Source organism: Aquirufa novilacunae (genome assembly GCF_045310505.1).
Classification (GTDB): Bacteria; Bacteroidota; Bacteroidia; order Cytophagales; family Spirosomataceae; genus Aquirufa; species Aquirufa novilacunae.
In genome coordinates this window covers 753,836-811,506 of record NZ_JBEWZG010000001.1, presented here as the reverse complement: position 1 = coordinate 811,506, position 57,671 = coordinate 753,836, and the positions used below count along the sequence as shown (strand labels likewise).

General features: G+C 42.4%; 51 protein-coding genes and 1 tRNA gene (2 of these 52 running past the window's edge). 28 read left to right on the top strand and 24 right to left on the bottom strand.

Features of this window, described 5'->3' with window-relative positions; translation table 11 throughout:
* A protein-coding gene (locus V7S74_RS03705) for an MFS transporter (RefSeq protein WP_406777417.1) crosses the window boundary here: on the top strand, positions 1-1,048 show its 3' portion. The gene continues 215 nt to the left of window position 1, outside the view; only the last 1,048 of its 1,263 coding nucleotides appear in the window; the start codon falls outside the window, past its left edge; the stop codon is at positions 1,046-1,048.
* Here the strand turns inward: V7S74_RS03705 and V7S74_RS03700 are convergent.
* The 7 genes from V7S74_RS03700 to V7S74_RS03670 all read right to left on the bottom strand — a co-directional run bounded on the left by V7S74_RS03700 (position 1,045) and on the right by V7S74_RS03670 (position 8,385).
* A complete protein-coding gene (locus V7S74_RS03700) occupies positions 1,045-1,551 on the bottom strand; it encodes a hypothetical protein (protein ID WP_406777416.1) in 507 nt (168 codons plus the stop codon). The genes V7S74_RS03705 and V7S74_RS03700 overlap by 4 nt on opposite strands.
* 11 nt (positions 1,552-1,562) lie before the next feature.
* Entirely contained in the window at positions 1,563-1,856 is a 294-nt protein-coding gene (locus V7S74_RS03695; protein ID WP_406777415.1) for an autorepressor SdpR family transcription factor, read from the bottom strand.
* A 53-nt stretch (positions 1,857-1,909) separates the two neighbouring features.
* Positions 1,910-2,803, bottom strand: a complete 894-nt coding sequence (locus V7S74_RS03690; protein ID WP_406777414.1) for a hydroxypyruvate isomerase family protein — start codon at positions 2,801-2,803, stop codon at positions 1,910-1,912.
* Position 2,804: 1 nt separating this feature from the next.
* A complete protein-coding gene (locus tag V7S74_RS03685) occupies positions 2,805-5,801 on the bottom strand; it encodes a PVC-type heme-binding CxxCH protein (protein ID WP_406777413.1) in 2,997 nt (998 codons plus the stop codon).
* Positions 5,802-5,805: 4 nt separating this feature from the next.
* Positions 5,806-6,561 (bottom strand): NIPSNAP family protein, encoded by a 756-nt coding sequence (locus V7S74_RS03680; RefSeq protein WP_406777412.1) that lies wholly within the window; start codon positions 6,559-6,561, stop codon positions 5,806-5,808.
* 24 nt (positions 6,562-6,585) lie between these two features.
* Positions 6,586-7,158, bottom strand: a complete 573-nt coding sequence (locus tag V7S74_RS03675; protein WP_406777411.1) for a hypothetical protein — start codon at positions 7,156-7,158, stop codon at positions 6,586-6,588.
* Between the two features lie 63 nt (positions 7,159-7,221).
* Entirely contained in the window at positions 7,222-8,385 is a 1,164-nt protein-coding gene (locus V7S74_RS03670) for a PepSY-like domain-containing protein (protein WP_406777410.1), read from the bottom strand.
* A gap of 375 nt (positions 8,386-8,760) precedes the next feature.
* Between V7S74_RS03670 and lgt the strand changes: the two genes are divergently transcribed.
* A complete protein-coding gene (gene lgt / locus V7S74_RS03665; protein WP_406777409.1) occupies positions 8,761-9,591 on the top strand; it encodes a prolipoprotein diacylglyceryl transferase in 831 nt (276 codons plus the stop codon).
* Here the strand turns inward: lgt and V7S74_RS03660 are convergent.
* From V7S74_RS03660 to V7S74_RS03645, 4 genes are read right to left on the bottom strand one after another with little or no spacing between them, the layout of a single operon-like run.
* The gene (locus V7S74_RS03660; protein ID WP_406777408.1) at positions 9,584-10,807 is read right to left on the bottom strand and encodes a serine hydrolase; all 1,224 of its coding nucleotides are present in this window, start codon (positions 10,805-10,807) and stop codon (positions 9,584-9,586) included. The two genes, lgt and V7S74_RS03660, sit on opposite strands and share 8 nt — an antisense overlap.
* Positions 10,800-11,804, bottom strand: a complete 1,005-nt coding sequence (locus tag V7S74_RS03655) for a PLP-dependent aminotransferase family protein (protein ID WP_406777407.1) — start codon at positions 11,802-11,804, stop codon at positions 10,800-10,802. Before V7S74_RS03655 ends, V7S74_RS03660 begins: the two co-directional genes overlap by 8 nt.
* On the bottom strand, positions 11,801-12,814 hold the full coding sequence (locus V7S74_RS03650) for a dipeptide epimerase (RefSeq protein WP_406777406.1): 1,014 nt from the start codon (positions 12,812-12,814) through the stop codon (positions 11,801-11,803). Before V7S74_RS03650 ends, V7S74_RS03655 begins: the two co-directional genes overlap by 4 nt.
* Before the next feature lie 6 nt (positions 12,815-12,820).
* Positions 12,821-13,957 (bottom strand): molybdopterin molybdotransferase MoeA, encoded by a 1,137-nt coding sequence (locus V7S74_RS03645; RefSeq protein ID WP_406777405.1) that lies wholly within the window; start codon positions 13,955-13,957, stop codon positions 12,821-12,823.
* Between the two features lie 84 nt (positions 13,958-14,041).
* Between V7S74_RS03645 and moaC the strand changes: the two genes are divergently transcribed.
* Positions 14,042-14,515 (top strand): cyclic pyranopterin monophosphate synthase MoaC, encoded by a 474-nt coding sequence (moaC, locus tag V7S74_RS03640; protein WP_406777404.1) that lies wholly within the window; start codon positions 14,042-14,044, stop codon positions 14,513-14,515.
* A gap of 1 nt (position 14,516) precedes the next feature.
* Positions 14,517-15,170, top strand: coding sequence for a thiamine diphosphokinase (locus V7S74_RS03635; protein WP_406777403.1), 654 nt, complete (start codon positions 14,517-14,519; stop codon positions 15,168-15,170).
* Here the strand turns inward: V7S74_RS03635 and V7S74_RS03630 are convergent.
* Positions 15,145-16,389, bottom strand: coding sequence for a replication-associated recombination protein A (locus V7S74_RS03630; protein ID WP_406777402.1), 1,245 nt, complete (start codon positions 16,387-16,389; stop codon positions 15,145-15,147). The two genes, V7S74_RS03635 and V7S74_RS03630, sit on opposite strands and share 26 nt — an antisense overlap.
* Positions 16,390-16,463: 74 nt before the next feature.
* Here V7S74_RS03630 and V7S74_RS03625 point away from each other — a divergent pair, with 74 nt between their 5' ends.
* The 17 genes from V7S74_RS03625 to V7S74_RS03545 all read left to right on the top strand — a co-directional run bounded on the left by V7S74_RS03625 (position 16,464) and on the right by V7S74_RS03545 (position 37,162).
* The gene (locus V7S74_RS03625; RefSeq protein ID WP_406777401.1) at positions 16,464-17,387 is read left to right on the top strand and encodes a sugar phosphate isomerase/epimerase family protein; all 924 of its coding nucleotides are present in this window, start codon (positions 16,464-16,466) and stop codon (positions 17,385-17,387) included.
* 7 nt (positions 17,388-17,394) lie between these two features.
* A complete protein-coding gene (locus tag V7S74_RS03620) occupies positions 17,395-18,705 on the top strand; it encodes an amidohydrolase (protein WP_406777400.1) in 1,311 nt (436 codons plus the stop codon).
* 51 nt (positions 18,706-18,756) lie between these two features.
* Entirely contained in the window at positions 18,757-21,084 is a 2,328-nt protein-coding gene (locus V7S74_RS03615) for an alpha-L-rhamnosidase-related protein (RefSeq protein ID WP_406777399.1), read from the top strand.
* Between the two features lie 55 nt (positions 21,085-21,139).
* Positions 21,140-23,218 carry a bifunctional aldolase/short-chain dehydrogenase gene (locus tag V7S74_RS03610; RefSeq protein WP_406777398.1) on the top strand — a complete coding sequence of 693 codons (2,079 nt, stop codon included), beginning with the start codon at positions 21,140-21,142 and terminating at the stop codon, positions 23,216-23,218.
* Between the two features lie 18 nt (positions 23,219-23,236).
* The gene (locus tag V7S74_RS03605) at positions 23,237-24,496 is read left to right on the top strand and encodes a sugar isomerase (RefSeq protein WP_406777397.1); all 1,260 of its coding nucleotides are present in this window, start codon (positions 23,237-23,239) and stop codon (positions 24,494-24,496) included.
* 1 nt (position 24,497) lies between these two features.
* On the top strand, positions 24,498-25,781 hold the full coding sequence (locus V7S74_RS03600) for a carbohydrate kinase (RefSeq protein ID WP_406777396.1): 1,284 nt from the start codon (positions 24,498-24,500) through the stop codon (positions 25,779-25,781).
* A 1-nt stretch (position 25,782) separates the two neighbouring features.
* Positions 25,783-26,496, top strand: a complete 714-nt coding sequence (locus tag V7S74_RS03595) for a (Fe-S)-binding protein (protein WP_406777395.1) — start codon at positions 25,783-25,785, stop codon at positions 26,494-26,496.
* On the top strand, positions 26,489-27,832 hold the full coding sequence (locus tag V7S74_RS03590; RefSeq protein WP_406777394.1) for a lactate utilization protein B: 1,344 nt from the start codon (positions 26,489-26,491) through the stop codon (positions 27,830-27,832). The genes V7S74_RS03595 and V7S74_RS03590 overlap by 8 nt, the downstream gene beginning before the upstream one ends.
* Entirely contained in the window at positions 27,829-28,326 is a 498-nt protein-coding gene (locus V7S74_RS03585) for a LutC/YkgG family protein (protein WP_406777393.1), read from the top strand. Before V7S74_RS03590 ends, V7S74_RS03585 begins: the two co-directional genes overlap by 4 nt.
* A 19-nt stretch (positions 28,327-28,345) precedes the next feature.
* Entirely contained in the window at positions 28,346-28,786 is a 441-nt protein-coding gene (locus V7S74_RS03580; RefSeq protein WP_406777392.1) for a glucosaminidase domain-containing protein, read from the top strand.
* Complete coding sequence (locus V7S74_RS03575) at positions 28,783-29,634, top strand: hypothetical protein (protein ID WP_406777391.1); 852 nt, start codon at positions 28,783-28,785, stop codon at positions 29,632-29,634. The genes V7S74_RS03580 and V7S74_RS03575 overlap by 4 nt, the downstream gene beginning before the upstream one ends.
* Positions 29,609-31,102: an MBOAT family O-acyltransferase gene (locus tag V7S74_RS03570; RefSeq protein ID WP_406777390.1), complete on the top strand. Its 1,494-nt coding sequence runs from the start codon at positions 29,609-29,611 to the stop codon at positions 31,100-31,102. The genes V7S74_RS03575 and V7S74_RS03570 overlap by 26 nt, the downstream gene beginning before the upstream one ends.
* 11 nt (positions 31,103-31,113) lie before the next feature.
* A complete protein-coding gene (locus tag V7S74_RS03565; RefSeq protein WP_406777389.1) occupies positions 31,114-32,289 on the top strand; it encodes a GDSL-type esterase/lipase family protein in 1,176 nt (391 codons plus the stop codon).
* 82 nt (positions 32,290-32,371) lie between these two features.
* Positions 32,372-32,833, top strand: a complete 462-nt coding sequence (locus V7S74_RS03560) for a (2Fe-2S)-binding protein (protein WP_406777388.1) — start codon at positions 32,372-32,374, stop codon at positions 32,831-32,833.
* The gene (locus V7S74_RS03555; protein ID WP_406777387.1) at positions 32,830-34,914 is read left to right on the top strand and encodes a xanthine dehydrogenase family protein molybdopterin-binding subunit; all 2,085 of its coding nucleotides are present in this window, start codon (positions 32,830-32,832) and stop codon (positions 34,912-34,914) included. Before V7S74_RS03560 ends, V7S74_RS03555 begins: the two co-directional genes overlap by 4 nt.
* Positions 34,914-35,933: an acyltransferase gene (locus V7S74_RS03550; RefSeq protein ID WP_406777386.1), complete on the top strand. Its 1,020-nt coding sequence runs from the start codon at positions 34,914-34,916 to the stop codon at positions 35,931-35,933. The genes V7S74_RS03555 and V7S74_RS03550 overlap by 1 nt, the downstream gene beginning before the upstream one ends.
* A 65-nt stretch (positions 35,934-35,998) precedes the next feature.
* Positions 35,999-37,162: a helix-turn-helix domain-containing protein gene (locus V7S74_RS03545; RefSeq protein ID WP_406777385.1), complete on the top strand. Its 1,164-nt coding sequence runs from the start codon at positions 35,999-36,001 to the stop codon at positions 37,160-37,162.
* A 194-nt stretch (positions 37,163-37,356) separates the two neighbouring features.
* On the opposite strand, the gene V7S74_RS03540 is transcribed toward V7S74_RS03545, so the two are convergent.
* From V7S74_RS03540 to V7S74_RS03510, 7 genes are read right to left on the bottom strand one after another with little or no spacing between them, the layout of a single operon-like run.
* The gene (locus V7S74_RS03540) at positions 37,357-38,031 is read right to left on the bottom strand and encodes an ABC transporter ATP-binding protein (RefSeq protein ID WP_406777384.1); all 675 of its coding nucleotides are present in this window, start codon (positions 38,029-38,031) and stop codon (positions 37,357-37,359) included.
* 1 nt (position 38,032) lies between these two features.
* Complete coding sequence (locus V7S74_RS03535; RefSeq protein WP_406777383.1) at positions 38,033-39,286, bottom strand: ABC transporter permease; 1,254 nt, start codon at positions 39,284-39,286, stop codon at positions 38,033-38,035.
* A complete protein-coding gene (locus tag V7S74_RS03530) occupies positions 39,286-40,362 on the bottom strand; it encodes an efflux RND transporter periplasmic adaptor subunit (RefSeq protein ID WP_406777382.1) in 1,077 nt (358 codons plus the stop codon). The genes V7S74_RS03535 and V7S74_RS03530 overlap by 1 nt, the downstream gene beginning before the upstream one ends.
* A 55-nt stretch (positions 40,363-40,417) precedes the next feature.
* Positions 40,418-41,098 carry a hypothetical protein gene (locus V7S74_RS03525; RefSeq protein WP_406777381.1) on the bottom strand — a complete coding sequence of 227 codons (681 nt, stop codon included), beginning with the start codon at positions 41,096-41,098 and terminating at the stop codon, positions 40,418-40,420.
* 1 nt (position 41,099) lies between these two features.
* Positions 41,100-41,870 carry a fibrobacter succinogenes major paralogous domain-containing protein gene (locus V7S74_RS03520; protein WP_406777380.1) on the bottom strand — a complete coding sequence of 257 codons (771 nt, stop codon included), beginning with the start codon at positions 41,868-41,870 and terminating at the stop codon, positions 41,100-41,102.
* A gap of 4 nt (positions 41,871-41,874) precedes the next feature.
* On the bottom strand, positions 41,875-44,685 hold the full coding sequence (locus V7S74_RS03515) for a hypothetical protein (protein WP_406777379.1): 2,811 nt from the start codon (positions 44,683-44,685) through the stop codon (positions 41,875-41,877).
* Positions 44,678-45,361 (bottom strand): hypothetical protein, encoded by a 684-nt coding sequence (locus tag V7S74_RS03510; RefSeq protein ID WP_406777378.1) that lies wholly within the window; start codon positions 45,359-45,361, stop codon positions 44,678-44,680. The genes V7S74_RS03515 and V7S74_RS03510 overlap by 8 nt, the downstream gene beginning before the upstream one ends.
* Before the next feature lie 267 nt (positions 45,362-45,628).
* Here V7S74_RS03510 and V7S74_RS03505 point away from each other — a divergent pair, with 267 nt between their 5' ends.
* A complete protein-coding gene (locus tag V7S74_RS03505) occupies positions 45,629-46,327 on the top strand; it encodes a 6-phosphogluconolactonase (protein WP_406777377.1) in 699 nt (232 codons plus the stop codon).
* On the opposite strand, the gene V7S74_RS03500 is transcribed toward V7S74_RS03505, so the two are convergent.
* The 5 genes from V7S74_RS03500 to atpA form a co-directional block, all read right to left on the bottom strand.
* Positions 46,324-47,454, bottom strand: a complete 1,131-nt coding sequence (locus V7S74_RS03500) for a GNAT family protein (RefSeq protein WP_406777376.1) — start codon at positions 47,452-47,454, stop codon at positions 46,324-46,326. The two genes, V7S74_RS03505 and V7S74_RS03500, sit on opposite strands and share 4 nt — an antisense overlap.
* Positions 47,455-47,741: 287 nt before the next feature.
* Positions 47,742-47,818: transfer RNA gene (locus V7S74_RS03495), tRNA-Arg, on the bottom strand.
* Positions 47,819-47,854: 36 nt separating this feature from the next.
* Positions 47,855-49,129: a GTPase HflX gene (gene hflX / locus V7S74_RS03490; protein ID WP_406777375.1), complete on the bottom strand. Its 1,275-nt coding sequence runs from the start codon at positions 49,127-49,129 to the stop codon at positions 47,855-47,857.
* A 59-nt stretch (positions 49,130-49,188) separates the two neighbouring features.
* Positions 49,189-50,067 carry an ATP synthase F1 subunit gamma gene (atpG, locus tag V7S74_RS03485; protein ID WP_406777374.1) on the bottom strand — a complete coding sequence of 293 codons (879 nt, stop codon included), beginning with the start codon at positions 50,065-50,067 and terminating at the stop codon, positions 49,189-49,191.
* Positions 50,068-50,079: 12 nt separating this feature from the next.
* The gene (gene atpA, locus V7S74_RS03480) at positions 50,080-51,660 is read right to left on the bottom strand and encodes a F0F1 ATP synthase subunit alpha (RefSeq protein ID WP_406777373.1); all 1,581 of its coding nucleotides are present in this window, start codon (positions 51,658-51,660) and stop codon (positions 50,080-50,082) included.
* Between the two features lie 258 nt (positions 51,661-51,918).
* Here atpA and V7S74_RS03475 point away from each other — a divergent pair, with 258 nt between their 5' ends.
* The 6 genes in view from V7S74_RS03475 to V7S74_RS03450 are tightly spaced (at most 24 nt apart) and all read left to right on the top strand, a layout consistent with a single transcriptional unit that may run on beyond the window.
* Positions 51,919-52,674 (top strand): FKBP-type peptidyl-prolyl cis-trans isomerase, encoded by a 756-nt coding sequence (locus V7S74_RS03475; RefSeq protein ID WP_406777372.1) that lies wholly within the window; start codon positions 51,919-51,921, stop codon positions 52,672-52,674.
* Between the two features lie 4 nt (positions 52,675-52,678).
* Entirely contained in the window at positions 52,679-54,781 is a 2,103-nt protein-coding gene (locus tag V7S74_RS03470) for a carboxy terminal-processing peptidase (protein WP_406777371.1), read from the top strand.
* On the top strand, positions 54,781-55,581 hold the full coding sequence (locus V7S74_RS03465; RefSeq protein WP_406777370.1) for an inositol monophosphatase family protein: 801 nt from the start codon (positions 54,781-54,783) through the stop codon (positions 55,579-55,581). The genes V7S74_RS03470 and V7S74_RS03465 overlap by 1 nt, the downstream gene beginning before the upstream one ends.
* 1 nt (position 55,582) lies before the next feature.
* Positions 55,583-55,747 (top strand): FeoB-associated Cys-rich membrane protein, encoded by a 165-nt coding sequence (locus tag V7S74_RS03460; RefSeq protein WP_406777369.1) that lies wholly within the window; start codon positions 55,583-55,585, stop codon positions 55,745-55,747.
* Complete coding sequence (locus tag V7S74_RS03455; protein WP_406777368.1) at positions 55,734-57,485, top strand: ABC transporter ATP-binding protein; 1,752 nt, start codon at positions 55,734-55,736, stop codon at positions 57,483-57,485. Before V7S74_RS03460 ends, V7S74_RS03455 begins: the two co-directional genes overlap by 14 nt.
* A gap of 24 nt (positions 57,486-57,509) precedes the next feature.
* Positions 57,510-57,671, top strand: the 5' end (the start) of a protein-coding gene (locus V7S74_RS03450; RefSeq protein ID WP_406777367.1) for an outer membrane protein assembly factor BamD. 723 nt of this gene lie beyond the right edge of the window; 162 of the gene's 885 nt are visible here — the first part of the coding sequence; it begins with the start codon at positions 57,510-57,512; its stop codon lies beyond the right edge, outside the window.

The window sequence follows — 57,671 nt, the reverse complement described above, 5'->3', positions numbered from 1 at the left end:
GCATTTTGCGGATAACCGAGATAAGAAAAAAATCATGCAAGTGACGCTATCCTTGATCATTGCGTCCTCCGTATTCCTCTTGTACTCGAGCACGCAACTGCAATCAGCGGATCAAGATTTCCATATCTATTCGATCTACGCGGTCATTTTTATTATCGGACTTTCCAAAGGTTTTTTCAGCCCCGCCGCTTCCTCTCTCAATCCCTTTTTAGTGCCTAAAGAGGTGTTTGCGAATGCAGCTACCTGGAATAGTTCGTTCTGGCAGTTAGGATCCATTTTAGGTCCGGGGGTGGCTGGATTTTTATACGCCTATGCTGGATTATCGGGTTCTTTGATGACGGTAATCGCCTTATTACTGGGTGTTATGATTTGTATTTTCCAAATAGAAAACCGGCCTGTACCTGTGAAAACTGTGCAGCACGAATCGATTTGGCATAGTTTGCGCGAAGGGATTGCCTATGTTTTTAAGACGAAGATCATCCTGTATTCGATTTCCTTGGATTTGTTTTCGGTGTTGTTTGGTGGTGTAATCGCCATTTTGCCCATTTTCGCTGAAGATATTTTGAAGGTAGGAGCAGAGGGATTGGGCATTTTGCGTGCGGCGCCATCGGTAGGAGCGGTGGTGACGATGGTCACTTTGGTTTACTTTCCCCCCTTAAAACACGCTTGGAGAAACCTCATTTTAGCTATTGCGGGATTTGGTGTGGCGACTTTGATTTTCGGAGTTTCGACTAATTTTTGGATTTCTGTGGTCGCCTTATTTTTCACAGGGGCCTTTGATTCAATCTCCGTAGTTATCCGCCAAACCGTGCTTCGTTTCTACACGCCCGACGAAATGAGAGGCCGTGTATCCTCCGTGAACGGTGTATTCGTGAGTACTTCGAATGAAATGGGTGCTTTCGAATCAGGTGTGGCCGCTAAATTTTTCGGAACAGTGCCCTCTGTATTACTCGGAGCAGGCGTGACCTTAGTATTAGTGAGCTTAGTTGCCTTGACCTCCAAAGAATTATTCGATTTAAAAGTCGATCAAAAAATAGCCGAAGATTAAGCGTTCTCCTCTGCCAATTTCGCTTTCTTCTTAGCGATTAGTTCTGGCCATCCTTTCAATATATCTGTGATGATTTTTTTGGATTCCTGTGCCCATTGTATACTTTGAATCGCCTGCACATTGCTAGCGTTTTCCCCTAATAAACAAGGCAATATCTTAACGTGGTGATCAAGCATCTTCTTTTCAGAAATGATGACCGTGGCATCACAAGATAGGTGGTGTATAATTCCGTCTGCCGTTTGCCCTTCTGAAACGTAAAAGTGGTCTAATTGATCTAATTTAATTGTTTTTTCATCAATAAGATCAGTTCCCTGAAAGTGCAAAAGGGTGATAAAATCATCCCCTACAGCCACATAGGATACCCGATTCTTACCTGATTTTTCTGCGAAATAATCCCCAATAGACTGAAAGAAATTACGTTTACTTAATGTTGTAATTCCTAATCCTTTTGTATTCAAAGGTAGGTGTGATTGGATAAATTGAAATGAGCTGGGCAGTTGCATAATAAAACAGATTAAATTTCGATTCTAATTTTAGGCTTAGGGAATTCAAAATATTTAGAAAAGGATTGAAACCAGGTATGAATTACCTCGAATCCCGATTTATCCAACTTGTATTCTATAAATTGGCCTTTTTTCTCCGCTTGGATCAGTTTTGCCTGCTTGAGCAAATCCAAATGATGCGAAATACTAGGCTTGCTCATCTCAAATTGATCAGCAATTTTACCTGCATTCTGCGGGCCATTGACTAGAAATTGCAAGATCTCTCTCCGGGTAGGGTCGTTGATTGCTTTGAATTTTGCGTCCATCTTAATTAGATAATTAAGCGAATGTCTAAATTATTTTTTGAATTAACAAGAAATTAGACATCTGATTTGCGGTAAGCCTCTATCAAAGCTAATTCTCCTTCCTTCCCAGGCTTCGAATTCCCATGTTCCATGCCTAGAACGCCGTAATATCCTTTTTGTTTTAGATGCCTGAAAATGTTTTGGTAATTGACCTCACCCGTAGTCGGTTCTTTACGGCCTGGATTGTCTCCGATTTGGAGGTAGCCAATTTCGTTCCAGCATTTGTCCATGTTCGCAATTAAGTTCCCTTCATTTCGCTGCATATGGTACATGTCGAAAAGAATCTTGCAGGAAGGAGAGTCTACTGCACGGCAAATGCTGTAGGTTTGGTCGGAATAGCGTAAAAATAGATCTGAGTTGTCGCTCAAAGGCTCTAATACCATGGTCAGTCCTGCGGGTTCCAGTATTTCAACGGCTCTTTTTAAGTTATCTATCACGTGACCTGTTTGAATTCCCATAGGTAGTTCACGTGTGAAATTCCCAGGAACAACGGTTGCCCATTTGGCATTGACCCTTTTCGAGGTTTCCACAGCTTTTCGGCAGGAGGCTAGGAATGCATCTGTCCATTCCTTTTTACCCGTTGTCATAGTTTGCTTGTCAAAAAATCCATCGAATTTGATAACGAAAACTCCCATTTTCATGTTCAGTTTCGCTAGTTTCTCCCCGATTTTTTCTTGCAAGGCAACAGGTCTCTCCATCAATTCATTATCCTCTAAAGCAGTAAACCCTTGATCATACATAAATTGTAATTGATCTAGTTCGTTAGGCCCAGCGTGATTTTTAAACATCCCAAAATGGGGTGCGTAATGTAAATCAAAAGGTTTTTCTCTAGCAAGACTCGATGCCTTACTGAATGTGGGTAACAGTAAACTAGCACCTAAGAGCGAAGCAAAATCTCTGCGATTCATCTTATTTCTTCTTTAAAGTGGATAAATAATCCATCAAATCAACTAATTCTTTTGTACTCATTCCATCTGCTAAACCCTCTGGCATTAATGACTCAGGCATTTGCTTGTAGGATTTTAATGTGGATGTTTTGAAGCTCTTCACGATACCACCGGGGATACGAAGGACGATATCCGTTTCATTTTTCGAAACGACTATCCCTTGGTAGGTATCTCCACTTTTTGTTTTTACTTCGAAGGTCTCATAGCCAAAACCAATACCTGCATTCGGATAAAAGATAGACGTATACATACCCTCTTTTGAGAGTTTAGAGCCAATTTCTGACAGTTTTGGACCGAAATCTATTCCTTCCTTATCAACCAAGTGGCACATCGCGCAGGAATTAGTAAAGACTATTTTGCCTTTCACCGCATCCCCTGACATTTTAACTAATTCGGCTAAGGCAGGGTGTGCCTTTTTGGTTTCAGTTTGATGTTTGTCTAAATAACTATTTGCCTTCATGCGAATGGACTTTCTCCAGGCTTTTTGTAAGCTCTCTACCACTAAGGGTACGTAGGATACGGCAATTTTCTTCTTTTCTAATAGGTCCAATACGAATTCTTCCGTAGGATAGGCATTGCCTATGACGCGTGCGGCCTGCATTTGAACTGTTTTACTGCAGGCTGGTGTAGTCATTGCATCAAATAATAATTGAGCTGACTCCGTTTTTCCTTGGTAACGCAGGGATTCAATGAAAGCTAATTGCTCTGTTTCTTTTCCTGCAAAGAATTTCGCACGAATTAATTCCGCACCGCCTGGAAGGTTATACAATACTTGGCAGGCTTTAGATGATTCTGTTTTAGCTAGAATCATCCCTAAAACACGGGAGCTTTCTTCTTTTAATTGGTAATAATCGACAAGTTCAAGGTAAGCTTTGCCATCGATTTGTTTTAGTAAAGTAGAAAGCATGGCCTTAGCCTCTGGATGTGCTGCAATATAAGCTGGTTTAATATGGCGAATCGCTTCCAGCTGTGCAGTTAGGTCATTCGCAAATTTCCCTGAAATGAGGCCGATGATGGCTTCTGATTTCTGTTCCCCAGGCATGAAATCCAAAGCTCTGAAATAAGCTAGTGACTTCGTACTCCCAATCAATTCGATTAAGGCTGGTAATGCTTTTTCCGTTCTTGCTCTCCACACAATATCAGCATAACCCTTCGAATTTTCAGGTTTTAATGCAGCATAGGCCATAAAACGTTCATCCCAATTTCCATCCGCCCCAATACCCAGTGCTTCCAAATACCAGCGATCTGTTCCGCCATGGCGCATAGCTAAAGATGCCCAAATTTGATTGACAGCCTCTCCTGAAAGATGGCGTAAGGCAATCGCTGATTCACGTCTCACCGAGGCGTGTTGATCTCTCGCTGCTTTCGCCGCTAGGGCAGACCATTCAGCGAAAGGCTTTTGCTTTGCCGCTCGAATCGCCATCATTTTTAAATTAGGGTTCGCCTGTTCGAAGGCTTTGGAGATAAACTCATTCGAACGAGGTCCTTGATTTAATAGCCAAAAAGCTCTTGCTCGGAAGCGAGGATTTTCATTCGTGTTAAAAGCAGTCTCCAAAACAGATTCTGCTTTTGCACCCATTTTTTTCAAAGCCTGAAAAGCGAGGAAACGAATTTCTATGTTCGGGTTCTGTAGCGCTTGAAAGGCCGATTCTGGTGTGCTGAGATCGAATGTTGTTTTCTTGTAGGCATGACTTTTAGGTGCGATGCGGTAAATGCGGCCTTTGGCCTGATCACCTGCTTGGTGTCCTCCTACGCCTGGATCATACCAATCTGCTACAAATAAAGACCCATCCGGAGCTGCTGCGACATCGGCAGGTCTAAACCATTGATCACGGGAAGTAATCAAGTTATTGATGCGAGCTTCATATCCAGCTCCCCAAGGCGTAGTCGCATACGAACGCACCACATTGGGACCCGCATCGGTATGAATCATTTGGTTTTGGAACTTAGAAGGCAATAAATTCCCCTCATAGATAATCATTCCGGTAGGTGATCCTGCACCCGTTTGCAATAAATTAGGTACGACGCCTGGGTCATTTAAGTGCCAGTGACGCAAGGGAATCTCTTTTTCGATATTCGTACGGTTCACTGACCATCCTTCTCCAGTCATTTCATCCACATATCCGTAGTTTCCATGCTCGAAAACGGCGTTAATTCGAACTCCTTTGTTGCCGTCGTCATCATTGTCTGATTGCCAAAGTCCTCCATACGAATCCACCGCCACTTCATAATTATTTCTAAAGTTGTGACCTAAAACTTCCACCTGACTTCCATCTAGATTACAGCGAAATACCATCCCTTGGCGGTATTTTTTAGGTCCGATTGGGTCTCCATCTTGGTCTAAAACGGGATTGCCTTTGGCATCTAACAACTGCTTCCCTTCATTTCCAATGTTGAAATACAATTTCCCGTCAGGCCCAAACGTAAAGGCATGCGCCCCATGATCATGCTGATCGCCTCCAATGCCAGAGAACATCACTTCCTTGCGATCCGCTTTCCCATCTCGGTTATCATCAAACATGCGCCAGATATACGGACTTTGGGAAACAATGACCATCGAATCTAACACCGCGATGCCTAAGGGAGAATTGAGCTCTGGAGACTGGTAGAACACCTTTCTCGAATCCGCTTGTCCATTTCCATCTGTATCTTCTAAGATGACAATTCGATCCCCCTGAGGATTTGTTGGATTTCCATTGATGCCTGGACGGTAATTATAGGCTTCTAATACCCAAACTCGTCCTTTCGAATCGACATCGATGTTCGTAGGATTGATCAGCATAGGCTCCGAAGCAAAGGGTTTGACCTCTAAGCCTTCAGGTACCTGAAGTTCGGAAACTTTCACTTGAACAGAATCAGACGTTATTTTTTTCGGCTGAATCACAGCTGGGATGCCTAAGCTAACAAGGCTAATCATCCCACCTAGGAATAGGAGCGGTGTATTTTTAGCGAATTTCATAGTTTTAACGAATGGTAGAAAAGCTAGTGGGAGTCATGAAAATGGACTCGATTTTTTCGATAATCTTGCCATCTTTCTCTGAATCAGAAGAAACTTGTTTCCATTTTGGATCATTCACAAAGGCCGCCCAATTCGTCTTGGCAGCTTCCTCCGATGGATGTGCTACTAGATAAACCAATTTACTTTGAACCGTAGGATCCTTTTCGATGGTGGTGAAATAGGCGATATTTTTGATATCATGCGACTTAAAGATCTTCATGGTATGATCTCTGAATCGAGACAAAATCGCCGGATTTCTTCCCGGCAATTGGGTATAGGTACGTAATTCGAAAACTTGATCTACCGCACCTCCCGAAGGTTTAATTTTAGGGCTGAAATCAGTTGCATTCATGAAAATACTCGTCACTTTAGCAACGATTTTTCCGGTTTCCTCCGATTTCTTAGCAACTGTTTTCCATTCTGGATCACTGCTGAAGTGTTTCCAAGAAGAATCACGTTCTGCCTTAGAAGGGTAGGCTAAAATATAGTAGAGGGCATTCTCTGTATTGTTTGTTGGAATCCAATACCCCACATTCGTCATTCCGTGTTTCTCGAAAATCTTCGTGGTGTGATTCGTAAATCGTTGGATTAAGGCGTCTAATCTGCCTGGATGGCAATAATAGATGCGCATTTCGAAGTAGCGATTATCTGTTTTTTTTGCCTGTATAGCAAACGAAAATAGACCTGCACAAAGCAAGGTCAATAGGAATATTTTTTTCATGGTTTTAAATAGGTTTGTACGAATTTACGGATTTAATCTTCTTTTCATCAATTTGTCCAGCATAAAAAAGAGCATTTCAGGTTTCAGCGTTCTCCAGTTTGGAATTTGGAGATTCCCACCAAAATTCAGGTAATAATCCACCTTGTATTTTGTCCATTCCTGCTCCACAAAAGGCGCAAAATGCATCGCAGCAATCCACCCATCTTCCACATCCTCAAACCATTCTGCATAATAGTCATCCTCCCAAGCCCCGTGAAAATTAAGTACATTTTCTCCGATCAGAATAAAATGTTTAATCCCCTCATCCACTAAATGGTCCACCACCATTCTTTTCAGGTGCATAATGTCATTATGCAGCGTATCATTCCACTCCCCAAATAATTCGATAATCGTGTATTTCGCCGCATAATCCGTATAAAGAATCTTACAAAAGAGTGTTTCAGAGCCTATATCGTCCCATAAGGGATGGATATAATAGCCATAAATATCATTTTCGTACGTGGTTTCTGAATAATGTCTACCAAAAAAAGGGGACTTTTTATCGCGTGCCGCGACATAAATGGATTCCCACTGAAACGAGGGCTCAATGTTTTGCATACCCTAATTACACAAAAAAGGCTTGCAATCGCAAGCCTTTTTAATCAAGTATATAGCTAAATTTTAAAGGACAACGGCCTTTTCAAATTTGCCATCACCATCGAATTCAAGTAAATACTTTTTTGTAGCCACTTCAATCACGACATGGTAATCTTTTACAACAGAGTCAACCGCTGCACTTGCTGCTTTTACCAAGGCCCATCCTGCATAATTTGTATCTAAATAGGTTTTGATGGCAACAGGTAGAGTAGATGCTGTTAAATTCGTAATAGTTACATTAGGAGGTGTATGGCCACCTTTTGTTGGTTGATTTTTTAGTAGTTGGAAATTAGCATCCAAATGAAATTCTTTTTTGGCTGTTCCAATAGTTACGCCAATATGGTATTCAACGATAACTGAATCCTTTTTGATCGCAACGGCATAATCTACAGTAAATCCTGCTGCGTTTGTATTCAAAAAGCTAGTTAATCCAGCCGGTAAAGTTGTTAGGTCAATTTTAGTGAAATTAGCTCCTTTTTGGCTTACCTCTTTTGATTTTAGGACCGTTCCATTCGCGTCTAGATCTAAACTTAACAGAACGCCAGCCTTGTCTACGTGAATATGGTAAACAGCTACCCCATTTTGATCTTTAGTTAAAATAGCTCGTTTGAAAGTCATCCCATTCAATGCCGCCTGAACCGGAGCAGGAAGATCAGCTAAGGCAATCTCAGTGGCAGCAGGAGCAGGGCCTTTTTTACCTGGTTTTCCTTGTAATCCAGTTACTTGATTCAAGAAAGCACCTGTTTCATCGAAGAAAATGGAATAATGCTCTTTATTGAAGATAAGCTCAACCCGAAAACCTAATTTATCTCCTTTAGTTTTTTTCAAAGCGTGCTCAAAGGTAGCTCCTGGGAAATTTGAATCAATGTAGGTAATCACAGCAGCTGGTAAATCAGCTTTAGCAATTTTTACGGCCACTTCCTTCACGATGCCTTTATTTGAAACAACAACTTGTGCTTCAGTGACAGGAGTGGTTACATTAGCAACATAAATCGAATTCGTCTGCAGAGAGGTATAATCAACTGCGGTCATTTTCGGGTAAACGGTAGCTACTGCTTGAGTGACTAATACGGGAACCTCTTGAGGTGCAAGAGTTGATGCATTTTGTGGATCTACGTTTTGATCCTTGGTGCAGGCATTTAATGCCAAAACAGATACGAAGGCGATTAATGAAATTTTTGTTTTCATGATTTAAAAGATTTGATTCGGTTATCAAACGGTAATTCTGTCGCAATTATATAATTCGATCATTTAAAAAAGAAATGTCGGTGCAACCAATCGACGAACGGGCGCATCTAGTCTACAAAATTATCAGTTAGCTGATAAATTATAGTACCTTGTATTGCAAAGTACCTTTTGTTTTTTATCTTTGCATTACAATCAACAGCTCAACTATGAAACAGCGGTTTGTTATCTTACTACTAATCCTCTTTTGCAGCTTCCAGGCCTTATCTTTAGGCTTTCCTCATCGTTTACACCCGGCTAAGTTATTTAAAAAGACAATCCAGGTTTTTGTGAAAAACGTAAAGAAATAATGTTTAATTTTGGTCAAAAGACCGAAAAATGATAAACTTATTTATTGAGTGGAACGCTGATCCGACCATCATTAATTTGCTGGGATTCCCCATCCGTTGGTATGGATTATGTTTCGCATTTGCCTTCTTAGCTGGTTTTCAGGTAGTCTCCTATATGTTCAAGCAAGAGGGTAGACCTGTCGAGCAAGCGGATCAATTATTGATCTATACCATGGTGGGTACGGTGGCTGGTGCGAGAATGGGGCATTATTTTTTCTATGAATTTCCGTTACTTTTAGCCGATCCGGTTCGTTTTTTTATTCAAATGATTACCCCACCTTTTTCAGGATTAGCCTCTCATGGAGCAGCTATTGGTCTTTTTACGGCTTATTATCTGTACACGAAAAAGAACAAAGATCAGTCCTATTTATACGTAACTGACAGGATAGTGATAGCTGCAGCTTTAGCGGGCTTCTTTATACGTTTCGGGAATTTGATGAATTCTGAGATTATTGGCAAGCCGACTGATTTGCCTTGGGGCTTTAAATTTATGCGAGATTATGAGTTTAATCCGAGTGGTTTAGCTGCCTTCGTTGTACCTCGTCACCCATCTCAATTGTATGAGGCGCTTTCTTGTTTGGTCATCTTTACCTTTTTGTTGTGGATGTGGAACCGTCAAAAACAAAATACACCCCATGGGATTTTGACCGGTCTTTTTATGATTATCCTTTTTACGCTTCGTTTCTTTTATGAGTTTTTGAAGGAAAATCAGAGTTCATTTGAGGACGGTTTGTCGTTGAATATGGGTCAAATCTTATCCATTCCAGCCGTTCTTTTCGGGGTAGGCGTTCTGTTGTATGCTAAGCGTAAAACTACTTAGTATAGTCAAAGCGCAGGTGCGATAAATCAGGCAGGTGCTTTTTAGGTCGATTTAGCTCGTACTCGTAGATGACTTCCCCGAGGTTTTTGTAGAAAGGAAATCCGATGGAGTCATAATCGTATTTTTCGTCATTGAAGATTTCGTCTTCATTGCAGAGTAACACCGCCGTTACGATAAATTCTACTTTTTTGTCAAAATCGACCACATAGGCGTTGTCTAGTAGAAAGCCGTAGGCATCACCCACTTTGTTAAATATCCGAATCGAGGGGTTTAATACGGCATTTTTCTCCGATCCATAATACAAGAACTTACAAAAGGTGGCGAATTCTTCTGGGTAGGCGGGCTCTTTCGATTCAGTCGGATACATCGACATGTAGCGGTAAAGGAATTGGTAATCCTCTTTTGAAAGTTTGAATTGTTCCTTTTTAGGGAATGCCTCAGGAAGCATTAATCGCTGTAAAAACAAATGCTGAGCCTGTAAAGGGTAGGCATTTTTAAGACTAAAGTCCAAAGGTCGATCTTCCACCACCCCCGCATCATTCATGGTTCCTTTTCCTAATAAAATGGGGTTATTTGCTGCATAGGGCTTATCGTTAAATGCTTCTGGTTGCTGATACAACAATTTGCCGGAGGCATCAATCAATTGAATGGGATTCGTGTATTGATTTTCTAGGCGGGGAAGAGGAGTTTGTAGGCGGTGCGTGAGGCGGACTCCTTGGAATCCTTTTTTTGCCATGGATTCGTTGAAGGGTCTTTGGCCTAAAAACTCATATAGGCGATTATAGGCCTCATTATCAGAGACCAAAAGAATCTTTTTGATGTAATGAGCAATGCTGGGTAAACCGGACGCTGCCGTAGAATCGGTCTTAATTTCTAGCTGAGAAGGTCGGTTTTTAAATGTTTGAAAGGTCGTCTCTTTTTTAATTTTAAGCGTATTCAGTTTTTCTAGGGCTAACACACTAGCCGCTAATTTTACCGTACTCGCTGGATAGAAATATTCATTCGTATCTACACGATAAGAATAGGTAGTTAGGTTAGGTTTGTTATTTGCATCCCGATCAATTTGAGTATACAGGATTTGAAGGCGGTATTTCTCCGGATGATCTGTTAGTTTCTTGAACTTTTCTGGATGGGCAAGCAAGAGCTGCTCTAGGATATTCGTGGGTTTTTGAGCGAATGTACTCATGCTGATCAATAGAAAAAGTAGGTTACGCATAGCTGAGGATGGCTGCAGTGATGTGGTCGATATCTGCCTCTGTTAGGCAGGCTGGTAAAATAGCGCGGCAAACGGGAGGTGCGGTGATATCTGGGTAAGAAAAATGATTGACTAAAATGCCGGCAGATTTCAAGTGCTCAAAAAGCCCTGGGGCTTTGGAACAAAAGGCAGGATAGCACGCTTCGTAAGTGATGGCTGGTTGAAGTCCCTGTATTTTAGTGGCAAAGCGATTCGCAAGGACTTTGCTTTTTTCACTTAAGTCAGAGTATGCCTCCATCGACTGCAATCCTGCATGACAAAAGGCTGGATTAGGAGGCGAGGAGCCCACCCAGAAGGAATCTGTTTTAATGGCGGAAATATCTGCGGATGACCCTAAAATAACCCCAGCTGGTATGCCAAAGGCTTTCGAAAGCGAAATCGTCTGCAACAGATGGCCGCTACATTTTATCTGAATATCCTGAATGCCAGCTCGGTGCGATTCATCCACAATCAAAAAATTATCCGGATGCATGGAGGCCGCAAAAGAAAAGTCGAAAGTGGTTATCCAAGGCGAACCAATGCCGTCAGAAGCTAGAATTTGACCTTTTTGATGGCTTAAAATCCAATCCGAATAGGTGCCAGGGTAAGGTAAATGAGGATGTCTCCAAAGCGCTGGATGCGACTGTGGAGCTAAGTTTAAGGTTAAGCCTTTTTGCTGAGCAAATTGTACTGCGATTTGGGCTGCGGCTAAACCGGAGGAACATAAGGCGGCTGCTTCTACCTTAAAATGGGCGGCTAAAGCCTGTTCGAAATCCTCCCAAATGGAGAATTGTAAGTTATTGCGACGTGAGCTGCCGAAGTTTTGGGAATACTGCTGAATTCCTTCCGCTAAGGCATTTTGAAAAGTAGGATGGGAGCCAATACCTAAATAATTCGTGCCTCCTAGCCAAAGGTATTCCGCCCCCTCAAAAGCTATTTTACGGCCTGGAATCTGTGTTTCTGTGATGGAATAACTCATAACAATTCAGCGCCAGTTCCTGGTAAATTAGAATAAGAAACGACTCCATAATCGATGGTAATCCCTCTAGAAATCGTGTCATCCACAAGTAAACAACCATCCATGTCCACGTAATCCAGTAAAGGAAGCAGTTGAGCAATAGCTGAACAGCCTATGGTGGATTCGGTCATGCAGCCCACCATCACTTTTAGGCCGAGAGTTCTTGCCTTTTTAATCATGCGTAAGGCAGGAGTGAGGCCGCCACATTTCATTAGTTTGATATTGATGCCATGAAAATAGCCGGCACATTTTTCCACATCAGACTCTAGGATGCAACTTTCATCGGCGATAATAGGCAAGGAGGATTCTTGGTACACCTGTTTCATGCCTTCCCAATTATCTGCTTTTAGCGGTTGTTCGATGAATTCGACTCCTAATTTTTGCAATTCAGGAGCAAAATATATCGTTTGCTCAGGTGTCCAAGCGGTGTTCGCATCGACGCGGAAAATGGCGTTAGTTTCTCTTCGCAAGGCTTCTACGATTTCTAAATCAGCTGGAGTGCCTAGTTTGATTTTGTAGAGAGGGAAGGGCGTTTCCTGCATTTTGGCCACCATCTTTTCCACCGTATCAATTCCTATCGTGTAGTCTGTGATCGGATTCTTAGCAGTGTCTAAATCCCAAATCTCATACAGTGGCTTATTATGCGTCTTGCCCCACAAATCCCAATAAGCCACATCCAAAGCACAAAGCGCAAAGGGATGCTCATCTAAGAGCATTTTGGACATCATCGCCCAAAAATCACTCGGGTGAGGTAAAATATCGTGTGGCAACAGATCAATAATAGATTCAACCTGCGCCTTCATTTTCGCCATCGTCACCCCATAATAGGGCGTTTCCGTTGCTTCCCCAAAACCACTTTTACCATGCCAGCTCAACTCCACAATTAGCGTGGGTTGCACATCTCTCGATTCATGCGTAATCGTGAATGTGTGCTTTAGAGGCAGATCGAAGGTATGTAGTTTCAGTTCCATACAGGCTTATTTGAGTGGAATATAGGGTAATTTCTTCGCTTTATCTCCTGCTTTTTGCCAAACTAATCCATCCGCACGCGACCAATTAATCAAGTCCCCTGATCCGTTATGGGCTAATACCTCGCCGTTTTCTACTGGAATCCATTGGTCTAGTTCTGCGGAAGGTTTTGGTAAAAATTTAATCTCCTTCACCTGGTATTCCGGCCATTCCCCTGAAACCCAAGGAAGGAAGTACACCCAGAAACAAGTTAAAGTCGAGATTGGATTACCCGGGAAAGCAAAAACGACCTTGCCATCTGGGCGTGTAGCCACTAATAGCGGTCTACCTGGTTTTTGGGAAATTTTATGGAAAATGGTTTCGAAACCAGCCTCCGCTAGAACACCAGGAATTAAATCTTTTTTGCCAGCTGAAACGCCACCAGACAATAAGATGATGTCATTGGAATCCAAAGCCTTATCAATACTAGCTTTAATTTTCTCAGCGGAATCGGCTAAGTGGCTGGAGTTCGCTTTGAATCCTTTGGACAATAAAACGGATTTAAGCATCATCACATTCGAGCTGCGGATTTGGTGGTCAGCTGGCGTCTCATGTAAGCCGACGATTTCATCGCCAGTAGAGAAAATATGCACGTGAGGCTTTGATTCAACTTCAATGTGGGCTTTTCCCACCGTCGCTGCAATCGCAATTTCGACAGGTCCAATCTTTGTTCTTTTCTTAACTAAAACCGATCCTGCTGGCGCATCAGCCCCTTGTGAATGTATGTGTTGCCCTTTTTCCAATGGCGTTTTGCCGATGTAAGTAGCGATCTTTTTTTCTATGCTCAGATCTTCGATCTTAATGATCGCTTCTGTTCCGCGTGGTGCCGTCGCACCAGTCATGATTTCTAAGGCACCATCGGTTTTTTTGATGGCCTTTACTGGTTCTCCCGCAAATAAAATGCCTTCAATTTTCCAGGTAGGTGCCGTGATATCTTTTACGGCGATTCCATCCATCATGACACGGTCGAAAGGAGGGAAGTCACGGTCAGCCACGATTTTCTCGGCGATGTTCATTCCTAACGTTTTTGCCAAAGGCATTTTCTCTGTACGGAAAGGAATGGTGATGTTTTTAAGTAATTCAATCGCTTCTAGTGGGCTGATCATGTGTATGGTTTTATCGTATTTGTTAAATTTCGCTATTTTTTGCTAATTCTCCCGTATTTTTGTCTTCTAAATTTCAAATTAGCTATGTCAATCGACTTCTCTCACTTGCAATCAGATGGTACGCCCGGAATGGTGGATGTTAGTTCAAAAAACGAAACGGTTCGCGAAGCCAAAGCGCAATCTATCGTCTATTTAGGAGCCGAAATCGTGCAGCATTTTGAGGCGGCTGGCTGGCAAAATAAGAAAGGGAGCATTCTGCAAACAGCGGTTATCGCTGGAACCATGGCGGCTAAAAAGACCTCGGATTTGATTCCTTTGTGCCATCCTTTGGGATTAGATTCCTGCAAATTCGAGACAGAAGTACAGAATGATCAAATCATCATTACCTGTATTTGCCGATTAGAAGCGAAGACGGGAGTAGAAATGGAAGCGCTCGTGGGAGCTTCAGTAGCCGCTTTAACGGTATACGATATGTGTAAATCGGTGTCCAAAGGCATCGTGATAAAAGAAACCAAACTGATTTCTAAATCAGGCGGTAAATCCGATTTTCAAGCCTAATATGTCCTCTCACCACATCATTCGAGACAAGCAAGAACCCGCGCTCATTATTGCGAATGGGGAGGCCTGTTCTTTGGATTTAGTGGAACAATTGCTCGAATGGTCACCTACGGTAGTGGTGCTCGATGGGGCTTTGGAAAGAGTCATCTCATTAGGCATCAAAGTCGATGTCTGGTTAGGGGATTTCGATCATTCGAACGAGGCAGATTACCGTGATTATCCTTTGAAAAAAATCCATACGCCGGATCAAAATTTAACCGATCTAGAAAAAGCTTTTGAATACTTAATTGAGGAGGGTTATCCGGCCGTTAATGTCGTTTGGGCATCCGGAAAACGGATGGACCATACCTTAAATAATTTTCATTCTCTAGTACGTTATGGGCATAAACTGAAGATTGTATTCTTTGACGATTATTCCACGTCTTATTTATTGCCTACGAGTTTCGAAAAGTGGTATCCGGCAGGAACGCCTATTTCATTGATTCCGTATGGAGAGGCGTTTCAAGTGAAGTCTTCCGGTTTAGTCTACGATTTAAATCATCCTGTTTTAAAACTAGGAACTCAAACAAGTTCGAGCAATGAAGCACGGGAAGATGGAATCGTGAAAATTAGCTACGAAAGCGGGGCGCTTATTTTGATGGAGTGCCACGATTGATTTTGTCCTGCTCTGAAGGTTTATAAAAAACAGGTCTGGAGGCTACCTCTGGAAAGTAATTCTGCTCCACCCAATTGCCCGGAAAATCATGCGGGTATTTATAATCAGCCCCATAATTTAAATCCTTCATCATGCGCGTAGGTGCGTTGCGTAAGTGCAAAGGCACGGGCAAATCCCCTGTTTGTTCGACATAGGCCATCGCTTTGTTGATGGCGTTATAGGCCGAATTACTTTTTGGCGATGTGGCCAAATAGATAACAGTTTGTGAAAGAATGATGCGAGATTCTGGATTTCCTATCACGCGAATGGAATTGAAGCAAGATTGAGCTAACAGTAGCGCATTCGGGTTCGCTAATCCAATATCTTCAGAGGCTAGTATTAACAATCTGCGACCGATAAATTCCAAAGATTCTCCTCCCGCTAGCATTCGTGCTAACCAATAAACGGCCGCATCTGGATCTGACCCTCGGATGGATTTAATGAAAGCAGAAATGATATCGTAATGTTGCTCGCCATCCTTATCGTATTGCGCTAAGTTTTTCTGCAAACGCTCTGTGACTAAAGCATTGGTTACTTCGAGTTCGTTTCCGCCTTCCGTGGTAATTAAAAGCTCGAATAGATTTAACAATTTCCGCCCATCACCTCCTGAGAAATGGAAGAGGGCATCGGTCTCTGTTAAAGTGATTTTTTTATCCTTAAAAAGTGCATCGGTGGCAATTGCTTTGGACAACATCTGATTCAAATGCTCATTCGAGAGCGATTCCAATACATAGACCTGACAGCGTGATAAAAGGGCAGAAATCACTTCGAAGGAAGGGTTCTCTGTGGTCGCACCCACTAACGTAACGATTCCTTTTTCGACCGCATTCAAAAGTGAATCCTGCTGCGATTTCGAGAATCGGTGAATCTCATCAATAAAAAGGATGGGCGATTGCGCCTCAAACATTCGGTTCTTCTTCGCTAATTCTAAGGTTTCCCTTACTTCTTTCACACCTGATTGAACGGCAGAAAGGGAATACATCTTGCGCTTTAGAGCGCCCGCTAACAAGGTAGCTAGGGTAGTTTTTCCGACACCCGGAGGTCCCCAAAGAATACAGGAAGGCAAATGACCCGCCTCGATTGCTTTTCGCAGAGGCGCATTCGCACCCACGACCTTTTCTTGGCCAATGTACTTATCCAAAGTAGTGGGGCGCATTCGTTCTGCGAGAGGCTGCATCATCTTTCGAAGTTACGGGAATTTTGTAAAATAGAAATAGAATTTGTAGCTTGATGTTCTAAATAAACCTATCAATTATGAATCATTCTAGACGCTCTTTTCTGCGTTCCTCCGCTTTAGGCTTAGGCGCATTGGCTTTCGCTTCACCTGCCTTGCAGGCATTAGCAGCCGTTAAATACAAAAAACTTGTCGGCATTCAATTGTATTCTGTTCGCGATGACATGCGAAAGGATCCACAAGCCACTTTAGAAGCTTTAGCCCAAATGGGTTACAAGTATGTGGAACATGCTAATTACATTGGTCGTAAATTTTATGGCTGGGAAGCAAAAGAATTCAAGAAACGTCTCGATGATTTAGGGATGAAAATGCCTTCTGGTCACACGGTGATGGGAAAATTGCATTGGGATGATGCGAAGAATGACTTTACAGATCTTTGGAAATATACGGTAGAAGATGCAGCCGTCATGGGGCAAGAATTGGTGATTTCTCCGTCAATCGATATGGGGATTCGCAAGGATAAGAACCTGTTATTGAAGTACATGGATATCTTTAATAAGTCGGGTGAGTTATGCCAAAAATCGGGCATGCGTTTCGGCTACCACAACCACGATTTCGAGTTCTCTGAGAAATTAGATGGGGAATTATTATACGACCTCATGTTAAATAATACGGATCCTACGCTCGTAGCACAACAATTAGATATAGGTAATATGATCAACGGAGGAGGGGTTCCAGCCGAGGTGATGAAGAAATTCCCGGGTCGTTTCGTGTCGATGCACGTAAAAGATGAGGTGCCAGCGAAGTCCGGTCACGAGCATTTTGAATCGACTGTTTTAGGAAAAGGTTCAGGCCAAATCGATGTGCAAGCCCTAGTTAAATTAGGGGATAAGGAGGGTGGAACAAAACACTTTATCATTGAACAAGAAGCCTACCAAGGATTACAGCCATTGGATTGCATGAAAGAAAACATCGCGATTATGCGCGGATGGGGATACAAATAATACACTTATGAAAAAACTAGCCTTAATCACCTTACTAGCAGCACCCTTTTTAGCGGACGCACAGTCTTCGTTAAAACCAGTAATTACGCAAAAAGCAGATGCCTTGAAAGATAAGGTCATCGCTTGGCGCCGTGATTTTCACGAGCATCCAGAACTTGGGAATCAAGAAGTGAGAACCGCTGGAATTGTTGCGGCTCATTTACGCTCTTTAGGGATTGAGGTGCAAGAGAAAGTAGGATATACGGGGGTTGTCGGTGTATTGAAAGGGGGTAAACCTGGTCCTGTGGTCGCTTTACGTGCTGATATGGATGGCTTACCTGTAACGGAGCGAGGTGATTTGCCATTTAAATCGAAGGTAATTACAGAGTTTAATGGCCAAAAAACGGGTGTCATGCACGCTTGCGGTCACGATTCACATGTGGCGATCTTGATGGCGGTGGCTGAGATTTTGGCATCCGAAAAAGCAAAATTAGCGGGTACCGTTAAGTTTATTTTCCAACCTGCAGAGGAAGGCGTGTATAACGACAAAGGGGAAATGGTACTTTCTGGAGCCGAATTGATGGTGAAAGAAGGCGTTTTAGAGAATCCGAAGGTGGATGTTATTTTTGGTTTACATATCGCAGCCGGTTCTGACAATGGGGTGATCGAGTACAAGCCGGGGGCTACCATGGCTGCGGTGGATCAGTTAGATATCAAAGTAAATGGAAAGCAGGCACACGGTGCAAGCCCCTGGACGGGAATCGATCCGATTGTCATCTCATCTCAGATCGTGATGGGTTTACAAACCATCGTTTCTCGCTCGGTAAATATCACGGAGGATCCAGCGATTGTAACCGTAGGGGCTATCCACAGTGGTATTCGCCAAAACATTATCCCAGAATCGTCTCACATGATCGGTACCATCCGAACCTTTGGGGTAGAGCAACGTAAATTAGTACACCAACGTATTAAGGACATTGCTACAAATATCGCTGTAAGTGGTGGAGGCAAGGCCGATGTGACGATAGGTACAGGTTATCCGGTTACCTACAACAATCCACAGCTTGTGGAGAAAATGTTGCCTACTTTACAGGGGGTGAATGGTAAAGACAGGGTACGTGTTGTTCCTGCGCATACGGGGGCAGAAGATTTCTCCTTCTTCCAACAAAAAGTCCCTGGATTCTTCTTCTTTTTAGGCGCTCGCGCGGATAACAAGAAGGCGGACGAAGTGGCAGGACACCATACTCCGGATTTTCATTTAGATGAAGGTCATTTCCAAGTAGGGGTGAAAGCGCTCTCTAGCTTAGTAGTCGATTACTTCGAACAAGCCAAGAAATAATTCATTAGGGATCTGCTATTTTAGGCAGATCCCTTTTTTTATCCTAAACCTATGAAAAAACTTCTCCTTCTCCTCTTGGTAGGATCTTTCGCCTATGGCCAAAATATCAAGACCGAACTTTGGAAAAAACCTTGGAAAGCCACCTGGATAACTTACGCCGAAAACTCGGCGAATGCCTATAATTTAGTTGGGCTGAAGGATTACGGAGTGTACCGCTTTCAGCGCAAAGTCCCCTTATTAGCGAAACCTGCGAAATGCATCATTCACGTTTCCGGAGATAATCGATACAAATTATACGTTAATGGAACCTGGGTATCCGCCGGGCCAGCGCGGGGGGATTTGTATTTCTGGAATTTTGAAACGCTTGATATTGCCCCTTATCTTAAGGCAGGAGAGAATAAAGTGGAGGCCTTGGTTTGGAATGAGGGGAAAGGGAAGTCCGAAGCCCAAATATCCTATGCCACTGGTTTTATTTTGCAGGCTGATGAGGAGACTTTTGAAGCTTTCAACACGAATGTAGGTTGGGAGGTGTCGAAAAATAGAGGAATTAGTCCGCTGGCTGTTCGTGTGCCCGGATATTATGTGGCGGGCGCAGGAGAGCTGCAGGACTATGCCAAAGGTTGGTCGCCCTTCATCTCTGCTAAATCTTTAGGTCCGGGACTAACAAAAGGCGCGGCCATCGATTCGAGAGGATGGATGTTACACCCGTCCGCTATTCCTGCTATGGAATTAAAATCGCAACGATTTGCGGCGATTCGCAAAGGGGAGGGGGATTTGATTCATGGAAGTCCATTGGTGATTATGGCCAATTCTTCTATGGATATATGGGTCGATCAAGGAGAACTAACAAATGCGTATCCGCAATTGATTTTCTCTGGTGGTAAAGAGGCTAAAATTGGTTTGACTTATGCAGAGGGACTGTATGAGAAGAAGCCTTTGAGTACGACGACGAAGAACGGCAACCACAAGGGTAATCGAAATGAGATTGAAAATAAATACTGGTTAGGGCGCAAAGATAGCCTTATCGCAGATGGCGGAGCACATACGTTTGAGACGATGACCTATCGGACATTTCGCTATGTGCGTCTGACGGTGAAGACGGAAGCGGAGGATTTGACTTTACATGATTTCAAAAGTGTGTTTACTGGTTTTCCATTTCAGGCCAAAGCCTCATTGAAAACGAACAATCCTTTGATTCCACAATTGCTGGATGTGGGTTTCAGAACCGCGCGATTATGTGCGATGGAAACTTATATGGATTGTCCCTACTATGAACAATTGCAATACATTGGGGATGCGCGGATTCAGGCCCTCGTGAGTTTGTATTATGCAGGTGATGAGCGTTTAGTTCGCCAAGCTTTAGATCACATGGATCATTCGCGCATCGCGGAAGGGATTACGCTTAGTCGTTACCCGACCGATTTGCACCAGCAAATTCCGACCTTCTCCTTATGGTACATCGGGATGTTGCATGATTACTTACGGTATGGAAAAGAGCCGTCTTTCTTGAAAAATAAGCTGGCGGGGATGCGGGGTATTTTGGATTATTTTGCTCGCTTTGAGGGAACAGACGGAACCTTGCAAAATATTCCGTATTGGACGTTCTCGGACTGGGTGAATGCCTGGCCGCGGGGAATTGCGCCAGTGGGACCTTCGGGGCGTTCTTCTGTACTTGATTTTCAGTATATCTGGGTCTTGCAAAATGCGGCGGAATTAGAAAGGTATTTTGGTTATCCAGAGATGGCTGCTCGCTATGAGGCGAAGGTGAAAGCCTTGAAGCCGGTTCTTCAAAAGCTATACTGGGACGCTGGACGCGGATTGTATGCGGATACGGAAGTACATGATAAATATTCTCAACATGCGAATTCATTGGCGATATTAGCCGGAATGCCTGCTTCAGGTGTGGCGGATAAGCTTTTAGTGAAAAAGGATTTAGCTCCAGCTTCCATCTATTTCAAATACTACCTTCACTTGGCTTTAACGAAAGCGGGTAAGGGGAACGATTATATGACTTGGTTGGACAAATGGAAGGAGAATATTGATATGGGTTTAACGACTTGGGCAGAGACGTCTGATATTTCCACTTCGCGTTCTGATTGCCATGCTTGGGGATCGAGTCCGAATATTGAATTCTTCCGAATTGTGTTAGGGGTGGATTCGGATGCGCCGGCTTTTGGAAAAGTGAAAATCGAACCACATTTAGGTGAACTTTCTCAAGCAGAGGGAATTGTTCCTCATCCGCAGGGAGAAATACAGGTTGCTTACAAACCAGGCAGCGCTTCGATTACCTTGCCGGGAACGATCAGTGGAAGCTTTGTTTGGCAAGGAAAGAAATACCCATTAAAAGCGGGAAAAAATTTATTGACTATCCCTAGGTAGGATAGGACGGTTGAGCCCTTTTGCCTGTGTAGTTTTGAGAAAAAAAGAAATAAACATGTACAAACACGTATCGTATCTCTGGGATGACGCGAAAGCAGCGACGCTCGCAGGGAATGAAGTCGACTTATTTATCTACCGCTCTAACATTTTGGGAGCGGATTTACGCATCACGAATTACGGCGGAGGCAATACCTCGGTGAAATTGCAAGACAAAGATCCGTTAACCGGATCGGAGACGGAAGTGATGTGGATTAAAGGATCAGGCGGCGACATCGGCACCTTGAAGAAATCAGGTTGTGCGGCTTTGTATGTGGACCGTTTACGTTCTTTAACGAATGTGTACCGCGGATTAGCACACGAGGATGAGATGGTGGAATTATTCAACCATTGCATTTTTGATTTGTCGTCCAAAGCACCTTCCATCGACACTCCCTTACACGGTTTCTTACCGTTCAAGCACATAGATCACTTACATCCAGATGCTGCGATCGCAATTGCTGCCTCGAAGGATGGAGAACAAATTACGAAAGAATTATTTGGTGGATTAATTGGCTGGGTAGGCTGGCAACGTCCAGGGTTCGACCTAGGATTGCAATTAAAGGCTTGTTTAGACGAGGCGGCTTCTCGCGGTGTTCAATTGCGCGGAATTATGCTGGGCTCTCACGGTTTATTTACCTGGGGAGATACCTCATACGAATGTTATGTGAATACCTTAGAGGTGATCGAAAAATGTGCGGAATTCATTGAGTCGAAAACGTCGACGATTTTTGGGGGTGCACGTATCTCTTCATTTTCTCCTGAGGAACGTTTGGCGAAGGCGGCTGCTCTTGCACCTGTTTTACGCGGTTTTTGTTCCTCCCATGTTCAAATGGTAGGGCATTTCTCTGACGATGAGCGCGTATTGCAATTCATTAATTCAAAAGATTTAGATCGTTTAGCTCCATTAGGTACTTCTTGCCCGGATCACTTCTTGCGGACGAAGATTTCGCCATTAGTGTTGGGAACGGATGTTTCGGTGGAGGCATTGACTCCCTTATTCGAAGAATACCGTCAAATGTATGCAGCCTATTACGATGGATGCAAGCATGCGAATTCACCAGCGATGCGTGACCCGAATCCCGTGGTGATTTTATATCCAGGGGTGGGCATGTTTACGTTTGCCAAAGACAAACAAACTGCCCGCGTTGCTGCTGAATTCTATACTAACGCCATAAACGTCATGCGTGGTGCGGAGGCGATTTCATCCTATACTTCGCTACCGCGTCAAGAAGCATTCGATATTGAATATTGGTTATTAGAGGAGGCGAAATTACAACGTATGCCGAAGCCAAAAGCTTTGTCAGGCCGTGTCGCTTTTGTAACAGGCTCTGGTGGGGGAATTGGAAAGGCCATCGCTAAAAAGATGGCACAAGAAGGTGCCTGCGTTATTTTGAATGACGTGAATGCAGAACGTTTAGCGGAGGCGAAAGCTGAGTTCATTGGTTTGTTCGGGAAGGATGTCGTTTCGACGGTTATCGCTGACGTGACGAATCAAGAGTCGATTGAAGCGGCGATGAAGCAGGCTTGTTTGGATTTTGGTGGAGTGGATCTGATCGTAAATAATGCGGGTATTTCGATTTCGAAGGGAATTCTGGAGCACACGCAGGGCGATTGGGATAAATTATATGACATATTAGTGAAAGGCCAATACTTGGTTTCGCAGGCGGCTATTGCCGTGATGCGCAAGCAAGGTTTAGGCGGAGATATTGTGAATATTGTATCGAAAAATGCTTTCGTAGCTGGACCGAATAACGTGGGTTATGGTTCTGCCAAAGCTGCTCAAGCGCATATGACCCGATTATTAGCGGCTGAATTAGGACCTGATCACATCCGTGTCAATACGGTTAATCCGGATGCGGTGATTGCGGATTCGAACATTTGGGCTGGAGGCTGGGCCGAAGGTCGTGCAAAAGCCTATGGCATTACTGTAGCCGAATTGCCAGCCTATTACGCGAAACGTACCCTTTTAAATGAATCTATTTTGCCAGATGATATTGCTAACGCATGCTTCGCATTCGTGGGTGGCTTATTGAATAAGTCGACCGGAAATGCCTTGAACGTAGATGGCGGTGTAGCGGCAGGATTTTTAAGATAATTTAGTCTGAATAGCACTATGAATATTTCGAACCATAACGATGCTTTACTAGCGCAACATAATCGCCGCTTGGATTTTTTAAAATCTGAGGTAAATCTGCCAGCTGGGATTTTACAGAAATTAAAGGATTTCCAAATCGCTATTCCTTCTTGGGCTTTAGGTACAGGAGGAACTCGTTTCGGCCGTTTTTCTGGCGGAGGCGAACCACGTAATTTAGAAGAGAAAATAGCGGATGTGGGTTTATTGCACGCATTGAATCAATCATCAGGTGCGATTTCTTTGCACATTCCTTGGGACATCCCCACGGATCCAGCGGCGATTCGTACGTTAGCGGCTCAACACGGATTGGCCTTCGATGCGGTGAATTCAAACACCTTTCAGGATCAAGCGGATCAGGCTCATTCGTATAAGTTCGGATCTTTGCAACACGTTTCTGCAGCGACTCGGAAACAGGCGACTGATCATAATATCGAGGTGATAAAGCACGGGGTCGAACTTGGTTCGAAGGCATTAACCGTTTGGTTGTCAGATGGTTCTTGTTTTCCGGGTCAATTGAACTTCCGTCATGCCTATGAGCGCACGGTGGATAGTTTGCGCGAGATTTATGCAGCGCTTCCATCGGATTGGTCCTTGTATTTAGAGTACAAAGCTTACGAACCTAACTTCTATTCGACGACAGTAGGGGACTGGGGTGCCTCGTATTCGATGGTGAATAAATTAGGACCACAAGCGAAGACTTTGGTCGATTTAGGCCACCATTTACCGAATGCGAACATCGAACAAATCGTCTCAATCCTTTTGATGGAAGGAAAATTAGGTGGATTTCACTTCAACGATTCCAAGTATGGTGATGATGATTTAACAGCGGGTTCGATTAAACCCTATCAATTGTTCTTGATCTTCAACGAATTAGTGGACGGGATGGATGCAAAAGGTATGAATCATGCCAAAGACCTAGGCTGGATGATCGACGCCTCCCACAACGTAAAAGATCCGTTAGAGGATTTGTTGCAATCCGTTGAGGCCATTCAAATCGCCTATGCTCAGGCATTATTGGTTGATCGCGTAGCATTAGAAGCAGCAAGAGAAGCCAATGATGTAGTGCGTTGCCAAGAAATTTTACAGGCGGTATTCCGCACCGATGTGCGCGCTTTGGTGGCGCAGGCTCGTTTAGAATTAGGCGGAGCTTTAGATCCAATTGCCTTGTTCCGTCAAGAGAAAATGCGCGAGCAATTAATCGCGGCGCGGGGTGCTAAAACGGTAGCGACGGGTTTGTAAGATGAGTTTGAAAACACCAGTTATCGCGGTATTTGACATAGGAAAGACCAATAAGAAGGTCTTTCTCTGGTCAACCACTTTCGAGATTGTGTTTGAAAAGCAGCAGACTTTCGACGAGATCGTAGATGAAGATGGCTTTGCCTGCGAGGATTTAGGAGCATTGCAACAATGGATTGTATCCACTTTTGCTGAGCTTTGTCAATTACCCGAATTCGAGATTATAGGCTTAAATTTTTCCGCCTATGGCGCGTCTATTGTTTATGTGGATCGGATGGGCGAACCGCTAGCTCCCTTGTATAACTATTTGAAACCTGTCTCAAAATCCTTTCCATATACTGAATACGGTGGAGAGGACGAATTTGCACGCAAGACGGCTTCGCCCATCTTGGGCAATTTGAATTCGGGTTTGCAAGTGTATGAATCCACTTTTAGATCTTTCTGGCCTGAGGTATTTAAGGCGGTCCATTTCCCGAACTATTTAGCGTCCTTATTTACGGGTCGTCTTGTTTCGGAGATTACGTCCATCGGCTGTCACACCGCTTTATGGGACTTTGATTTAGGTCAATACCATCCATGGGTTGCTACTATTCAGGATCAATTAGCCCCTATTTCGACGGAAGCTTACGTACCCATCGACGGGATTATTTACGGATTAGGTTTGCATGATTCGTCCGCGGCACTTGTTCCTTATTTACGTTCGATTTCAGATGAATTTGTGCTATTATCTACCGGAACCTGGTGCATCGCGATGCACCCGTTCAATGAATCGCCTTTAAGTGCGGAGGAATTAGCGGAGGACGTGTTGTGTTATTTGCAGCCAAATGGCAAACCAGTAAAGGCATCTCGCTTGTTTGGAGGGCATTTTCACGAGGAGCAGGTAGCGAGAATGGAGGCGCATTTTGGTGGTTCCTATCATGATTTGACGTTTTCGGAACGGGTATTTTCACTATCCAGTAGGAGTTCGACTGTTTTTGAATGTGCCTTTGCCTCACGTGATTTACATGATTTTCCAGATTTAGCTTCGGCGTATGATCAATTCATGGTAGATTTGGTAGGTCAACAGCTCCATAGTTTAAACCTGTTGCTGAAGGATGCGCCGGTCAAACAATTGCTAGTGGACGGTGGTTTTAGTAAAAACGAATGGTACATGTGCTTGTTAGCACATGCGTTGCCAGAAGTGGAAGTTTATGCGGCGGAAGTAGCGCAAGCGAGTGCTTTAGGCGCTGCGTTGATGGTTTACGAAGGGGAGACTCCCAAAGATTTAATTCAATTGAAACGATTTTAAGATGCGCGTAGCTCTGTTTGTTCCTTGTTACATTGACCAATTCTATCCGCAGGTTGCGGTGGCGAGTTTGGAATTGTTAGAGAAACTGGGCTGCGAAGTAATTGTTCCTACTGACCAAACCTGCTGTGGCCAACCGATGGCCAATTCCGGTTTTGCCTCTTCAACGGAAGGATGCGATGCAAATTTTACCCAAAATTTTGAAGGATTTGATTACATCGTAGGGCCTTCAGGATCCTGCGTATTACACTTGAAGGAGCATCATCCATCAGAGAAAATCAGAAATTCGGTTTATGAAATTTGCGAGTTTTTGACGGACGTTTTGAAAGTCTCCGCTTTGTCCGCGACTTTCCCGCATCGCGTCGGATTGCACCAAAGTTGCCACGGACAACGGGGTCTACGTTTAAGTTCGATGTCTGAACGCAACGAAAAGCCTTATTCGAAATTAGAAGATTTACTCTCGCTGGTGAATGGTGTAGAAGTTGTGATGCCGGAGCGAGAAGATGAGTGTTGTGGATTTGGCGGCACTTTTTGTGTGACAGAAGAGGCGGTTTCGGTGAAGATGGGGCAGGATCGAATTAAGGAACATGCGGCGAATGCCGTCGACTATATTGTGGGTGCGGATACGTCATGTTTGATGCACATGGAAGGAATTTTGAGACGTCAGGGCTCGAAAGTTCAAGTAAAACACATCGTTGAAATATTGAATCATGCTTAGTCACGCGGAAGCTTCGGAGAATTTTATTGCGGATGCGGAACGGACGGATTGGCATGACGAAACTTTGTGGTTTGTACGCGCAAAACGCGACAAAGCTTCTAAGGTATTGCCAGAATGGGAAGCCCTGCGCGAGCATGCCTCTCAGGTCAAAGACCATACGCTAGCTAATTTAGGGGACTACCTAGTAGCCTTCGAAGCGAAAGCAAAAGCCAATGGAATCCATGTCCATTGGGCTGCTGATGCGGCGGAACATAATGCCATTGTACACAAAATCATCGCAGATCAAGGTTCTAAAATCTTGGTGAAAAGTAAGTCGATGCTGACGGAAGAATGCCATTTGAATGATTATTTGGCAGGAAAAGGCATCGAAGTCGTGGATACTGATCTAGGTGAACGAATCGTTCAGTTCAGGAATGAGGCGCCTAGTCATATTGTCCTTCCAGCGATTCACCTGAAAAAGGAGGATGTAGGGGAGACCTTTCACAAACATTTAGGAACCCCAAAAGGGAACAAGGATCCTCAATTCTTAACGGAGGCAGCTCGCCAACATTTAAGAGGGCATTTTTTGGCCTCGGAGGTTGCCATTACCGGTGTGAATTTTGCCATAGCCGAAACAGGGGAGTTTGTCGTTTGTACGAATGAGGGAAACGCGGACATGGGGGCGCATCTGGCAAAAGTCCACATCGCGTGTATGGGAATTGAAAAAATCATCCCTAAAAGGGCAGATTTGGCTGTATTTCTACGACTGCTCGCGCGCAGTGCAACAGGTCAGTTAATCACGACCTATTCGTCGCATTTTCACAAGCCTCGCGAAGGACAAGAAATGCACATCGTATTGCTAGACAACGGGCGTACGCGTCAACTCGCCGATCCGAAATACAAGAATTCCTTGAAATGTATCCGCTGTGCGGCTTGCTTCAACACCTGTCCGGTGTACAGAAGGAGCGGGGGACATAGTTACCACCAACCAGTGGCTGGACCTATAGGATCTATTTTAGCACCCAATATTGACAAGAAAGCGAATGCAGATTTACCATTTGCTTCCACGCTGTGTGGTTCTTGTTCGAATGTCTGTCCGGTAAAGATCAATATCCACGAGCAATTGTGGTTTTGGCGCCAAGATTTGATGGCGGCAGGTTTAGCTCCCATCGGGAAGTCGATTGGGATGAAATTAATGGCTTATACGCTAGCTCATCCCGCGATTTATCGTCTGGGTGGATCACTGCTGCGTAGATTTTCAGGCCTGTTAAATTCAGGTTTGAATCCTTGGTACAAGCAACGTGAAATGCCACAGGCGCCAAAAGAAAGTTTTCAAGAATGGTATAAAAAACGATGAGCGCGAGAGAACAAATTTTAGGGAAAATCGAACCGTTAGCGGAAATCAAACATCCAGGGGCCTTTCAAGGCGCTTCGGAGGATTTTGATTTTAAAGCTTCACTAGAACTGGTGGGTGCGCGAATGGTTTCCCCGGAGGAGCTCGAGCGTATATTTCCCAATAGACAACGATTGGAAAAGACCTTGGATGGCTTAAGTTTAGCAGAGGTCGAGGTGTTGGAGATTGATGGAGCATTTGGCGTAGCGGAAAATGGAGCGATTTGGTTAACTGAGGAAGCTCTTCCGCATCGTGTGGCTCCCTTTATTTGCCAGCATTTAGTCATTCATGTGCAGAAAATAGTTCCTAATATGCATGCAGCCTATGAGGAGTTAACTAATCAAACCACGGGTTTCGGTTTGTTCCTAGCTGGTCCATCTAAGACCGCCGATATTGAGCAATCGCTCGTCATTGGTGCACATGGTGCGCGGAGTTTGACCGTGGTAATCCACGCATAATTTTGTATTTTTGCTTCGTATGAAGCATCTCATCCTCTTTTTTCTCTTTTTTACAGGGCTAGTTACCCAAGCCTCTGAAGGGACTCAAGAAAAAATTCAACGTTACAAACCCTACATTGATTCCTTGTCTCAGGTCTATGGAATACCTACGAAATTAATCATTGGGGTAGGGATTTGTGAATCCGGTTTTGGCCAATCTAAACAATCCATTAAACAAAATAATTACTTCGGTTTGCGAGGTAAATATTCCCGTAAAAAAAAGTCGAGTTTCAAGCATTATAATCGACCAGAGGAAAGTATGGTGGACTTTTGTGAGGTTTTAGCGAGCAAGAAATACTATGCTAATTTAAAGGGGAATCAGGATCCGATGAAGTGGACGAGGGCGATGGCGAAGGCGCGTTATGCGGCGAATGCGAAGCGTTGGATTCGATTAATGAAAAAATCTTTTACCTTGATATGAAGACAGGATATTTGTTTCTGGCGTCTCTGTGCTTCATTTTAGTGTGTTCTGCGCTGTATTTGTACAGTTATATACCTAGCACGTATATTGTAGGGGACCAAGAAATCAAGAAATTATTTGAGATTGAAACACCCGTACAGAAAGTGGAGAGGAAAATAGAGGTGGCGAAAATAGACACGCTACCTACCTTTATTATTCCTAAAGACACGACAAAAATTGTTTATTCTAGCATTCCTGAGCCTATTTTGCCTGACTCTAGTGTGGATGATTCGACTCGGCATCGGGTTTTGTTAATCGGTGATTCAGAAGCCGGAGGGATGAAAAATGTATTGAATGATTATTGCCAAAGCAATGGCCACAAACTCGTCGCCACTGTCGAATGGTCCTCTGCGACTTCCCTAAACTTCGCCAAGTCGGACACCATTTCTAAGATCATCAAACGTTACCGCCCCACCTTTGTATTTGTCCTATTTGGATTGAATGAGGTGCTAGCGAAGGATTATTCCACCCGAAAAGCCTTAGCAAGACAATTCCAAAAAAAGCTTAACGGATTACCCTATGCCTGGATAGGCCCTACGAATTGGGGTTATGATTATGTCGTGACGGATGCTTTTCAAGCGGCTGCAGATTCTGCCGCTTTCTTTCCTTCGAAGCACTTAAATTTGCCTAAAGCGACAGATGGTCGCCATCCTTCATTGCCGGGATACCGGATTTGGATGGGGAATGTGGCGAATTGGTTGCAAGAATCGAGTCGTTGGAAAATTCGGATGATGCCTCCCGTACGTTTTGGTTACCCTAAAAAATACAAAGCAATTGTACTCAATGCAGCAGATTATCGAGGTTATTAGGCAGGCAATAGGGACGGTCCCTTTTGAGCAGCTTCTTCGAGAATTCATGTTGTATTCCACGAAGCAGCCTTGGTTTTTTACGGAGTTTTCGTTCTTGTTTACGTTTGGACTATTTTTGTTTTTCTATGCGATTTTATTCACGCAGAATGTCCTTCGTAAAGTCTATTTGATCGCCTTTAGTCTGTTTTTCTATTATAAATCGAGCGGACCATTTTTAGGCTTATTCTTATTTCAGATTATAGTAGACTACTTTTTTGCTCGAAAAATTGAACGGACAGAAGGAAATGCAAAGCAGATTTGGGCAACCATTGCTGTCCTTTTTAGTCTGTCCTTTTTGCTCTATTTCAAGTATCCTAATTTCCTTATTGAGAATACGAATTGGCTATTATTAACGCATTTCGAGTCGGTGGATTTATTCCTTCCTATTGGTATTTCTTTTTATACTTTTCAGTCGATTTCCTATCTGGTAGATGTCTATCGGGGAGAGATTCGGGCCTCTAAAAATATCACGGATTATGCCTTCTATATGACCTTTTTTCCTCATTTAGTGGCGGGTCCTATCGTCAGAGCGAAGGATTTTTTGAATCAAGTAAATTGCCCCGAAAGTCCCGATGCTCGCCGATACAAGGAGAGTTTATTACGTATCATATTGGGTCTTTTGAAAAAGCTGTTGATTGCGGACTACCTAGGAAAATATGTCGATATGGTTTTCGAAAATCCCGCCTTTTATACGGGAGGCGAAAATCTGTTAGGCGCAGTAGCCTATAGTTTCCAAATCTATTTTGATTTTTCTGGTTACTCGGATATCGCCATTGGCTTGGCTTTATTACTCGGATATCGATTAAAAGAGAATTTTGATCATCCTTATGGCGCTTCGAATGTGACCGAATTTTGGCGCAAATGGCACATCTCTTTATCCTCATGGTTACGTGATTACGTATACATTCCTTTGGGAGGGAATCGGAAGGGAGCATTCAATACCTACCTGTTTTTGTTGATCACGATGCTCGTGGGTGGTTTTTGGCATGGGGCAAGTTGGAAATTTGTGGCCTGGGGAGCTGCGCATGGATTGGCGTTAGCACTTCACAAAGTAGCCAATAAACACCTTCCTGAGGGTAAATGGATGGATTTTATAGGTGGGATTTGTACGTTTTGTTTTGTCACTTTCTGCTGGATTTTCTTCCGAGCAAAGGATTTCGATTCAGCCTTAACTATCTTAAATCAAATCACGTACGCTACATCCGAGCTTGATTTTCTGGGTTTTTGGTTTTCTCGAAATGAACTCGCTATCTTGCTGATAACGTTACTGGTTTGGATTTTGATTCCGGCTAATTGGAAGAAAAAAGGATTTGAATGGAGTTTTTATATTCCCTCTTTTTTCTGGTTTTTCTTTCTATTAGCCGCTTTGCAATTCATCATACAGTTCCGTGACTCCCTAGTTCAACCCTTTATTTATTTCCAATTTTGAGGTATGTCTTTGTGTTTTTTTGGTTCTTATCAGCGCCTATAAAGGCGGAAGTAGATTCCTTGCAGGTCTGTCTTCCTTGCAATGAAATTCAAAAGGATTCTTCTCTTGCCTTGCTTGCAACTAAATGGAAATCAGGTGATTTAAAGATTTTACATTTGGGCGATTCACACGTTCAAATTGGTCATTTTTCGGGCGAGATTAAGCGCTTATTGCAAGCCAAAAATTCAGGTATCCATTTTCCCTACCCACTAGCGAAAAGTGTGGATGGTCGGCTTTTTAAAACGAAAGCTTCTGGTCATTGGACAGGCGTATCGGTTTTAAAACCCGCTTCGGGAATCAACATCAGTTTAACGGGTTACGCCGTTTCTACGCGGGATACCTCAGCGAATATTCAATGGATAGCGAAAGATTCTTTGCTTTCGTTTCGAAGGGTTCGAGTATGGACTGAATCTGATTCTTGCGCTTTAACGCCTGATTTAGGGCCTTTCTTTCAGGTAACCCAAGTGCAGCAACAGGGAAATTTGCGTTTTATTGACTTTGAATCAAGTTTACCTTTGAATCAATTCACATTACAAATGCGCAGAAATGCGCCGATGCAAGATCAATTTACCTTACACGGAATTGAGTTAATTTCGGCCAAAAAAGGCATTGAATACGTTGACTTAGGAGTGGCTGGCGCGCAATTTACTCAATTAAAATCTCGAGCTAATTTGGTCCTAGATCAAGTGCGGGCCTTGAAACCAGACTTAATTATTTGCTCATTTGGGACTAACGAAGCCTATAATTTGAATTGGGATGCGCGTCTTTATGAGCGATCTCTAATTCAATTTTCACAAGACATAAAGACAGTGCTTCCGCAATCCGTTTTTTTATGGACAAGCCCGCCGGATAGCAGGAGTCAAAAACGGGTTCCTCGCTACCAGAATCAACTAGTTCAATTATTTGCGAAGCAAGCTTTCCCGTTTTATGATTTAAATGCTGTGATGGGTGGATTTGGCTCGAGTTATTCCTGGGTTAAGAAGGGTTATTATTTAAAAGATCAAGTGCATTTAACTAAAGAAGGATATCAATTGCAGGCTAAACTTTTTGTTTTGGCCCTATTAAAATCCTGGGGCGATCAAGCCTCTTTGGAACCACTATTAGACCAGGTTAACAAACAAATTATCAGCGGAAATATTCCCAATTAATTTATATATTTAGGCTTAAACCATTTTGTCTCGTAGTGAGTTTTGTAGCTAAGACAAAATTGCATCTTTAATAAACCTTACGATGGCTATCAATTGCACAGTAAACAAGAAAAAGGTTTCCTTGGACATAGACCCTAACACACCGTTGTTGTGGGCTTTAAGAGACCATTTATCACTTTTAGGAACGAAATACGGTTGTGGAATTGCCCAATGTGGCGCCTGCACCGTTTGGGTAAATGGAGAACCGATGCGTTCATGCGTTCTACCTATTTCAGCGGTATCTAACGCGCAAATTACCACGATTGAAGGTTTAGATCCAGCCGGAAAACATCCGGTGCAACAAGCTTGGGACGAGTTAGACGTGCCACAATGTGGTTATTGCCAAGCAGGTCAAATCATGACAGCTGCTGGACTTTTGAAAAATAATCCACACCCGACAGATCAAGAAATTATCGATGGAATGTCAGGCAATATCTGCCGATGTGGAACCTATCACCGTATTCAAGAAGCCGTAAAATTAGCCTCTAAAAAGATCAAGAAATGAAAACGTCCAGAAGAGATTTTTTACAAAAAACCGCCCTATTTACGGGTGTATTTACCTTAGGTTTCGACTGGTTTTCAGCGGATGCCTCGGCCATGGAAGTGGTGGGATCTGCGGGTCGTTTTAACGCCTTTCTCTCGATTGATAGCTTAGGAAAAGTGATTCTATATTCCCCAAACCCAGAAATTGGTCAAGGAATTAAAACCGCATTTCCAGTCGTAGTAGCAGAAGAATTGGACGTAGACTGGGCTCAGGTGCAAGTAGAGCAAGCAAATTTAGATACGAAACTCTTTGAACGCCAATTGACTGGAGGAAGTGGTGCCTTGAAACATTCTTGGGAGCGCCTCAGAAAAGCGGGTGCAACGGTTCGTAAGATGATGATGCAGGCTGCTGCAGATCGATGGAAGGTGGATGTAAGTACTTGCAAAACAGCAAAAGGAGTTGTCTTAGGACCTGCAGGTCAAAAAGCGACGTATGGTTCTTTAGCCGAAGCTGCTGCTAAATTACCTGTACCCACAGAAGTTACCTTCAAGGATCGCAAGGACTATAAAATCATAGGATCCCGCGTGAAAGGGGTGGACAATAAAAATGTCATTACGGGTAAACCTCTTTTCGGAATAGACATTAGAAAGCCAGGGATGGTGTTTGCGCAAATCGTGCGTCCTCCTTTTGGTGCTACGTTGAAATCTTTCTCGGCAGACGATGTGAAGAAAATGCCGGGCATTATCGACGTCGTTTCCTTTAAAAATAAAGTGGCTATCGTAGGGGAGAATACCTACGCTATTTTGCAGGCTCGCGCTAGTCTGCGATGTGATTATGGTTCTGATGCTCCTTTGGAAAGCACAGAAACGCACCAAAAATGGTTCGACGATGGTATGAAGTCCGACAAGGCGCAAGTGATGCGCAAGGATGGAGACTTTACAGCAGCCATCGCCACAGCGACTAAAGTAATTGAAGCGACCTATGAATGTCCCTTCATCTCGCATAGTCCGATGGAACCGATGAATTTCTTCGCGGATGTTAAGCCAGACTCCGTGCTCTTAGCTGGACCTACCCAGGTTCCACAACCTGCTCAAAAAGCAGTTTCAGACCTGTTGAAAATTCCTTCTGATAAAATTCAGGTAGAGATTTCCAAAATGGGTGGAGGTTTCGGCCGTCGCTTAAGTAATGATTTTGTGTTAGAAGCTGCTGAGCTTTCGAGTATCATCAAGAAACCTGTTTTAGTGATGTGGACGCGGGAGGATGACATGACGGGAGGTACTTACCGCCCAGCAGTTCGTTATCATTTCAAAGCGGGTATCGATGCTTCAGGTAATATCGTGGCGTTTTATTTACGCGGCGTAGGCTTAAATGCCGGTAATTCTACTCGCCAAGATAATTTCCCAGTAGGAGCGATCGAAAACGTTTTGATCGAATCTATCGACCAAAAATCCGCCGTCACCACTGGCCCATGGCGCGCACCGATCACGAATTTCTTAGGTTTTGCTGAACAAGCCTTTTTAGATGAGGTAGCTGAGGCAGCAGGAAAGGATCCGATTCAGATGCGATTAGCGCTTTTAGAAAGAGTCAAAACGAAACCAGTTGGTAAAATCACCTATGAGCCTGCTCGATTTGAAGAGGTGATTAAACAAGTAGCTGAGAAGTCACAATGGAAGAAAAAGCCAGGTGTTCACCAAGGTTTCAGCGTCTATTATTCACACTTATCGTATGTGGCTCAAGTTGCAGAAGTTAAAGTGGAGAATGGAAAACCCAAAGTAACGAAGGTGACTGCTGTGACGGATTGTGGCGAAGTAGTTAACTTAAGTGGAGCTGAAAACCAGGTAAAAGGCGCCATCATTGATGGTATGGGCCACGCGATGTTTGCGAAATTAAATTTCCAAGCCGGAGTGGCCAGCCCAAATAACTTTAATACCTACCGTATGATTCGGGGAAATGAGGTTCCGGTAATTGATGCACATTTTGTGAATAATGGAATTGCACCTACTGGATTAGGCGAACCAGCTTTACCACCTACGGGAGGTTCTATCGCGAATGCGATTTATGCAGCCACTAAAAAGCGTCATTACAAACAACCATTTAGCTAATGAAAATAAGCTGGCTAGATAATCTTCGGGTGAATGCAACCATTGGTGTGATTTTGATTCATGCCTCTGCGACCATTTTATTCCGATTTACGAAAGTGCCAGCGGATCATTGGTGGATTGCAAATTTATACAATGGGGGGTACCGCTATGTGGTACCCATTTTTGTCATGTTGTCAGGTGCCTTGCTATTGCCTAGAGAAGAGCCAATAGGCCCTTTTTTGAAGAAAAGTTTTCAGCGCATTGTTATGCCTTTTCTGTTCTACAACCTGATTTTTACCATTTTCAATTGGCAGGTTCGGCTGAGAGGTAAATCTTTCGGACTTTCAGATGGATTAACGTGGATAGGAGAGCAATATTTTAATGGAGCTTCGTACCATTTTTGGTATATCTACATGATTATTGGAATCTATTTGTTTATTCCCATCATTGGTCGTTGGATTCGATCGGCTCCAGAGTCCCATATTCAGTATTTTTTAGGCGTTTGGGGATTGACTATTTTGTTTAATAATCCCCACTTTCCTTATCTGAAATTGCCTGTAGCTCTAACCGATTTTACGGGTTATGTGGGTTATTTAGTGCTTGGCTACTATTTAAGTACGAAAGAATTTAGTGCTGGTATTAAATGGAAGGCCTTGTTGATTTTCCTTGTGGGGACTTTGTGGACCATGGTGGGATCCTACTTCTTTACGGCGGCTAGCGGTAAGTTTTATGGCTTGTTGTATGCGAATTTTTCCCCTAGTGTGGTCCTCGCTACGGTAGGAGTGTTCTTGACTTTTAAATATCAAAACCTTGATATTAATTTCCTGAAGCCATTTCGGGACTGGGTGAGTTCGCACAGTTATGGTATCTACCTAATTCATATCATTGTGTTGTTTTATCTTGCCAAAGCAGGTATTTACGGTGAAATGCTTCATCCCAGCATTGCCGTGCCATTGACTGCTCTGGCCTGTCTTTTAATTTCGGGTTCCATTGTCTGGATTTTGCGAAAAATACCACTGATTAAAAACTTGGCTGGTTGATTGATTGTGGGGGTATTTTTGTACATTCGTTAGAATACCTTTAACCACTCATACCTAACCATTTAATGCACGAAATTTATAAGTTGGGGCACACGCTTGCGGTGTTCATGAGCTTTTTCATTCTCTTGCTTTTATTCTTTAAATCGACTGGGGCTTTCTTCAAAAGTCCGAAGCGATTCCTATTTTTCTATTTTCTCTTTTTTGGCTTATTTACCTTATTGCATTACTGTCTTTTTATCGAATGGCATGTAGAGGTCGTTGCCGTTCTTCTAGGTAATTTCGACGCGTTTTATTATTTACTATATCCTTTGGCCTACTTGTATGTCCGGGCGATGTTAAAGGTTAAAGTACATTTTTCGGGTTACGATTGGTTTCATTTACTCCCTTTTGCTATCCAATTAGTAGATATGTTACCTTATGCTTTTACCTCTTTCGCTCATAAAGTAGAGGTAGCTGAATTAGTTAAATTTGATGTACATGAATTAGTTCAGCAACAATTCGGATTCCTCTTGTCCACTCGTTTTCATTTTTACTTCAAACTTATTTTAAGCAGTGGTTATATTTTTTACAGTGCCCGATTATACCTACTTCATCGACCTGAAAGGCCTAAAAATTTCATATTGCATTTTTGGATTCCAGGTTTCCTCGTGCTTCAGGTATTATTGGTCCTCTTTTTGGTCTATTTCTTTTTAATCGTTCCCCATCTTGAGCAGTATAAGTTAACCTACCAAGGGAATACCCCTTGGAATTACCTGGGCTTAGGTTCCTACCTAGTATTCTCGCTAAGTGTTTTCTACTTTCCAGAGTTCTTATATGAGCCCTATATCATAGAAGAAAGAGAAGCGAAATTGAAAATACCTCATTATGAATTATCGCCTGAAAAATTAATTGAAATTGAAACCAAATTGGATTTATACTTAGAGGAGTATAAACCCTTTTTAAAGACTTCTTTTTCGCTCGCACAACTGTCGTCTGCTTTAGATATTCCGGTTCACCATTTTAATTTTTATTTCAGAAAAACACAGCAATCTAATTTTCTGGAGCAACGCATGCGCTGGCGAATTCGATATGCAAAAGAATTGATCGATGCGGGGAAAGATAAAGTACACACCTTAGAAGCTATTGGTTTTGAATCAGGTTTCCAGTCCAGAACGACTTTTTTCGTCAACTTCAAAGAAATAGTGGGGGAGTCCCCCTCAGCTTATGCAGAAAGAAAAAGCAAGCTATAGTGGCGATTCGCCCGTTTTTTTAGACACTTTGTTCGGTATTTCGAAAATGGAACATACAAATGGGAATTAATTTCCAGGCTCCCTACTAAATCCCTATTATTGTTTAAGCGAATCTGATACCGCCTAACCACTAGAAATAATAATAGAACAGATGAATGCAGGGAGCGAGGGTTATTGACCCTTTGCTCCTTTTTTTATTTGATATGGCCGTCTTCCATCTCGATGATACGAGTCGTTTTTGCCGCAAATTCATTATCGTGTGTAACGATTAATAAGGTTTGTTTATACTCTTCGGCTAACTCTTGGAAAATATTAAATACGATTTCGGAGTTTTTCTTATCCAAGTTTCCAGTGGGTTCATCACCCATAATTAATAAGGGGTCATTGATGAGTGCTCTTGCAATGGCAACGCGCTGCTTTTGTCCACCTGAGAGTTGATTCGGGTCTTTTAAAGCTTCATTTTCAATCCCTAATATTTTCAGCTTTTCGTATGCTCTGTGCTCAATCTCTTTTTCTGAATACTTCCCGAGTTTCAAGCCAGGGAGCATAACGTTTTTTAGGACCGAGAATTCGTTTAATAAGTAGTGGAATTGAAATACGAAACCTATTTTTTCATTTCTGACGATGGCTAGCTCTCCTTCTTTTTTGTCACGCATCGATTCTCCATCGATCAATAGATCTCCCTCGTAATCCGTATCCATGGTGGATAGAATGTAGAGTAGGGTTGATTTACCACAACCTGACCGACCGATGACAGATACAAATTCACTTTGATTTAGCTGGAAGCTAACTTTATCTAAAATCTTCACTGTCACGGGATCGTGAAAGTATTTCGATATCTCTTTAGCCTCTAATACGACCTTATTCATATTATTTTCCTCTAATGATGATGACCGGGTCAATACCACTCGCCTTACGTGATGGGAAGAATCCTGCAAAATAGGTGGTCACGATGGCAAAAGTTCCGCCTATTAAATAGAATTTAGGGTTGTAATTAATCGGGTATGTTTTGATCGTAGGTAATGATTCTGTGTTGAATGGAATCTGGTCGATGATGGAGGTTAATCCAAAGCCGAGCAGTAGTCCCATCACTCCTCCAAAAATGCCAATGCTTAATGCAATAGAAATGAATATTTTATTGACATCTTTTCCTGAAAACCCTACCGCTTTTAGGATGGCGATAGAATCCATTTTCTCATAGATCATCATATTCAGGATGTTATAGATACCAAAACCTGCGACTAGTAATAGGGTAATACCCACCGCATAAGAAATAAGCGTTCTGACCGAACTTCCCGTTTCGAATTGTGAATTCGCGGTTTGTATATCAACGGCATTTAATTCATACACCTTTTTATATTCTTTAGCTACCTCAGGCGCCCAAAGAATATCCTTTAATTTTACTTGAATGTCTGTGATGTAATTACTGGGCTTGCCTAAAATTTTCTGGGTGGTAGACAGCGAGCAATAACTTTGGACATTATCCAAATCCTGAATTCCAGATTGAAAAATTCCCACCACTCTTAGTGCCACCTGATCACCCTTGCTTGTTGTGATTTGAATGACATCGCCCAAATTAGCCATCATTTTAGTGGCTACGCCTTTTCCCAAAATGATACTGTTGGGGATATTCTTCAAGTCAATATAGTTCCCGGAAGTAACATAATCGCTAAACTTAAAAAGTCGATTTTCTTCCACAGGATCAACCCCAAAAATAGATCCCGTCAAATCTACCGCCCCCACATTATAAAAAACTTGAGCACTTATTTTAGGAGCAACCCCTAAAACGCGATCATCTTTTTGAAGAGATGAAATGATGATCTTGCTATTATTGATACCTAGTAACTCATTCTTCGGTTTAATGGAGGAAACGAAATTGTGACCGTTTTGATTTACAAAATCTGCTGGCTGTTTTTCCGAAATTTGAATTTCTTTATAGATGCGAACGTGTGCCGTTCTGTTCGTAATTAAGCCATCTAGCATGTCATTTAATCCAGACATGAAACTAAGGACAGTGACAAACATCGTTATACTGATGGTCACACCGATAGCCGCGACTAACGTCTGCTTCCACCGGGCAATCAAAAGCGAGAATGCGACCTGATATACGAGTTTGAATTTCATTATTTAGGCTTTACAATTTCCTCTGTGGCTTTTAACCCAGATAGAATCTCTGCTTTTTGAAAATCCTTTAATCCCACCTTCACAACCCTTTCCTCACCAGATGCTAAGGTCACAATTGAGTCTTGTTTTAAATAATTTCGAGGAATTAAAAGCGCATTCTCCTTTTTGCTTAATAAAATATTAGCCTCAAAAGTAATATTTGGGAATAGTTTAGGGGGAGCATTGGTGAATTTTGCTTCAACTACGAATGTCTTACTGCGCTCATTCATAATCTCGGAGATTTTCGTGACTTTCGCCTCAAATGATTGATTCTTATAGCTATCTAATGTTAAAATCACCTTTTGGCCATTTTGAACACGTAAAATGTCATTTTCATCTACCTGTAATTCCAAAACAAAGTCCTTGTAATTTCCAATCACCGCAATAGGGGTTTGTGGACTAACGATTTCGCCAATCGTTTTCAATAGACTATAAACGATTCCATTTGTTTTTGAACGTAGAATGAAATCTTGGGCTTGATTTCTAGAAATCTGTAAACTCTTTTTTGATTGAGCGGAACTGAATTCTAAACTTCTCTTTAATTCTTTGTAGCGTTGAATAGCGGCCAAATAGTTAGATTTAGACGTTTGGAAAGCTAATTCTTTCAATTCGAAATCTACTTTCGTTCCTATTTGTTGATCCCAAAGATTTTTTTGGCGGTAATACAAAGACGAGTCTACTCGGAATTTATTCTTAGCGGATTCAATGACTAATTTTGCCTCATCTAATTTTCCTGAATTAGCGGAGAAATCATTAAAATTAGCTGCAATGTTTGCATTTTCTGCAGCAAAACGTTGTGTCTCGTTGGTGATGGCAACTAATGGAGTCCCTACCTGCACGGAATCACCTTCCTTTACGAGTAACTGGCTAATTATCCCATTAACGGTGACATAAGCTTGGTATTGATCAGCCGTTTTTAGTACACCTGAGGCATAAACTGATTCTGTAATGGGACCTACTATAGGAAGACTAGTTTCTTCCTTTTTTCCGCATGAAAATACGAGGATCCCTAAAGCGAATAGGACTATATGTTTCATACTCGTAATTTACCCAAAAAAGAAACATGAATGGATGCGTTCATCCATTTTCTTTCTAGAACAATATTTCCATACTTTTTAGTTGTTCCATATTTTCAGGCAGGCAGCTGATTTTGCGACTTTCATTATTCATTAAATAGAGACTCGGAGTTGAAAACACTCCGTAGGCCTTCCTTATTTTTTCAGTAGCCTTAATAAGTATCCAATCGTTGGGAAAAACCCAGGGATTTGTATCATTATCTATTTGCAGCGCAATAACAGATAGTTTTTGCGACTTGACATAGGGAATTAAATCAATTAATAATTCAGTGCAGTGGAAACAAGATGGACTATAGAACAAGATTAAAATTTGTTTTGTCCCGGGATGAAAATAACTTAATTGAAATTTGTCTACTATGAAATCCGGAGCCAGTTCTCCAATTTGTAGTGTTCTAATAGACAAAATGTGGGCGTTTATTTTTTGTTTAAATTTCGCAGGGCAATCTGGATCTAAACTGAATTCAGCTAATTTTTCAATCCAATCGTTTTTGCCTGTTGCTGCGATTTTAGGATAATAAAAATCAAGCGCATCTCCATAATGTAAAGAGTCACTTCGTCTTGTTTCTCTGATTCGAGAAATGACCATTTCGATGGATAATTTTTTCTGATTAGACTGTTTGAAATCGGGAAAGCCCACTGATTTGCCTTGACAAAATCCGGTAAAAGATAGTAGGATTAACCAGATGAAACTCCTCATTTTAATCTCGAATACAACGAACGGAAAGACCTGCATCCTTATCATTATTAGATATTTGGTTGTAGGTTGAAGTCGTATAAATGACCAAGCCTTTCGCGTAGGTAACGTCGCTATGAGTGGAACTCCAATAAAAGAATTGTGATCCCCGATTCATTAATGAGCTACTGCTTCCTGTGCTTAAATAGCCGGCAGCGTGCATTTTTAATACACCTGCGAATGCTTGGGCTCTCAAATTTGCATTGTTGACGGCGGTCCACTCTGTTACAGTAGGTATTCTCCATCCCACACCTAATTCCAAAGTACAGGGATCAGTTGTTGCTCCCCAATTCAAAGTCTCCGTGTTTGTATTCGTAGAGGGGAATGTAGGGGAAGTGGACACGCCATTATTCCTGTATCCTTTTTTCTTATTGAATTGCCAATACCATCCTGCCGCTGCCTCAGTGGCATCTGTTTCCGATGTGGCTTGATTTGTTGAGCCTAGGTTTTGGGTAATCCAACATTTTTCTGAACCACTTAAAGATGATTTTACGGTACCATAGATAACCGTTTTATTTACAGGAGCGACCCCATTAGTTGTGGTATGAACAATCGTAAGTGCATTGCCACAGACAAAGGATAGTGTTTTTTTTCCAAAACGTTCTAATCCCTTGCCACTTCCTATTTTTCCACTAAAATCCACATAAATGTTAGGGTTAGTTTGACGAAATCCTGACTTGGTCAATTGACTAAAAACTAGGAACGGTATGAAAATTAACAGTATGATGCTTTTCATGGGATTAATAGTAATAGTCGATTTGGATACGATCTCCTGCAATTAAAGCGTAAGTCTCGTTATTCGCGGGTAGGTAGGTAAAGGTGGTACCAGATAAGCTGAAGGCTGTTTTGGAGATTCTGACACCGTTGATATAGAGTCTCATGAGTGTGTTCGCCGATTTTGTTTGAGTAAGGGCGAAAACTGTTTGGCCTACAGTAGCCGTATATTCATCGCTCACCTCTCTAACTAGGCTAAAATCAGTTCCATTAATGGCGACTGACATGGCCGAACTTCCATTCCCTTTAACTAATCCACTTAGGGAATTAACTCCTGTTCCTCCATTCGAAACGGGTAAAATACCTGTTACTCCAGAAGACAACGTTAAGCCAGTTAAATTCGTTGCCAAGCCTGATGCCGGTGTTCCTAAGGTAGGGCTCGTGAACACAGGGGAAGTCAAGGTTTTATTTGTTAATGTTTCAATGCCCGTCAAACTAACTTTTAGGTTTAACGCAGTCTGAGTAGCTGATGAGATCGGTTTTAATAGATCTGTTGTATTATCTACATTAGTTAAACCTATCATAGCTTTCGTGATTCCTGCTACTGTCCCGGTAAAGGTAGGGGAGGCAATGGGGGCCTTTAAGTCAAGAGCAGTATTACTAGCTTTTGCGTCTAACGCTGCTTGAGTTGCATTACTGATGGGTTTTAATAAATCGCTCGTATTGTTAACATTACCTAGCCCCACTTTCGTTTGGCTGATGCCGTTGGCTACTTTAGCATCAGTAATAGCAGCGTTTGCTATTTCTGGATTAGAGGCTGTTCCTGTTAAATCACCAGCGAGTCTAATTTTTCCATTGACAAGTGAGGTAGCATCTATTGTTTTTGAGGCGTCTACATAAGCCATATTTGCTGCATCAGTTGATAGACTGGGCTGGTCTGTTAATGTTATTTTTTTTCCAGTAGGAAAAACTAAGTTTCCTTGAAGAGTACTTCCGGCTAATTGTACATATCGTGCATCTGTCGTCCCAATGTTATTAGTGATTTCATTCCAATTTGGACTGACATAAATAAATGTTCTACCGTTATTTGCGCCAACTGGATCAGAGGAAACGATAAAAATATCACCTCCTACTGGTGTGCCACTGATACTTATGTTACCATTATTGTATAATCCAGTATAGTTTCTTCCTAGAGAAATGGCAATATCCCCATTTACATCAGGAGTTACTCCATTTACCCTTTTAACCGAACCTTTTAAATCCAGGGCTGTTTGAACTGCCGTACTGACTGGTTTATTGGCATCTGAAGTATTATTAACATTACCTAATCCCACCATGCTGGCTGTAATTCCAGAAACGATTCCTGTAAAAGTAGGAGAGGCTGTTCCCGCTTTTGTTGCTAATCCCGCCACTAAATCAGTTGAATTTGCCTTTAAATCTAACGCGGTTTGTGTGGCGGTGCTAATTGGTTTATTCGCATCAGACGTATTATCCACATGAGTCAAACCTACCATAGCAGCGCTTATTCCTGATACTATTCCAGTGAAAGTTGGGGAGGCAATAGGTGCTTTTAAATTTAAATCAGTGATATCTGCCTTCAAGGCAACATCTGTCGAGTTTGCTTTTTGATTTAAGGATACAATGGATGCTTTTAAATCCAAAGCAGTTTGGGTAGAAATGCTAATGGGTTTAGCTAGATCCGTTGTATTGTTTACATTGTTCAATCCTACCATCGTCGCTGTAATGCCTGAAACCATCCCAGTAAAGGTGGGTGAGGCAATAGGCGCCTTTAGGTTTAGATTGGACAAGTCGGCTTTGAAAGCTAAATCGGTAATATTAGCTTTTAAATCTAATGCCGTTTGTGTGGCAGCACTGATAGGTTTACTTGCATCGGAGGTATTATCGACATTAGACAAGCCTACCATGCTAGCAGACACACCTGAAACGATTCCGGTAAAGGTGGGTGAGAGGAGAGGTGCCTTAGCGTTCAATTCGGTTTTGTCCGCCTTTAAATCTAATCCGGTTTGAGTCGCCGTACTGATCGGTTTATTTAGGTCTGAAGTATTGTCAACTAAGTCTAAGCCTACTTTTGCTGGATTGATTCCAAATGCGATTTTTTGATCTACTATACTTGAGTCTCTTAGTTTTGGTCCATGAATCGCCCCATCGCTAATTTTGGTATGTGAAACGGCATCGTCTTTTATAAGGGGGGCGGTGGCAAGTCCAGATAAGTCACCAGAAAGCTTGATTTTACCGGGTAAAATGTCAGAGGCTAAGGGTACATCGTTTAGGATAATTTGGTCGATTTGATTCTTTATTTCAAGTCGTAAGGAAGCTAAGTCGGCTTGATTTAATAGACCCGCATCATTCGAGAAGTAGGAGAGGCCGGCTGGTTTTCCTTGGATATTTTGGTAGTCAACAGATTTTGCATACAGAGCATAGGGGCTATAATTTAGGCTATTACGGCTAATTTCCGTGTAAGAATTTGAGGAGGAAAACTTCACCTCGACCTGTAATGTTTTTAGGGTGTCTGACCATCGGATATCATCAAAAGTGGTGCTTGATAGCTTTATCCCTTTCCCAATAGTCAGGTTGATTAACCCATATTCATCCGTCTGAGCCTGATGTGTTTCTTGGTATTCTAGCGTTGTGCCTTTTAGTAGGCTAAATCTGATTTGAACGGGAGATTTTGCCAATGGTTGACCTGAATGATTATTGCCAGGCATGGCAATAGAGTTAGGATCTAGGATGACCGCTTGGTAATTGATGCCTGTTTTTTGTGCATATCCACAAAAAGAGATTCCGATCAAAAGAAGAATTCGTTGGATATTATTCATGGCTGTTGAAAGGAGAATAGTGTAGCCCAAACCCAAACGAGGTAGGATTGATCGCGAATTGGCTTCCATCTTTTTGGATGGTATTTAATTGCCAGGAATCAGAGAAGTAAATAAACAAATCAGTTTGAGCATTCAACTTTTTAAGTATTTGCAATTCTGCTCCTAGATGAAACTGAAGTCGGTCAAATTGATTATTTCCTTGCAGATTATAGGTGTGGACTCCCATTTTTTGATTACCCATTATCAGCTGGCTTACTTGAAGTAGACCTGTATAAGAGATAGCAAATCCTTTTCCCAAATTTGATCTCATTCTCAGACCTGACTTTAGGCCTGCGTAGGTAGTAGTATAGCTGAAGGGAATATTTTGGACCACACCTGAAGAATTAAATTCATTCAGATGAATACCCCATTGAAAAAGGAGTTTTCGGACAAATGCGCTTTTCGTTTTGGACGAATCGACAAGTGGTCTATTATGTGCAATGGATAGGTGTAATCCTGCCTCAGGCTGAAATGAGTGGGCCGTGGAATTAATAGGATTATTGAATCTGAATTGAGCGGAATTGATTCCTACCTGAAATCTCCAATCTTGTGCTAGCAGTTTTTGTGAACACAAAATGGAGATTAAGCAGATAAAGGAAATAGTAAATGAATGGGTTAGGTATTTTATTGTTTTCATACTATTGTGGTTAGGCAATTACCCGAAGGCAAAAGCAAGCTACATAAAAGGTTTTGGAATGCTAAATGCTAAAAAAATCAGCTACCTGGCAAATGGATTATATGCTCAATTGCGTGCAATTGAGGTCGATTTTATGCTTTGTGGCTTTTGCAAATTATCAAGAAACTGATAATCTCACTTTCGGATTAGGATTGTCAATTTATTATTTGTAAAGGCCTTTAAAAGGTCTATTTAAATTTTGGTATATTGCCACACAATTGATGTAAAATGAAAATCTCCTTTCTTGAAAATTATGCTGCTTTAAGTAAAAAAGCAGCTTCTCTTATTGTTGAAGAAGTAAAGCATACCCCTGACTTGCTATTTTGTGCTGCCACGGGTGGTAGTCCCACAGGCATGTATGCAGAAATGGCAAAAGAAAAGGAGATTTTTGGTCAGATGCGGGTAGTGAAAATGGATGAATGGGGGATAATTCCGTCAGAACATCCAGATTCATGCGAGACCTATTTGAAAAAGCATTTATTGGGACCTTTGGAAATCGATGACAATCGCTATACCACATTTGATACGAAGTCTGAGGTTGTGGAAGCTGAATGCCAACGAATGAATGCATTTTTGACCGAAAACGGAGCTTTGGATATTTGTATTTTAGGCTTAGGTAAAAATGGTCATATCGCATTTAATGAGCCTGCTGAAACCTTGCAGCTTTATTTTCACAAAGCTTTATTAGCTGAGTCTACGATTGCACATGACCCTGCACTCTCACATGGGGATGAGCCGGCCTATGGATTATGCGTAGGAATGGAAGGAATTATGCAGTCAAAAAAAATCATTTTCTTGATTACGGGGAAAGGAAAGCAAGGGGCTGTGAAGCGAATTATGGAACGTAAAATAGGAACGGATTGTCCTGCTTCTTTTTTATGGATGCACCCGAATGTGGAATGTTTAATTGACTCCTCTGCGGTCTAGTCTTTGTACGGATGACGCTCGATCCAGTCAGCTTCCGGTTCTAGTATGGGAAAAATCCATGACAGATTGCGATGAATTAGGCCAAAACGATGCCGCATAATACCTTTTAGTTGTGTCGCTTTTGCCCCAATTGAACTCTTAATTTCAAGTGCTGTTCTGCCTAAAATAATCCGGCTAAACCCTTCAGCGATACCACATTCTACCATATCGTACAACATGTTCAGATAAAGCATTTTTTCACGCTGTATCGTTTCATCGTATCCTAAGAAATACGTTTCTAATTCCTCCCCATGGCGTATGACAGTAGAAAATCCAACTAACTGATTATCTAGGAAATACCCTCGCAAGATAAAATCCGTTCCAACGTATTTTTTAAAGGTGGAAAAATGGTTTGAAGGCAGGATAAAGGTGTTGAATGGTGCATTCTCAGCCACATGTAGATAGAGAGCATAAATCCTTTCCTCCTGTTCTACTATTTCCACGTAACTAAGCTCTTTTCTACTTAGGCCGTCCCCTTTTTTTCGACACCGTTTCCATTGGTCACGGTATTTTTTTGTCAAATCAGCCACATAATCGTTTTCTGATTGCCAATTGGGATTAATCTCAAAAACCATATTTGGTTGTGAGCTGAATTCATAATCAGTTCCAAAGGCAGGGATATGGAAGGTCTTGATTTGGCCTTCATTAAAATCTTTGAATATGGTTAAATGAGGTTTATTTGGCCAATTTTCAACAATCACGCGCAGTTTTTCAACTAAAATTTTCTCGTCTACTTCAGGCAAAAAAGCATAGGCATTTTGGCCACTCAGCATATTATTCCCCACCAAAAGTAATTGCGATGCAAATTGCTTAAACAGAAAATTCCGCATCGCCGTTTTGATGGCGTGATCTCTCTCTCCAAAACCAGTCAATTTCGCCAAATCAATCTCTTGAATCAAACTGGTAGCCACCAGTTTTTCGCTATCAAATATCCCCAAGAAAGTACATTCCATATTTTCAGGCGAAGATTCCTCCAAAGTCTGCAAATAATTCTTCTGCAAAAAAAGGCAGGACGCCGACACTTGATCCCAGTTTTCGGGTAATTCAGCTGTTTTTTTGAAAAGTTGATGGGTGTAATTGAGACTCAAATGATTTGTTTAATGGGTGTGTAACACACAAATTGTGAGAATTGTTCCGGACTGACGCTCCGCGTCTTCAAAGAACAAAGCACAAAGCAAAAAGCACAAAGTCGGTATCCGCTGCGCAGATGACTTTTTGAAATGTTTTGTCCTTCGGATTCATTCCCTCGGACTGATTACCGTCCACTGACTACCGACTACTGTCACGAAGTGACTTTGTGGCCCCGGCGGGAATCGAGTCGAGCGCGACCCCGGCCTCATCTAGCGTTTAGAAGGAGCGCTCTTCTGCTTCCCTCTGGGTGGCCCCGGCGGGAATCGAACCCGCATCTAGCGTTTAGGAAACGCCTATTCTATCCGTTGAACTACAGCGCCAATCTTTTTTATTCTTTGTGCTTTATACTTTCCAGAGCTAAAGCTCTGGACTATACCCATCACTATGCCCCATCAAGTGATTTCCCTCTAGCCAGTTCGGGAAAATCTGCATGTGCTTGTCTTTTAATTGTCCCATGATCGTCTCGCGAAGTTCGGCTAAGTTACTACGTTGTTCTGCAGAGATGAAAACGGTTTTTGGTGTATTGGTTTGCCAGTGAGTGCGCTTTAAAAAGGCAGTCACACGGTCCATTTTACTTAATTCCACTTCGCCATCGATGCCCACTTCAGATCCTTCGAAGAAAATGTCCTCGACAGGGAAGAGGTCAATTTTATTGAAAACGAGGATGGTAGGTTTATCTCCTACCCCCATTTCGTTAAGGATGCCTTGAACTACTTCGATTTGTTCCTCAAAATTCGGGTGGGAAATATCTACCACGTGCAATAATACATCGGCTTCGCGAACCTCATCTAAAGTCGATTTAAAGGATTCGATCAAGAGGGTAGGGAGCTTGCGGATGAAACCTACGGTATCTGTTAATAAGAAAGGAATGCCTTCCCAGACTACCTTACGAACTGTTGAATCTACTGTGGCAAATAGTTTATTTTCAGCGAAAACGTCTGTTTTTGCTAGTTTTTGCATCAAAGTGGACTTGCCTACGTTTGTATAACCCACCAATGAAACGCGGACCATACGGTCGCGGTTTTTACGTTGGGTGAAGGATTGCTTGTCGATGGCTTCTAATTTGTCCTTCAGAAAGGCGATACGGTCGTTCGCGATACGACGGTCCGTTTCTAATTCTTTTTCTCCTGGACCACGCATACCTACGCCACCACGTTGTTTGGAAAGGTGAGACCACATGCGGGTTAATCGCGGTAACATGTATTGGTATTGTGCGAGTTCTACCTGGGTACGAGCTTGAACGGTTTGGGCTCTCAAGGCAAAAATGTTGAGAATCAATAAACTGCGATCTAATACTTTAACTTCTTTGCCGTATTCCTGAATATTAAATTCAATATTACGCACCTGAGATGGGCTTAAGTCATCGTCAAAGATGATCATGTCGACATCCTTCTCAATGACATAGGCCATGATGTCCTCGAATTTTCCTTTACCTACGTAAGTCTTGTTATCGGGCTTGGCTAAATTTTGAGTAAAGCTGTGAAGCGTCACGACGCCGGAAGTAGAAGCTAAAAAGGCTAATTCCGCGAGGTATTCGGCCGTTTGTTCGGCATTTTGTTTTTGAGAAGTGACCGCGACTAAGACCGCGGTTTCTTGTTCCTCATCCGTACGATGTACTACGTTGTTTTTCATTTTAGCTAAAAAAAGCCTTTCCGTGAAGAAAGGCTTTCTTGTTAGATAGGCTGTTCTACTTATGCGTTTAGCGCCTCTGCACCCCCTACGATCTCTAAGATTTCCTTCGTAATAGCTGCTTGACGTGAACGGTTGTACTCTAATTTCAATGCTTTAATTAATTCGCCAGCGTTATCAGTTGCTTTATCCATTGCTGTCATACGAGCGCCGTGTTCTGAAGAATTAGATTCTAATAAGGCACGGAAGATGGATGATTTAATTGACTTTGGAATTAATTCAGAAATAATTTCTTCCTCAGATGGCTCAAAGATATAATCTACTGAACTCGCTTTTTCACCTGATTCTGAGGCTACTAATGGAAGTAATTGTTCTGTTTGAATAATCTGTGTAGCAACGTTCTTCGAGTAATTGAAAAGAATTTCTACAACATCATATTGCTTCTCCGTGAAGGCATTTAATACGACTTCACCGATTTCACGTACGTTTGTGAAGTTCAAACGTGTGAAGATGTCTGTATGCGCATCATTCACTTTGTATCCACGACGTGATAAATATTCTGCTCCTTTTTTACCTAATGAAAGAATCTCTACATTTCCAGACGCTTGAAGATCGGCATATTTCTCTTGTATTAAAGCCATGGTCGCTTTTCCTACGTTCGCATTAAATGCGCCGCAAAGTCCACGATCAGAGGTTACTACAATGATTAAGGCATTCTTGATCTCACGTACTTCGGTGAAAGGATTCTCCGCACCCGCTTCTGTTTGAGCAGAAACGGTGGCAATCATTTCCGCTAATTTCTTAGCGTAAGGACGCATTTGGTGTATGGCATCTTGTGCACGACGTAGCTTCGCAGCGGAAACCATTTTCATGGCTTTCGTGATCTGCTGCGTCGAGTTAACCGATACAATTCTATTTCTTACTTCTTTTAAGGAAGCCATAGTATTCTAATTTTATGCTTTGTATTTAGCTGCTACTTCATTACCCACACGCTTCAACGTAGCGGTTAAGGTATCATCGTATTTACCTTGACCTAAAGCTTCTAATGTTGCTTTTTCTGTCGCACGTAATACTTGAATGAAATCTTGTTCGAATTCACGAACTTTTTCTACTGGTACGTTATCTAAGTTACCAGTTGTAGCTAAATAAATCATCGCAACTTGCTCCTCTACGCGTTGTGGTGCGAATTGAGGTTGCTTTAACATTTCTAAGTTACGGCGACCACGGTCGATCGTTAACTTCGTCGATGCATCTAAATCAGAACCAAACTTCGCAAAAGCTTCTAGCTCACGGAATTGTGCTTGATCTAACTTTAAAGTACCCGCTACTTTCTTCATTGATTTGATCTGCGCGTTACCACCCACACGAGATACCGAAATACCTACGTTAATTGCTGGACGAATACCTGCGTTGAACAAGTTTGTTTCTAAGAAGATTTGACCGTCAGTAATGGAGATTACGTTCGTTGGGATATAAGCAGAAACGTCACCCGCTTGTGTTTCGATGATCGGAAGAGCTGTTAAGCTACCGCCACCTTTCACTAAGTGTTTGATTGATTCTGGTAAGTCGTTCATGTTGCGAGCGATCTCATCCGAGTTGTTTACTTTCGCCGCACGCTCTAATAAACGAGAGTGAAGGTAGAAAACGTCACCTGGATACGCCTCACGTCCTGGTGGACGACGTAATAATAGAGAAACCTCACGGTATGCTACCGCTTGCTTCGATAAGTCATCATACACAACTAAAGCTGGACGACCTGTATCGCGGAAGAATTCACCGATTGCTGCACCTGTAAATGGAGCGTAGAATTGCATTGGAGCTGGATCCGCAGCTGTCGCCGAAACGATTACTGTGTAATCCATCGCACCTGCTTTACGTAAAGTTTGCTCAACTTGCTTCACAGTAGAAGCTTTTTGACCGATCGCTACGTAGATACAGAAAACTGGCTCTCCTTTATCGTAGAATTCTTTTTGATTAATGATTGTATCGATACAAACCGCAGTTTTACCTGTTTGACGGTCACCGATTACTAGCTCACGTTGACCGCGACCTACTGGGATCATCGCGTCGATCGCTTTGATACCTGATTGTAATGGTTCAGTTACTGGTTGACGGAAGATTACCCCTGGTGCTTTACGCTCTAATGGCATCTCATATAAATCTCCTGCGATAGGACCGTTTCCGTCGATAGGCTCACCTAAAGTGTTCACTACACGACCTAAAATTCCATCACCTACTTTTACAGAGGCAATAAGGTTCGTTCTTTTTACGGTATCACCCTCCTTTACAGAGCTAGAATCCCCTAATAATACAGCACCTACGTTATCCTCCTCTAAGTTCAAGGCTAAAGCTTTCAGACCGTTTTCGAAAACGATCAACTCACCTGCTTGTACGTTAGATAGGCCGTAAATACGTGCCACACCATCACCCACTTGGAGTACGGTACCTACTTCTTCTAGTTCTGCGACAGTTTTAGCTTGGGACAATTGTTCCCGTAAAATAGCTGAAACTTCATCTGGTCTTACTGATGCCATATAAAATGGAGGGGTTTAATAATTTATAAATTGATTTTTAAACTATTTATTTTGAATCAAATTTCGGGTGCAAAATTAGTCATGAAATTTGAATAATCCCATGAATTAATCAAAAAAAAGACGATAATCATAAGACTTTTTGAAGAAGTGTCTTTGAGCTAAGTTGGAAAGCCTGTTAAATGCCGTTAAAATTCTTGAAAAAGAGGCTTTTTTCTGTATCTTCGAACCTTTGTTTTTGACAATTAATAAACAATCTATATGAAAATTAAATTGCTTGCCATCCTTACTTGTTTTGTTTCATTGACTTCTGTAGCGCAGATAAAACCGAAGCCTACCACGAAGCCTGCCACGAAGCCCAAGTTAACGGTTTCGTTAACTAAAGTGCCCGTAAAAGAATTCGCTAATCAAGTAGATTCTGTTTCCTATGCGGTAGGGGTATTAGTGGCACAGAATTTTAAATCTCAAAAAGTTACGTTAAATCCAGCGATGGTGGCGAAAGGTTTTGAGGCAGCCACTCAAGGTGGAGCCTTGAAAATGACAGAGCAGGAATGTCAAAACATCGTTTCAAACTACATGATGAAGAATCAAGAGGCCTTGGCCTTAGAAAAATCAAAAGAATTTTTGCCTAACAAGGAGGCGGGTGAGAAGTTTTTGGCAGAAAATAAAAAGAAAGACTCGATCATCGTGACGTCTTCTGGATTACAATACAAAATCATCAAATTAGGTACAGGTCCTAAGCCTGTTGCAACGGATAAAGTCAAGACGCATTACCACGGAACATTAATCGATGGTACGGTGTTTGATTCTTCCGTACAACGCGGTGAGCCTATTTCATTCCCTGTTTCTGGCGTCATCCCAGGCTGGGTAGAAGCCTTGCAATTAATGCCAGTGGGTTCTAAATTCAAATTATTTATTCCTGAAAACCTAGCTTACGGAGTTCGTGGCGGTGGTCAAACCATCAAACCTTATTCCGCATTAGTTTTTGAGGTCGAATTATTAGAGATCGAAAAGTAAACCGATGAAGAAGATACTACCTATTTTTATCCCGCTTTCCTTATTAGTCGTATGGTTCATGCATGGTTCAGACCTGCAAAATCAAGTGACCTACCAAGAAGGTGATTTACAGCCTTCTGCTTTGCAACGTAAGGTGGAGAGTAAGGTATTCGAGATTTTGAGCAACTACCATTACCGGAAGATTCCTGTGAATGATTCGTTGTCTTCGAAGATTTTTGATGCCTACATCAAGCAATTAGACCCGAACAAGGTGTTCTTTTTAGCAGAGGATATAAATGAGATTGAAAAGTATCGTTTAGCGATAGATGAGGCGCTTAATCTAGGCGATTTGACTCCCGCATTTCAGATTTATAATATTTACCAAAAAAGAATGAAGGCGCGTTATGCCTTCATCAACGCTCAATTAGATAAAGCGGTTGATTTCACGATTGACGAAACGTATCAGCCGAATCGCGAGAAAGCGGTTTGGGCTAAATCAGAGGCTGAGCTAGATGATTTCTGGCGCAAGGACATCAAGCGTCAATTATTGGATTGGAAAATTGGCGGGAAAGCTGATACAACGTCTGTACGTGAATTAAAAGAGCGTTATAAGCGGACGGAGAAATACATGGCGAAGACGAAATCGGAGGATGTATTTCAGATTTTCATGAATGCCTATACCGAGAGTATTGATCCACATACATCGTATATGATTCCAAAGGCTGCGGAAGAATTTAATAAGGATATGTCCCAAAGTTTCGAAGGGATAGGGGCAACACTTCGTTTAGAGGGGGATTACGTAACTATTTTTGATTTAGTACCTGGCGGTCCAGCGTATAAAAGCAAACAAATTAATCCGAAAGATCGCATCGTGGGTGTGGCGCAAGGAGATGATGGCAAGTTTGTTGATGTGATCGGTTGGTTTACGGATGATGCAGTGAAATTAATCCGCGGCCCGAAAGGAACGGTCGTACGTTTAAAAATCTTACCAGCTTCTGGCGTGACAGGTTCACCTACAACGGAGGTTCGCATCGTTCGCGAGAAGATTAAATTAGAAGAGCAAACGGCGAAGAAGGAGATTTTGTTCCAAAAACAGGGCGACAAAACCTTGAAAATTGGTTTAATCACCATCCCGATGTTCTACCGTGATTTTGAGGGTGCGCGTAATAATGAAGCAGGTTTCAAATCTACCTCAGCCGATGTGCGTAAGTTCTTAGTCGAATTCAAGAAAGAAGGAATCGATGCTTTACTAATCGATTTACGTAATAATGGGGGAGGGTCATTGATCGAAGCGGTAGACTTAACCGGTTTGTTCATTACTTCCGGTCCTGTCGTTCAGAGAAAAGAGTCTACTGGCCAAATCACCCAAGAAAACGATGAGAATCCTGAACTTGTGTATGACGGACCGATGGCCGTTTTAATTAACCGTTTCTCAGCTTCAGCTTCAGAAATTTTTGCAGGTGCGATTCAAGATTATCAACGCGGAATCATCGTAGGTGAGCAATCTTACGGAAAAGGTACGGTTCAAAGCGTATTGGATTTAAGCCGTTTTGTTCGTTCGGAAAAAGAGAATCCTGGGGTATTGAAAATTACGTTGGAGAAATTCTACCGCATCACGGGTAGTTCGACGCAGCACAAAGGGGTAAGCCCTGATTTCGCTTTACCCTCTGCATTCTCAGCCGAAGAATTTGGCGAAAGTTCTCAGCCAAGCGCCTTGCCTTGGGATATGATTCGCTCGACTACGTTTACGAAGACCGGTAAAGTGAATCCAGTGGTGGTGAAACAATTACAAGCTGCGTTCCAGGCACGTTTAAAAACGAAGCCAGAATTGTTGAAGTTGAAAGAAGATTTAGAGCGTTGGAAGAAGTTAAAGGAGACGAATTCCATTGCCTTAAATTACGATAAGCGTAAGAAAGAATTAGATGACCAAAAGAAAAAGCCAGATGAAACTCAGGAGGTAATGGCTTCCTTAACGGGCTCAGAAACACTTATTGTTGACGAAAAGAAAGTGGAGTCAAAAGAAAAAGACAAGCACGCGAAGGATACGTATTTAAAGGAAACACAGCAGATTATCGCTGATTGGTTAAAAGGTCCTGTGGCACCTGTTAAAGCAGTAGCTAAGAAATAATGAAAGCACTGGCTGATATATTGAGTGAATCTGCAGTGGTTGTTCGGGAGACTGGGCAATGGATTTTGCAGCAATCATCTCAATTCACGAGCTCAGATATCATCTACAAAGGGACGAATGATTTAGTTTCTTTTGTAGACCAACAAGCCGAGGCGAAATTAAAGCAAGGCCTTTCAGTCGTTTTTCCGGAAGCGCAATTTATCGCGGAGGAAACCTCTTCGAATTACGCAGAGGTAGGGGATGGCCACTATTGGGTGATAGATCCTTTAGATGGCACCACGAATTTCTTGCATAAATTGCCCGTTTTTGCCGTCTCTGTGGGTTTGATTTATCAAAAGCAACCCATTTTAGGTCTCATTTATGAGCCTAATCGCGATGAATTATTTACGGCAGCAAAAGGAAATGGGGCCCATTTGAATGGTAAACCTATTCAGGTTTCGCCGGAGAATTCTTTGTCGAAATCCTTATTAGCTACCGGTTTTCCTTATTATGATTTCTCGTACCAAGATCGGTATTTAGATTTATTAAAGGAACTGATGCGCTCTTCTCATGGTTTAAGACGCATGGGAGCAGCGGCCATTGATTTAGCTTACACGGCCTGTGGGCGTTTTGAAGGGTTCTTTGAAGCGAATTTGAAGCCCTGGGATGTGGCAGCAGGTAAAATTATCATTGAAGAGGCAGGAGGAATGGTGACTAACTTTTCTGGTGGCCAGGATGTAATTTTTACGGGTGAAATTATTGGAGCGGGTCCTATTTTCTCGGAATTTTTAGGAACTTTGCAGTCAAAGTGGTTTGATTAACATGGAAAATATCCTCATCTTTTTGGTTTTTGCTGCCGCGGTATTTTACCTGGTTCGGATGGTGTATAACCAGTTTTGGGGTGCTAGTGCGGGTAATTGTGCGAAAGGCTGCGGGACCTGTGCTGCTTCATCCACTATTGACAAGATGAACAGTGAAAGAAGCTAAATCAGCCAAAATAATCGATTTTCAGATCATTCAACGTTTGTATGGCTTCATTAAGCCCTATCGTTTTCGTTTTTGGTTTTTAGTTTTTCTAATTCTTTGCATGGCGGGAATTTCCCCCGTAGTTCCACTCCTAATTCGCTATACCTTAGATCATTACCTCGGTTTGACATTTGCCTCGGATCTATTCCGCATGCTCGGTTGGATGTTAGGGGCTTTGCTCTTGCAAACCTTATTGCAATTCTCTACTTCCTATTTAGCGGGTTATTTAGGCCAAACCGTCATCCGCGACATTCGTATCCAATTGTATGAGAAGATTGTCAATTTGCGCTTAGCGTTCTTTGATGCAACACCCATAGGTCGCCTTGTTACGCGTACCGTTTCGGATATTGAAACCCTAAATGATGTATTCTCAGAAGGATTAGCCTCTATTGCGGGTGATTTACTGCAGCTGTTTCTGATTCTAGCGGTGATGTTTTACGCGGATTGGCGATTGACTTTAATCATCGTGGCGACGGTTCCTTTCATGATCTTTTCGACTTATGTGTTTAAGGAATACATCAAGAAATCCTTTACTGAGGTGCGTACGGCGGTGGCGAACTTGAATTCATTTGTGCAAGAACATATTTCGGGGATGCTTATCGTCCAAATGTTCCACGCCGAAAAACAAGAATTAGCCAAGTTTAATCGCATTAACGAGGAACATCGGGATGCAAATATCCGCGGAATTCTCGCTTATTCGGTATTTTTTCCTGTAGCTGACGTGATTGCAGCGATTGGGACTGGATTAGTGGTTTGGGCGGCTTCTACCTATATCGTGAAAGAAGAGATGGGGGTGGGGACATTGACCGCCTTTATTATGTTCATTAATCTTTTTTACCGACCTATCCGGATGTTGGCGGATCGTTTTAATACGCTTCAAATGGGTATTGTGTCAACGGAACGTATTTTGACCTTACTCGACTCGACCGATTATATTCAAAATAATGGAACGATTCAGGCGGACGAGATTAATGGAAAAATTGAGTTCTCCGATGTTACGTTTGCTTACCAGGAGCCGGAATGGGTTGTGAAGAACGTTAGTTTTCAAGTGGAGGTAGGAAAGACTTGTGCCATTGTAGGGGCAACGGGAGCAGGAAAATCGTCCATTATTGGGCTTTTGGGTCGTTTATATGATTGCCAAAGCGGCGAAATCAAAATCGATGGCGTTCCCCTTACTTCCTATGAGATAGGATCTTTACGTAAAAATATCGCCGTCGTTCTTCAAGATGTTTTCTTATTTAGCTCTTCGATTGCCTATAATATTAACCTGGGTGATGAGTCGATTACGGAGGAGAAAATGATCGAAGCGGCGAAAGCAGTGGGTGTGCATGATTTTATCATGTCGCTGCCGGGCGGATATGCCTATGAGGTAAAAGAAAGGGGGGCGACCTTAAGTGTGGGTCAACGTCAATTGATTTCTTTTGTGCGGGCTTTGGTCCATAATCCAAAAATTATCGTGCTGGACGAGGCTACTTCCTCCGTGGATTCAGAAACGGAAGTATTGATTCAACAGGCCATTTCTACCTTAATGAAAGGGCGCACAGCCGTAGTTATTGCCCACCGTCTTTCTACAATTCGTAATTCCGATCAAATCTTAGTGATGGACAAAGGGGAAATTAAAGAGCGCGGCACTCAAGATGAATTGTTAGCTTTGGATGGTTTATATGCGCAACTCTATCATCTACAATTCAGAAAATAAACGTATCTTTACGGGCTTATGAATTTGAAAAATAAAATTATAATTGCTTTAGTCGCCTTGATCGGGTTAAGCGCGTGCGGAAAGTTCGAGAAGTTCAGAAAGAGCGCCAGCGTTCCTACGAAGTACAAAGCCGCGGTAGATTATTACAAGAAAAAGGAATTTGACAAGGCTGGGATTCTGTTTGAT

Excerpts from the sequence above, each read along its gene's own strand:
- V7S74_RS03470 (WP_406777371.1), top strand. The coding sequence starts at position 52,679 with ATGAAGAAGATACTACCTATTTTTATCCCGCTTTCCTTATTAGTCGTA.
- V7S74_RS03590 (WP_406777394.1), top strand. The coding sequence starts at position 26,489 with ATGCTTAGTCACGCGGAAGCTTCGGAGAATTTTATTGCGGATGCGGAA.
- V7S74_RS03670 (WP_406777410.1), bottom strand. The coding sequence starts at position 8,385 with ATGAAAACAAAAATTTCATTAATCGCCTTCGTATCTGTTTTGGCATTA.
- V7S74_RS03680 (WP_406777412.1), bottom strand. The coding sequence starts at position 6,561 with ATGAAAAAAATATTCCTATTGACCTTGCTTTGTGCAGGTCTATTTTCG.
- V7S74_RS03465 (WP_406777370.1), top strand. The coding sequence starts at position 54,781 with ATGAAAGCACTGGCTGATATATTGAGTGAATCTGCAGTGGTTGTTCGG.
- V7S74_RS03575 (WP_406777391.1), top strand. The coding sequence starts at position 28,783 with ATGAAGACAGGATATTTGTTTCTGGCGTCTCTGTGCTTCATTTTAGTG.
- lgt (WP_406777409.1), top strand. The coding sequence starts at position 8,761 with ATGATAAACTTATTTATTGAGTGGAACGCTGATCCGACCATCATTAAT.
- moaC (WP_406777404.1), top strand. The coding sequence starts at position 14,042 with ATGTCAATCGACTTCTCTCACTTGCAATCAGATGGTACGCCCGGAATG.
- V7S74_RS03520 (WP_406777380.1), bottom strand. The coding sequence starts at position 41,870 with ATGAAAAGCATCATACTGTTAATTTTCATACCGTTCCTAGTTTTTAGT.
- V7S74_RS03595 (WP_406777395.1), top strand. The coding sequence starts at position 25,783 with ATGCGCGTAGCTCTGTTTGTTCCTTGTTACATTGACCAATTCTATCCG.
- atpG (WP_406777374.1), bottom strand. The coding sequence starts at position 50,067 with ATGGCTTCCTTAAAAGAAGTAAGAAATAGAATTGTATCGGTTAACTCG.
- V7S74_RS03515 (WP_406777379.1), bottom strand. The coding sequence starts at position 44,685 with ATGAATAATATCCAACGAATTCTTCTTTTGATCGGAATCTCTTTTTGT.
- V7S74_RS03660 (WP_406777408.1), bottom strand. The coding sequence starts at position 10,807 with ATGCGTAACCTACTTTTTCTATTGATCAGCATGAGTACATTCGCTCAA.
- V7S74_RS03635 (WP_406777403.1), top strand. The coding sequence starts at position 14,517 with ATGTCCTCTCACCACATCATTCGAGACAAGCAAGAACCCGCGCTCATT.
- V7S74_RS03645 (WP_406777405.1), bottom strand. The coding sequence starts at position 13,957 with ATGATCAGCCCACTAGAAGCGATTGAATTACTTAAAAACATCACCATT.
- V7S74_RS03475 (WP_406777372.1), top strand. The coding sequence starts at position 51,919 with ATGAAAATTAAATTGCTTGCCATCCTTACTTGTTTTGTTTCATTGACT.
- V7S74_RS03505 (WP_406777377.1), top strand. The coding sequence starts at position 45,629 with ATGAAAATCTCCTTTCTTGAAAATTATGCTGCTTTAAGTAAAAAAGCA.
- V7S74_RS03655 (WP_406777407.1), bottom strand. The coding sequence starts at position 11,804 with ATGAGTTATTCCATCACAGAAACACAGATTCCAGGCCGTAAAATAGCT.
- V7S74_RS03685 (WP_406777413.1), bottom strand. The coding sequence starts at position 5,801 with ATGAAATTCGCTAAAAATACACCGCTCCTATTCCTAGGTGGGATGATT.
- hflX (WP_406777375.1), bottom strand. The coding sequence starts at position 49,129 with ATGAAAAACAACGTAGTACATCGTACGGATGAGGAACAAGAAACCGCG.
- atpA (WP_406777373.1), bottom strand. The coding sequence starts at position 51,660 with ATGGCATCAGTAAGACCAGATGAAGTTTCAGCTATTTTACGGGAACAA.
- V7S74_RS03625 (WP_406777401.1), top strand. The coding sequence starts at position 16,464 with ATGAATCATTCTAGACGCTCTTTTCTGCGTTCCTCCGCTTTAGGCTTA.
- V7S74_RS03675 (WP_406777411.1), bottom strand. The coding sequence starts at position 7,158 with ATGCAAAACATTGAGCCCTCGTTTCAGTGGGAATCCATTTATGTCGCG.
- V7S74_RS03560 (WP_406777388.1), top strand. The coding sequence starts at position 32,372 with ATGGCTATCAATTGCACAGTAAACAAGAAAAAGGTTTCCTTGGACATA.
- V7S74_RS03695 (WP_406777415.1), bottom strand. The coding sequence starts at position 1,856 with ATGGACGCAAAATTCAAAGCAATCAACGACCCTACCCGGAGAGAGATC.
- V7S74_RS03700 (WP_406777416.1), bottom strand. The coding sequence starts at position 1,551 with ATGCAACTGCCCAGCTCATTTCAATTTATCCAATCACACCTACCTTTG.
- V7S74_RS03530 (WP_406777382.1), bottom strand. The coding sequence starts at position 40,362 with ATGAAACATATAGTCCTATTCGCTTTAGGGATCCTCGTATTTTCATGC.
- V7S74_RS03550 (WP_406777386.1), top strand. The coding sequence starts at position 34,914 with ATGAAAATAAGCTGGCTAGATAATCTTCGGGTGAATGCAACCATTGGT.
- V7S74_RS03540 (WP_406777384.1), bottom strand. The coding sequence starts at position 38,031 with ATGAATAAGGTCGTATTAGAGGCTAAAGAGATATCGAAATACTTTCAC.
- V7S74_RS03630 (WP_406777402.1), bottom strand. The coding sequence starts at position 16,389 with ATGATGCAGCCTCTCGCAGAACGAATGCGCCCCACTACTTTGGATAAG.
- V7S74_RS03620 (WP_406777400.1), top strand. The coding sequence starts at position 17,395 with ATGAAAAAACTAGCCTTAATCACCTTACTAGCAGCACCCTTTTTAGCG.
- V7S74_RS03605 (WP_406777397.1), top strand. The coding sequence starts at position 23,237 with ATGAATATTTCGAACCATAACGATGCTTTACTAGCGCAACATAATCGC.
- V7S74_RS03570 (WP_406777390.1), top strand. The coding sequence starts at position 29,609 with ATGCAGCAGATTATCGAGGTTATTAGGCAGGCAATAGGGACGGTCCCT.
- V7S74_RS03600 (WP_406777396.1), top strand. The coding sequence starts at position 24,498 with ATGAGTTTGAAAACACCAGTTATCGCGGTATTTGACATAGGAAAGACC.
- V7S74_RS03615 (WP_406777399.1), top strand. The coding sequence starts at position 18,757 with ATGAAAAAACTTCTCCTTCTCCTCTTGGTAGGATCTTTCGCCTATGGC.
- V7S74_RS03535 (WP_406777383.1), bottom strand. The coding sequence starts at position 39,286 with ATGAAATTCAAACTCGTATATCAGGTCGCATTCTCGCTTTTGATTGCC.
- V7S74_RS03510 (WP_406777378.1), bottom strand. The coding sequence starts at position 45,361 with ATGAAAACAATAAAATACCTAACCCATTCATTTACTATTTCCTTTATC.
- V7S74_RS03555 (WP_406777387.1), top strand. The coding sequence starts at position 32,830 with ATGAAAACGTCCAGAAGAGATTTTTTACAAAAAACCGCCCTATTTACG.
- V7S74_RS03580 (WP_406777392.1), top strand. The coding sequence starts at position 28,346 with ATGAAGCATCTCATCCTCTTTTTTCTCTTTTTTACAGGGCTAGTTACC.
- V7S74_RS03690 (WP_406777414.1), bottom strand. The coding sequence starts at position 2,803 with ATGAATCGCAGAGATTTTGCTTCGCTCTTAGGTGCTAGTTTACTGTTA.
- V7S74_RS03610 (WP_406777398.1), top strand. The coding sequence starts at position 21,140 with ATGTACAAACACGTATCGTATCTCTGGGATGACGCGAAAGCAGCGACG.
- V7S74_RS03545 (WP_406777385.1), top strand. The coding sequence starts at position 35,999 with ATGCACGAAATTTATAAGTTGGGGCACACGCTTGCGGTGTTCATGAGC.
- V7S74_RS03650 (WP_406777406.1), bottom strand. The coding sequence starts at position 12,814 with ATGGAACTGAAACTACATACCTTCGATCTGCCTCTAAAGCACACATTC.
- V7S74_RS03585 (WP_406777393.1), top strand. The coding sequence starts at position 27,829 with ATGAGCGCGAGAGAACAAATTTTAGGGAAAATCGAACCGTTAGCGGAA.
- V7S74_RS03460 (WP_406777369.1), top strand. The coding sequence starts at position 55,583 with ATGGAAAATATCCTCATCTTTTTGGTTTTTGCTGCCGCGGTATTTTAC.
- V7S74_RS03525 (WP_406777381.1), bottom strand. The coding sequence starts at position 41,098 with ATGAGGAGTTTCATCTGGTTAATCCTACTATCTTTTACCGGATTTTGT.